This window comes from Treponema sp. TIM-1, from assembly GCF_046533115.1.
Lineage (GTDB): Bacteria > Spirochaetota > Spirochaetia > Treponematales > Breznakiellaceae > JAIRMO01.
On the sequence record NZ_JAJQRC010000001.1, the window covers coordinates 173015 to 230685 of the forward strand.

General features: G+C 52.5%; 51 protein-coding genes (2 of these 51 running past the window's edge). 26 read left to right on the plus strand and 25 right to left on the minus strand.

Going from position 1 to position 57671, the window contains the following annotated elements; genetic code table 11:
• The 8 genes from LQZ21_RS00765 to ispH form a co-directional block, all read left to right on the plus strand.
• Positions 1–371: the 3' portion of a LiaI-LiaF-like domain-containing protein gene (locus LQZ21_RS00765; protein ID WP_411042183.1), read on the plus strand. The gene continues 181 nt to the left of window position 1, outside the view; 371 of the gene's 552 nt are visible here — the last part of the coding sequence; its start codon lies beyond the left edge, outside the window; its stop codon occupies positions 369–371.
• The gene (locus tag LQZ21_RS00770; RefSeq protein ID WP_411042184.1) at positions 368–2116 is read left to right on the plus strand and encodes a tetratricopeptide repeat protein; all 1749 of its coding nucleotides are present in this window, start codon (positions 368–370) and stop codon (positions 2114–2116) included. Before LQZ21_RS00765 ends, LQZ21_RS00770 begins: the two co-directional genes overlap by 4 nt.
• 108 nt (positions 2117–2224) lie before the next feature.
• Positions 2225–2386 (plus strand): rubredoxin, encoded by a 162-nt coding sequence (gene rd / locus LQZ21_RS00775; protein ID WP_411042185.1) that lies wholly within the window; start codon positions 2225–2227, stop codon positions 2384–2386.
• 65 nt (positions 2387–2451) lie between these two features.
• Positions 2452–2694, plus strand: coding sequence for a hypothetical protein (locus LQZ21_RS00780; protein WP_411042186.1), 243 nt, complete (start codon positions 2452–2454; stop codon positions 2692–2694).
• Positions 2695–2835: 141 nt separating this feature from the next.
• A complete protein-coding gene (gene yajC, locus LQZ21_RS00785; RefSeq protein WP_411042187.1) occupies positions 2836–3261 on the plus strand; it encodes a preprotein translocase subunit YajC in 426 nt (141 codons plus the stop codon).
• A 63-nt stretch (positions 3262–3324) separates the two neighbouring features.
• The gene (gene secD / locus LQZ21_RS00790) at positions 3325–5049 is read left to right on the plus strand and encodes a protein translocase subunit SecD (protein WP_411042188.1); all 1725 of its coding nucleotides are present in this window, start codon (positions 3325–3327) and stop codon (positions 5047–5049) included.
• Positions 5046–6290, plus strand: coding sequence for a protein translocase subunit SecF (gene secF, locus LQZ21_RS00795; protein ID WP_411042189.1), 1245 nt, complete (start codon positions 5046–5048; stop codon positions 6288–6290). Before secD ends, secF begins: the two co-directional genes overlap by 4 nt.
• Before the next feature lie 19 nt (positions 6291–6309).
• Positions 6310–7170, plus strand: a complete 861-nt coding sequence (ispH, locus tag LQZ21_RS00800; RefSeq protein WP_411042190.1) for a 4-hydroxy-3-methylbut-2-enyl diphosphate reductase — start codon at positions 6310–6312, stop codon at positions 7168–7170.
• Positions 7171–7178: 8 nt separating this feature from the next.
• Here the strand turns inward: ispH and LQZ21_RS00805 are convergent, their stop codons facing one another.
• The 3 genes from LQZ21_RS00805 to LQZ21_RS00815 form a co-directional block, all read right to left on the minus strand.
• Complete coding sequence (locus LQZ21_RS00805; RefSeq protein ID WP_411042191.1) at positions 7179–8189, minus strand: ABC transporter permease; 1011 nt, start codon at positions 8187–8189, stop codon at positions 7179–7181.
• 3 nt (positions 8190–8192) lie between these two features.
• Positions 8193–9686, minus strand: coding sequence for a sugar ABC transporter ATP-binding protein (locus LQZ21_RS00810; RefSeq protein WP_411042192.1), 1494 nt, complete (start codon positions 9684–9686; stop codon positions 8193–8195).
• Between the two features lie 279 nt (positions 9687–9965).
• Complete coding sequence (locus LQZ21_RS00815) at positions 9966–11117, minus strand: substrate-binding domain-containing protein (protein ID WP_411042193.1); 1152 nt, start codon at positions 11115–11117, stop codon at positions 9966–9968.
• Between the two features lie 211 nt (positions 11118–11328).
• Between LQZ21_RS00815 and LQZ21_RS00820 the strand changes: the two genes are divergently transcribed.
• The 7 genes from LQZ21_RS00820 to LQZ21_RS00850 all read left to right on the plus strand — a co-directional run bounded on the left by LQZ21_RS00820 (position 11329) and on the right by LQZ21_RS00850 (position 21353).
• Entirely contained in the window at positions 11329–14016 is a 2688-nt protein-coding gene (locus LQZ21_RS00820; protein WP_411042194.1) for a valine--tRNA ligase, read from the plus strand.
• Positions 14017–14025: 9 nt separating this feature from the next.
• A complete protein-coding gene (locus tag LQZ21_RS00825; protein WP_411042195.1) occupies positions 14026–14571 on the plus strand; it encodes a hypothetical protein in 546 nt (181 codons plus the stop codon).
• 362 nt (positions 14572–14933) lie between these two features.
• Positions 14934–15998 carry a type I glyceraldehyde-3-phosphate dehydrogenase gene (gene gap, locus LQZ21_RS00830; protein WP_411042196.1) on the plus strand — a complete coding sequence of 355 codons (1065 nt, stop codon included), beginning with the start codon at positions 14934–14936 and terminating at the stop codon, positions 15996–15998.
• Between the two features lie 211 nt (positions 15999–16209).
• A complete protein-coding gene (locus tag LQZ21_RS00835; protein WP_411042197.1) occupies positions 16210–17472 on the plus strand; it encodes a phosphoglycerate kinase in 1263 nt (420 codons plus the stop codon).
• A 10-nt stretch (positions 17473–17482) separates the two neighbouring features.
• Positions 17483–18232 (plus strand): triose-phosphate isomerase, encoded by a 750-nt coding sequence (gene tpiA / locus LQZ21_RS00840; RefSeq protein WP_411042198.1) that lies wholly within the window; start codon positions 17483–17485, stop codon positions 18230–18232.
• A gap of 202 nt (positions 18233–18434) precedes the next feature.
• Positions 18435–19601 (plus strand): FIST N-terminal domain-containing protein, encoded by a 1167-nt coding sequence (locus LQZ21_RS00845; RefSeq protein ID WP_411042199.1) that lies wholly within the window; start codon positions 18435–18437, stop codon positions 19599–19601.
• Positions 19602–19613: 12 nt separating this feature from the next.
• A complete protein-coding gene (locus LQZ21_RS00850; RefSeq protein WP_411042200.1) occupies positions 19614–21353 on the plus strand; it encodes an ATP-binding protein in 1740 nt (579 codons plus the stop codon).
• Between the two features lie 48 nt (positions 21354–21401).
• Here LQZ21_RS00850 and yicI read toward each other — a convergent pair whose 3' ends face one another.
• The 6 genes from yicI to LQZ21_RS00880 are packed head-to-tail and all read right to left on the minus strand — an operon-like array spanning position 21402 to position 29611.
• Positions 21402–23762, minus strand: a complete 2361-nt coding sequence (gene yicI / locus LQZ21_RS00855; RefSeq protein ID WP_411042201.1) for an alpha-xylosidase — start codon at positions 23760–23762, stop codon at positions 21402–21404.
• 53 nt (positions 23763–23815) lie between these two features.
• A complete protein-coding gene (locus LQZ21_RS00860) occupies positions 23816–25855 on the minus strand; it encodes a glycoside hydrolase family 31 protein (protein WP_411042202.1) in 2040 nt (679 codons plus the stop codon).
• Between the two features lie 49 nt (positions 25856–25904).
• The gene (locus LQZ21_RS00865) at positions 25905–26579 is read right to left on the minus strand and encodes a YesL family protein (RefSeq protein WP_411042203.1); all 675 of its coding nucleotides are present in this window, start codon (positions 26577–26579) and stop codon (positions 25905–25907) included.
• Positions 26576–27424, minus strand: coding sequence for a carbohydrate ABC transporter permease (locus tag LQZ21_RS00870; RefSeq protein WP_411042204.1), 849 nt, complete (start codon positions 27422–27424; stop codon positions 26576–26578). The genes LQZ21_RS00865 and LQZ21_RS00870 overlap by 4 nt, the downstream gene beginning before the upstream one ends.
• A gap of 1 nt (position 27425) precedes the next feature.
• Positions 27426–28316 (minus strand): carbohydrate ABC transporter permease, encoded by an 891-nt coding sequence (locus tag LQZ21_RS00875; RefSeq protein WP_411042205.1) that lies wholly within the window; start codon positions 28314–28316, stop codon positions 27426–27428.
• A 26-nt stretch (positions 28317–28342) separates the two neighbouring features.
• A complete protein-coding gene (locus LQZ21_RS00880; RefSeq protein WP_411042206.1) occupies positions 28343–29611 on the minus strand; it encodes an ABC transporter substrate-binding protein in 1269 nt (422 codons plus the stop codon).
• A 157-nt stretch (positions 29612–29768) separates the two neighbouring features.
• Here LQZ21_RS00880 and LQZ21_RS00885 point away from each other — a divergent pair, with 157 nt between their 5' ends.
• The 7 genes from LQZ21_RS00885 (at position 29769) to truA (ending at position 36968) form a co-directional block, all read left to right on the plus strand.
• Entirely contained in the window at positions 29769–30863 is a 1095-nt protein-coding gene (locus tag LQZ21_RS00885) for a substrate-binding domain-containing protein (protein WP_411042207.1), read from the plus strand.
• Between the two features lie 326 nt (positions 30864–31189).
• Positions 31190–33103 carry a 1-deoxy-D-xylulose-5-phosphate synthase gene (dxs, locus tag LQZ21_RS00890; protein WP_411042208.1) on the plus strand — a complete coding sequence of 638 codons (1914 nt, stop codon included), beginning with the start codon at positions 31190–31192 and terminating at the stop codon, positions 33101–33103.
• A gap of 41 nt (positions 33104–33144) precedes the next feature.
• Complete coding sequence (gene cdaA, locus LQZ21_RS00895) at positions 33145–33987, plus strand: diadenylate cyclase CdaA (protein ID WP_411042209.1); 843 nt, start codon at positions 33145–33147, stop codon at positions 33985–33987.
• Positions 33977–34927, plus strand: coding sequence for a CdaR family protein (locus LQZ21_RS00900; protein WP_411042210.1), 951 nt, complete (start codon positions 33977–33979; stop codon positions 34925–34927). The genes cdaA and LQZ21_RS00900 overlap by 11 nt, the downstream gene beginning before the upstream one ends.
• Before the next feature lie 11 nt (positions 34928–34938).
• On the plus strand, positions 34939–35334 hold the full coding sequence (locus LQZ21_RS00905; protein WP_411042211.1) for a holo-ACP synthase: 396 nt from the start codon (positions 34939–34941) through the stop codon (positions 35332–35334).
• A complete protein-coding gene (locus LQZ21_RS00910) occupies positions 35309–36184 on the plus strand; it encodes a DUF2225 domain-containing protein (RefSeq protein ID WP_411042212.1) in 876 nt (291 codons plus the stop codon). The genes LQZ21_RS00905 and LQZ21_RS00910 overlap by 26 nt, the downstream gene beginning before the upstream one ends.
• Entirely contained in the window at positions 36177–36968 is a 792-nt protein-coding gene (gene truA, locus LQZ21_RS00915; RefSeq protein ID WP_411042213.1) for a tRNA pseudouridine(38-40) synthase TruA, read from the plus strand. The genes LQZ21_RS00910 and truA overlap by 8 nt, the downstream gene beginning before the upstream one ends.
• 7 nt (positions 36969–36975) lie before the next feature.
• Here truA and LQZ21_RS00920 read toward each other — a convergent pair whose 3' ends face one another.
• The 7 genes from LQZ21_RS00920 to LQZ21_RS00950 all read right to left on the minus strand — a co-directional run bounded on the left by LQZ21_RS00920 (position 36976) and on the right by LQZ21_RS00950 (position 43814).
• Entirely contained in the window at positions 36976–37740 is a 765-nt protein-coding gene (locus LQZ21_RS00920; protein ID WP_411042214.1) for an RsmB/NOP family class I SAM-dependent RNA methyltransferase, read from the minus strand.
• 1 nt (position 37741) lies between these two features.
• Positions 37742–38542, minus strand: a complete 801-nt coding sequence (locus LQZ21_RS00925; RefSeq protein WP_411042215.1) for an adenosylcobinamide-GDP ribazoletransferase — start codon at positions 38540–38542, stop codon at positions 37742–37744.
• Between the two features lies 1 nt (position 38543).
• Positions 38544–39608 carry a nicotinate-nucleotide--dimethylbenzimidazole phosphoribosyltransferase gene (gene cobT, locus LQZ21_RS00930; RefSeq protein WP_411042216.1) on the minus strand — a complete coding sequence of 355 codons (1065 nt, stop codon included), beginning with the start codon at positions 39606–39608 and terminating at the stop codon, positions 38544–38546.
• A 61-nt stretch (positions 39609–39669) separates the two neighbouring features.
• The gene (cbiR, locus tag LQZ21_RS00935) at positions 39670–40398 is read right to left on the minus strand and encodes a cobamide remodeling phosphodiesterase CbiR (protein WP_411042217.1); all 729 of its coding nucleotides are present in this window, start codon (positions 40396–40398) and stop codon (positions 39670–39672) included.
• Positions 40399–40414: 16 nt separating this feature from the next.
• Positions 40415–40792, minus strand: a complete 378-nt coding sequence (locus LQZ21_RS00940) for a metal-dependent transcriptional regulator (protein ID WP_411042218.1) — start codon at positions 40790–40792, stop codon at positions 40415–40417.
• Between the two features lie 282 nt (positions 40793–41074).
• Positions 41075–43051: a replication restart helicase PriA gene (priA, locus tag LQZ21_RS00945; RefSeq protein WP_411042219.1), complete on the minus strand. Its 1977-nt coding sequence runs from the start codon at positions 43049–43051 to the stop codon at positions 41075–41077.
• 1 nt (position 43052) lies between these two features.
• Positions 43053–43814: a uracil-DNA glycosylase gene (locus LQZ21_RS00950; RefSeq protein ID WP_411042370.1), complete on the minus strand. Its 762-nt coding sequence runs from the start codon at positions 43812–43814 to the stop codon at positions 43053–43055.
• 156 nt (positions 43815–43970) lie between these two features.
• Between LQZ21_RS00950 and LQZ21_RS00955 the strand changes: the two genes are divergently transcribed.
• Complete coding sequence (locus LQZ21_RS00955; RefSeq protein ID WP_411042220.1) at positions 43971–45032, plus strand: zinc-dependent alcohol dehydrogenase family protein; 1062 nt, start codon at positions 43971–43973, stop codon at positions 45030–45032.
• 11 nt (positions 45033–45043) lie between these two features.
• Here the strand turns inward: LQZ21_RS00955 and LQZ21_RS00960 are convergent, their stop codons facing one another.
• From LQZ21_RS00960 to LQZ21_RS00980, 5 genes are all read right to left on the minus strand, one after another.
• Entirely contained in the window at positions 45044–45751 is a 708-nt protein-coding gene (locus LQZ21_RS00960; protein WP_411042221.1) for an anaerobic ribonucleoside-triphosphate reductase activating protein, read from the minus strand.
• Positions 45752–46966, minus strand: a complete 1215-nt coding sequence (gene xseA / locus LQZ21_RS00965; protein ID WP_411042222.1) for an exodeoxyribonuclease VII large subunit — start codon at positions 46964–46966, stop codon at positions 45752–45754.
• A gap of 80 nt (positions 46967–47046) precedes the next feature.
• Positions 47047–47814: a GntR family transcriptional regulator gene (locus LQZ21_RS00970; RefSeq protein ID WP_411042223.1), complete on the minus strand. Its 768-nt coding sequence runs from the start codon at positions 47812–47814 to the stop codon at positions 47047–47049.
• A gap of 15 nt (positions 47815–47829) precedes the next feature.
• The gene (locus tag LQZ21_RS00975; RefSeq protein ID WP_411042224.1) at positions 47830–48420 is read right to left on the minus strand and encodes a glucose-6-phosphate isomerase family protein; all 591 of its coding nucleotides are present in this window, start codon (positions 48418–48420) and stop codon (positions 47830–47832) included.
• A 16-nt stretch (positions 48421–48436) separates the two neighbouring features.
• A complete protein-coding gene (locus LQZ21_RS00980) occupies positions 48437–49369 on the minus strand; it encodes a shikimate dehydrogenase family protein (protein WP_411042225.1) in 933 nt (310 codons plus the stop codon).
• Positions 49370–49513: 144 nt separating this feature from the next.
• On the opposite strand from LQZ21_RS00980, the gene LQZ21_RS00985 reads away from it, so the two are divergent.
• Together LQZ21_RS00985 and LQZ21_RS00990 are read left to right on the plus strand one after the other, a co-directional pair.
• Positions 49514–50464, plus strand: a complete 951-nt coding sequence (locus LQZ21_RS00985; protein ID WP_411042226.1) for a phosphoglycerate dehydrogenase — start codon at positions 49514–49516, stop codon at positions 50462–50464.
• Position 50465: 1 nt separating this feature from the next.
• A complete protein-coding gene (locus LQZ21_RS00990; RefSeq protein WP_411042227.1) occupies positions 50466–51440 on the plus strand; it encodes a phosphotriesterase family protein in 975 nt (324 codons plus the stop codon).
• 47 nt (positions 51441–51487) lie between these two features.
• On the opposite strand, the gene LQZ21_RS00995 is transcribed toward LQZ21_RS00990, so the two are convergent.
• The 4 genes from LQZ21_RS00995 to LQZ21_RS01010 form a co-directional block, all read right to left on the minus strand.
• Entirely contained in the window at positions 51488–52531 is a 1044-nt protein-coding gene (locus tag LQZ21_RS00995) for an alcohol dehydrogenase catalytic domain-containing protein (protein ID WP_411042228.1), read from the minus strand.
• 10 nt (positions 52532–52541) lie between these two features.
• A complete protein-coding gene (locus LQZ21_RS01000; RefSeq protein ID WP_411042229.1) occupies positions 52542–53561 on the minus strand; it encodes a Gfo/Idh/MocA family oxidoreductase in 1020 nt (339 codons plus the stop codon).
• 17 nt (positions 53562–53578) lie between these two features.
• On the minus strand, positions 53579–55072 hold the full coding sequence (locus tag LQZ21_RS01005) for a xylulokinase (RefSeq protein WP_411042230.1): 1494 nt from the start codon (positions 55070–55072) through the stop codon (positions 53579–53581).
• Between the two features lie 78 nt (positions 55073–55150).
• On the minus strand, positions 55151–56491 hold the full coding sequence (locus LQZ21_RS01010; protein ID WP_411042231.1) for a hypothetical protein: 1341 nt from the start codon (positions 56489–56491) through the stop codon (positions 55151–55153).
• A 215-nt stretch (positions 56492–56706) separates the two neighbouring features.
• Here LQZ21_RS01010 and LQZ21_RS01015 point away from each other — a divergent pair, with 215 nt between their 5' ends.
• Positions 56707–57671, plus strand: partial view of a sugar ABC transporter substrate-binding protein gene (locus LQZ21_RS01015; RefSeq protein WP_411042232.1) — the 5' portion only. Its footprint extends 73 nt past the window's final position; only the first 965 of its 1038 coding nucleotides appear in the window; the start codon lies at positions 56707–56709; its stop codon lies beyond the right edge, outside the window.

The window sequence follows — 57671 nt, forward strand, 5'->3', positions numbered from 1 at the left end:
TGAATAAACGTTCCCTCTATCTTTTTTTTGCGGCCTTTTTTATCCTGCTGGGATTTTTTCTGTTTTTCTTTACCCTCAAGATTATCCCCATGACCTTTGCCCAGGTCTGGCCCTTTTTGTCGGTTTTTACCGGACTAGCCCTGTTTCCTGCGGGCTGGCATCGGTATGGAAAAATAAAGATAGGGTATATGGTATCTTCCCTGGCCTTTATTGTTCTGGGGTGTTTGCTGCTTATCTTTTCCTTTGATATGGTCCAATTTACCTTCAAAAAATTTGTCCTGCAATGGTGGCCTTTGATTCTGATTTTAGCGGGAGTTATCCTGGTTCTGATATCCCTGGGGACGAAAAGCAAGCCTGAGGATGTAACATGACCGGTTCTTTTACATTCGAGGGGGTGCGGGTTTTTTCAGGAATAATGCTGATTATTTTGGTCATATTAATCTTTGCCTGTCAGGGAAATGCCCAAATAGTGGGTGTTACTCCTTTACCGGCAGGGCCGCCCCCGGGCCGTACCGGTACACCGGCCCGGCCCACGGTTTCCTCCGAGGGGGTCGCCGGGGAGATCCGTTCTTTGGTGGAATTGGGAACCCCGCCATTCCTGTTCAAGGCTTTGGATCTGATCCGTACTCGGGACCTGGGAAATACCGAATTCGGCAGGGTCATGATCATGGTGATCGTTTATATGATTCAAAAAATATATCCCGATGTATCGATAAACCTTCCCCATCCGGATCCGCCCAAAACCCATGAATATACCCGGATATTTCTGAATGCGGAACAAGGGAAATATACGTATCCCCCCCCGGAATCCACGGATTTTCTTGAATATGTCCTCCCCTTTTTTGCCCTGCTTTCGGTAACCAAGGAAGAAGCCTTTCTTCAGGCCATACCGGATATCCAAAAGGCAAAACAGTTAAATCCCAATTCGGCGCTGGCCTCCTATTTTCTTGGTATGGCCTATGAACATTCCGGTCGTTTTTCCGAAGCCGAGGAGGAATATTCCCTGGCCTATGAATTATCCCATGATTGTTATCCCGCAATCCTGAGCCTGACTCGGATTATGAATATCACCGGGGAAAGGGAGGATGCCCTCCGCCTGCTTTCGGATCTGGTGATCCGCTATCCCGATAATATCGCCATAAAACGGGAGATAGCCTTTGCCTACTATCATAACCGGGACTGGTCCCGGGCGGAAGCTGCCATAGCGGAAATACTGCAACGGAATAACCGGGATAGTGAATTCCTCCTCATGCAGGCCCATGTTTTGGTAGAACGGGGGCAGTTTCTCCAGGCCCAGGCGCCGCTGGACCTCTACGCCTCGGTAAATGCCAATAACCGGCTATACCTCTTCCTCCGGGCCCGGATTCAGGCTGAGGGGTACCGGAACCGGGATGCGGCCCTGAATTACCTTAGGTCCATCCTCCGGAACAATCCCGGGGATGATGAGGCGGCGGTTTACGCAACCCGGCTCCTTATGGAGTCTCCGCGGAAGGAGGATCAAGCCGAAGGACGGGAATTGCTTCAAGGGCTCTTAAAAATTGAATCCTACCCCTTAACCGTATTAAGCCTGGAGGTAGAAGACGCTATCCGCCGGGGAGCTTGGAAGGAAGCGGAAACCTATTTGGAAAGACTGCTTCGGGAACGGCGTTCTTCCCGGGATTTGCTTTTTGCCTATCAGGTTGAACGGGGACTGGGGAACAAGGACGAAGCCCTGGCCTATGCCCGGGAACTTTACGAGCAGGATCCGGCCAATGACGAAGGGGCTGTTGCCTATGTTTCCGCCCTGATCGATATGGGAAGACAAAATGAAGCCGGTCAAATGATAGAAAGCCGGCTCAGTTCCCTTCCGAGTGGGGGCTTGAAAAGCAGGTATTATTACCTCAGAAGCCGTTTGCGAAAAAACGAAGAATTGATGATGAACGATCTCCGGTCCAGTCTTTTTGAGGATCCCCGGAACCTTTCCGCCCTTATCGCCATGTTTGAAATTTACCATTATCGCCAAGATGAACGCCGGGCGGTATATTATCTGAAGCAAGCCATAGCCCTGGCCCCTGAAAATCCCCTGGTACGGCGTTACGAGGCCGAATATAGCGCCCTTTTAGGTACCGCCAACTGAGGAACCGTCCAGGGACGAATCTCCCCGTCACAGCGGAGCAGATAAATTGAGAGCATACCCCTAGCGTTTTTAGGGTAAAAGATATATACTTTTATTGAAGGAACAATTATGCAGAAATATATTTGTGATGTATGTGGTTATGTGTATGATCCTGCCCAGGGGGATAATGCCGGGGAAATTAAACCCGGTACTCCCTTTGAGAGTCTGCCTCCGGATTGGATCTGTCCCCTTTGTGGTGTGGGAAAAGAGAATTTTTCCCCCATTGATTGATCGGGCGAGGGCGGGATATGCTGTCAAGATCGGATTTTATTTTTACTATTGGCTATGATGGTCCCATGGCGGTTGTGGATGGTCAGGCAAAAAAAAAGTACGGCGCCCTTTCGACCAGGGAATTAGCCGAAAAAGGACTTTTCCGGGCGGCTTATTCATCGGCGGTTTTTTCCCAAAAATCTGAAGAGATAGAAATTGTGGCGGAGTTTTATAACAAAGCCGCCGGAACTTCCTATACCGCCTCCTCGTCCTTGGACCGCCTTTTTGGGGTTTTTCCGGTTGAATCCGGCCGGGCGCTTATTTTGTAAAGCCCTGCCCGCCGCCGGTAACTAAAAAAGGATTCGCCCGGTAGCTCTCGAGCCGATGGCATACTATCTTCCTATGCCCCTTGATATTATCTTCTTCCCGTGATACCGTATCTAACAATTCAGTTTTAAGGAAGTTATTGTATGAATACCTTTGTTTTTTCTCTGCTGATGGGAGTTCCGGGAGGTTCCGGCGGAAGTGGGAGTCCCGGTGATATTTTTACTACCCTGATACCCTTTGCCCTGATTATCGCAATTTTTTATTTTCTCATAATTCGGCCTCAAAATAAAAAACAAAAAGAAACCCAGCGTATGCTATCGGCCCTTAAAAAGGGCGATAAAATCATTACCATCGGTGGTATCCATGGGGTAATCCAGACGGTAAAGGAGTCTTCGGTGGTGGTGAAGATAGACGAAAACACCAAGGTGGAATTCAGCCGCAGCGCTATTTCCACGGTCGTAACCACCGCTAAGGCCGATAAAGAAAGAGTTGAGGATAAAAAAACCGAATCATCCGGGGATGAATCAAAAGCGGAAGATGAGACAGGGGAAACCCCGGAAAAAAATTAATATCCGGGACGCAAAACCGGAGTAAAGCCCGGATTCATAAATACGTTATGTTGGAGTAGCGGCATGAGTAAACGATATCGGCTCTTCATCATCCTTATAACGGTGGTGGTGTGTTTTGTGTTTTTATTTCCAACCATCCGTTGGTATTTTCTGGAGAAGAAGGAAGATCAGGCCTTAGCATTGGCTTCCCGGGAGCAAATTAAGTTGTATGCATCCCAAACAGCCCGGGCGGATTTACAGGAACTGATTAAAGCGGCCCGGGCCGGGGAAAATGTACCGGAACGGTTAAATTTTTTAGAAATCCAGGCAAAAAAGATCCGTAAGGACACTAAAACCCCGGCTCCCGCGCAATGGGATGCCCAGGGGGTTCTTTCTTCTTTTTCGGGAAGGCAGGAAACCCTGGATGCTATCGAGACCTATTACCGGGAAAGGTATTTTGATCTCAAGGATCTTCAGAAAAATGCGGTTCAGCTTGGGCTGGATCTTTCCGGAGGGATGAGCATCGTTTTGCAAACCGATTTGACCGGCCGCAAGGAGCGTCTCGGCCGGGCTTTAACCGATGCGGATCGGACCGAGGCGATAGACCAGGCCCTGGAGGTTCTTAACAGCAGAATCGACCGATTCGGCCTTACCGAACCGGTTATCCGCCGCCAGGGAACGGACCAGATCTATGTGGAAATTCCCGGCGCCGCCGATCCGGAACGGATCAATTCCATCATTATGGGTAAGGGTAATTTGGCCTTTCACATTGTGGATCGGGACGCCACCACGGCCTTTGACGCCTATTATAATTCCCATCCCACCACCACCTTTGATAACGAAGGGAACCTATTGGATCCGACCATCATTCCCTCCGACGTGGTTATCCGGGGGGTCTACGGTAAAGACCAGTACGGCCTGGATGAATTTACCGGGTATACGGCGATAAAAAAAGAGGTGGGTCTGGATGGAAACCATATCCAGAGCGCCATCGTGGAGCGGAATTCCCTGGACGGTAAACCGGAAGTTACCTTTATGCTGGATACGGCGGGGGGTGAAATTTTTTACCAGCTTACTTCAGCCCATGTGGGGGAGCCCCTGGCCATTGTATTGGACGATCGGGTTAAATCCCAGGCGACCATTACCACCGCTATCCGGGAAGCGGTGCGTATCACCGGGTTCGGCCAGGAAGAAGCCAATAATTTAGCCCTTACCTTGCGGACCGCCGCCCTGCCGGTGGAATTGGAGGTGGTAACCCAACAGGCCATTGGAGCTTCCATGGGGGAAGATACGGTCCGTCAGGGACTTTATGCCCTTATCGGAGGGCTCGTGGCGGTAATGGTCTTCATGCTTTTTTATTATAAAATCGCCGGGATTAACGCGGTAATCGCCCAGGTTCTCAATATCTACCTGATGTTTAGCGTACTTTCGGCTTTTAACTTTACCTTGACTCTGCCGAGTATAGCGGGATTTATCCTAACCATCGGTATGGCGGTGGACGCCAATGTAATTATCTTTGAGCGGATAAAGGAGGAACTCCTCCTGGGAAAAAGCCGGAAAGCGGCGGTGGACGCGGGATTTGACAAGGCCTTTTGGGCCATCATGGATTCCAATATTACCACCTTTATCGCGGCGCTGTTCCTCTCCCAGCTTGGCTCCGGGCCCATCCAGGGTTTTGCGGTGAGTCTTGCCATCGGGGTGTTTTCTTCGGTTTTTACCGCCCTTTTTGTATCCCGGCTTATATTTGACTTTGGTACGGATGTACTGGGAAGCAAAAAGATCAGCGTCAGTTGGAGGATCAAGGGATGAAGCGTATCGTACATTTTTCCAAGGCCTTTTTCCCCACCGCCATAATATCGACGGCTTTGATAATCCTGGGGATTATCGGCTATGTGTTGTTGGGTGGGTTTGAATTGGGAGTTGATTTTCAGGCGGGGCTCATTCAGGAAGTGCAGTTTGCCCCTACCGCCTTTAGTTTAACCTATACGGGGTTGGGGAACGCTTCGGTTTCTATGGACCGTTCCGGCCTCTATATCGTTATCTCCGGTTCCGGGGTTGAAGGGACCACCCATGCGTTCCCCTATACCGAATATACGACCATCGGTTCCCTCCTTGGGGGCATCCGGGGTAAGGGTGTGGCGGGTCTTGCGGTTTTGGATGGGGCTTCCCTGGGTAATATCCCTTCCCAATCCCTGATCCAAAGTGCCCAGGGAAATCCCCAGCTTAGTTCCGTTCCCTACGGGATACATTATCTTCCTCCGAACGCCCCCCCCATTGGCATAGATGAGGTCAGGCTCGCCCTGCTTCCCCTGGGTACGGTATCCGTTCAGGTATTGGGCACCGAAGAGGAACGGCGGTTTATGATCCGGATGGAGGACAGTGAAGTAAACAACAAAGAGGGGGTTCCCGCGGAAAAGATAATCAATACCCTGGAGACGAATTTCGGTGAGGGGGGGGTGGCGGTTACCCGGTCCGATTATGTGGGTTCCCGGTTTTCCAAACAATTAACCGATCAGGCGGGACTCCTCATGGGCCTTACCCTCCTCCTCATCCTTATCTATTCGTCGATCCGGTTTAAGCCTCAATTTGCCATCGGGGCGGTCCTTGCCATAGCCCACGATGCCCTTATCATGGTGGCCTTTATCACCTGGACCAGGATGGAATTTAACACCACCACCATCGCCGCCATCTTAACGATTCTGGGGTATTCCATCAACGACACCATTGTTATTTTCGATCGGATTCGGGAGACCCGGCGGATTTATCCGGAGGATAGTTTCGTCAATATTCTGGATCGGTCCCTTTCGGAAACCCTGGGGAGGACTGTCATTACCACGGTAACCACCATGTTGGCGGTCCTTTCCCTCTTCATCTTTACCACCGGTTCGATGAGGGATTTTGCCCTGGCCCTCCTGGTGGGTATGGTCTCCGGGGTCTACTCGACCATATTTATCGCCTCGGGGTTCACGAGTTTTTGGGAAAGTGCTGTCCTTAAACGGCGGGCAAAAAAACTAACTGCCGGTACCATCGCGGTACCGTCCAAGGCATAGAAAGGGTAAAAAACCGCCGGTGAAGGTAATCAGGGCCCGGGTTTTGGGCTTTTGTATGGGGGTGCGCCGGGCGGTGGAAATAGCTCTGGATGAGGCAAAGGGTGTTTCAGGGCATATACCGGTATATACCTTGGGTCCCCTGATCCATAATCCCCAGGTTCTGGAAACTTTAAAGGACCAGGGGATAGCGATCCTGCAAGAGGGTAACTTTGATGATCTCAAAGGGAAAACGGTCCTTATCCGAGCCCACGGGGTGAACCCCCAGGTAGAAGAAAGACTCCTCGCCGCCGGAGCCCGGGTACGGGATGTAACCTGTCCCCGGGTCAAGAAAAGCCAAATGGAGGCCCGTTCGTTAACTGAGGCGGGGTATTGTCTTTTTTTAGCCGGTGAAAAAGATCACGGGGAAATAATCGGTATCCAGGGCTACGCGCCGGATTGTGTGGTGGTGGCCAATCCCCCGGATGCGGAAGCGGCGGCGGAAAAACTCCACCGGCAAGCCCCCCAGGCAAAGACCGCTCTTTTGGGGCAGACCACCTTATCCGCCGATGAATATGGGGCCATAGGGGAGAGGATCCGGAAATGGTTTCCGGAACTTAAAATCATAGATACCATTTGCGGGGCTACCCGGGACCGGCAGAACGCCCTGAAGGAACTTTGCTCCTGCGTCGACGCGGTAATCATCGCCGGGGGAAAAACTTCCGCCAATACCCGGCGGCTTCTTTCCATCGCCCAATCTTTGAACAAGCCCGCCTGGCTGGTGGAAAACGAAGGGGAAATCCCCGGAGAAATCGGAACGTATGCCGTGGTAGGGCTCAGCGCCGGGGCTTCAACTCCGGACACCGTCATTGACGCCGTTGAAAAGGCCCTATACGCCCTTTGATCGATCGATCATTCCTTTGAACGTTTCTTGATCATCTGCAGGGCGATAGCCAAGAGGAGAATGATCCCTTTGACGGTATTGTTGATCTCCGTGCTTAACTCAAAGGCGTCGATTATCCGGCTTACCAAAGTAAAGGACAGGGTGCCGAAAATGATACCCGCCACTTTACCTTTACCGCCGGACATGCTGATTCCCCCCAGAACGATCCCCGCGATGGCGTACATTTCAAAACTCACCCCGGTGGTGGCGGGGGAAACGCTCCGGTTCATGGCGACATTGATAAAAGAGGCGAAACCGACCAAAAGACCGCAGATGACAAAAAGGGAAACCTTGAGCCATTCGGTGTTTATACCGGCAAGCTTTGCGGCCTTGGCGTTACTGCCCAGGGCATAGATTTTTTTACCGTATTTTGTTGAAGTACACATATAGATACAGGCAAAAGCCACCAGCAGGAATACCAGGCCCACAATGGGTATGGAAAAGATCGGTGAATTGCCAAACTGATAGTGGAACAAGCTGAAGGAATCCTGGGAAGGATCAAGCTCATAGAGCCTTGAATGGCTTATATAGAGGGCCATGGACCGAAAGATCAGCATGGTGGCCAGGGTTACGATAAAGGGCGGCATTTTAGCGAGCCCCACCAGGATGCCGTTAAAGAAACCCGCGGCGATGCCGAGCCCCAGTGCGGCAAGAAGGGCAAGAAAAATACTGCCGGTGGCGTTAAAAGCCATAACCGTAAGCCCCGAGATCAACACCAGACCGGATCCGATGGAGAGGTCTATATCTCCGACCAGAATGACCAGCGCCATGCCGAACCCCATAATTCCGATAACCGCGCTCTGCCTGAGCATCAGCATAACACTGCCCCAGGTAAGATTTTTGGCTACCACCACATAGGCAATAAGGATGGCGATAAAAATAACCACATAGTTGTACTGTTCCCAAAGGCTGAGAATTCGGTTCCCCATGGACTCTCGTTTGGGGGTAATAATTACTTGTTCGGTGTTGACATCACTCATCGCTTACTCCAGGGCCACACCCACCGGCGGTACCGCGCCGGTGGCATGCAGCATTACGGTGGTTTCATCAATGCTATTTCTGTCCAATATCGCATGAATTCTGCCATGATAAAATACTATACATTGATCCGCTACTTGCTCAATTTCAGGTATTTCCAGGGTATTCACCACTATGGTTTTTCCCCGTTCGGAAAGCTGCAGGATCAATTTATAAATTTCACCCTTGGCGCCCACATCAATACCTTGGGTGGGATTATCCATTAAAAAAATATCCGCGTTGGTATTAAGAAGCCGGGCCAAAATGATCTTCTGCTGATTGCCCCCGGACATACTGGTGATCAACACCCGGTGGGAACGGGCCTTGATATTCAGCATTTTTTTGTAATGGTTGTATTTTGTCACTTCCTGTTTTATAAAAATATGTTGTATCCGGCCGGACAGGGTATGCTCCGATATATATTCGTTTTCCAATATTTGCATAAAAGGCAGGATCGAATTTTCCTTGCGGTTGGAAGGTACCATGCCGATCCGGGCTATCTTCATGGCCCGATGGATGTTGTAGTTGTGAATTTTTTTCCCAAATATGGCAAAATTCCCGCCATTGAAGGGGATAACCCCGAACATGGCTTGAATCAAATTGCTGGCCCCGGAACCGGCAAGACCGGTGAGACCGATAATCTCGCCCTGACGCACCTCAAAGGAGATGTCGTGAAACCCGGGACCGGAAACTTTATCCAGTTTTAATACCACTTGACCCAGATTACGGGAAGTGTATACTTCCTTATTCGAAACTTCCCGCCCCACCATGGAAACCGTAAGCTCCTGGGGGGTGGTATCGCTGATTCTGCCGGTTTTGACAAAAAAACCGTTCCGCAGCACCGTATAGCGATCCGCGATGGTAAACACCTCGGGCATCTTATGGGAAATAAAAATAAAGGTGATCTTTTTTTTCTGTAAACGTCTAATTATTGAAAAAAGGTGCTCGATTTCCGAAGTATTCAGGGCGGTGGTGGGCTCGTCCAGGATGATAAGCTTGGCCTTGGCATCCAGGGCCTTGGCGATTTCCAACAACTGCTTTTGGCTGGTCTCCAGGTCCGCTACCAGGGCTTTAGGGTTTATCTTTACCCCCAGGTCGTCAAACAATTCCCGGGAACGGGCGATCATGGCTTTTTTGTTTAAGGTCCGGGTCTTATAGAGGATCTCCTTACCCAAAAAGAGATTTTCAAAAACCAGCAGATCGTTAAAAAGGTTCAGTTCCTGATGAACAAAGGCAACACCCGCCTTTTCTGACTCCGTTACCGAAGCGTTTTCCAGGTTGAAGCCATTCACCTCCACTGTCCCCGAATCCTTGGTATACACTCCCCCGAGAATGTTCATCAAGGTGGACTTCCCCGCACCGTTTTCACCAAGCAGGGCATGAACTTCCCCTTCCTCAACCTCAAAGCTGACATCACTGAGGACAGGCACCCCGAAAAAAGACTTAGAAATATGCTTCATCGAAAGAACGTTCATAAAGTCCTTGTGAAACGGCTTAAAAAAATCCCGGATATATCGCCGGTAACAAAATCGATAACTTTATTACCGGCCCTTGCAATTTTTTAGGTCAAAGCTTTACAAAGCTGCATTTTTTAAAAGTACCGTTCCGAAATCACGGTCCTGTTAGGCCAAAATTTCGGAACTACCTCACCGAGAAGTCCTTCACAAAACTAAAACTCGACCGGTTTTATGAAGGACCCTCAGGTATAGCGGCTCATTTATCACCGAGCCGCTCGCGCCTTAATCAAACCCACGCCAGCTGGGGTTGTTTTTGTTAGCTGCCCAGCTCGCCGTATCCACCAGATGGGGCGGCTCATGGAAACGCTTTGTGGCCTTATCGGTATAATGGACCGTAATATCCTTACCGTTAAGGGCGTCTTCCATTAATTGGATGGCATCAACAAAAAATCCGGGCCGACAGGTGGGGCTCATGATAGCCACTCCGTCGGGCTGATAGAGCTGATTCCCCGCGGTAGCCTTGGTCCTGCCCATAACATCGTAGAGAGCGGTGAGGCCGCCGCAGCCGGTAATGACCTTGACGGTGGACTCAAACACTTCCCGTTCCGCGGCTTTGGCCGGGGTCTGGAGTAATTCCAGAATTCCCATCACAAACTCATCGTCCATGGTCCACAGCCACTTTGCCAGGGTCTGGGGGGTCTTGCCGGCTATATAGGATTCAAAGTAGGTCTTGGCGTTGTCCCGGGACCAGTTGGCCACCTGGGAAGAGGTAATGGAACTATTGATTTGGGCATCGGTCCACTTTTTATTGGCGGCAATGGTATGGGACTGTCCCTGATCATCATTAAAGGGACGTTTTCCCGTGAGAAACTCCCGGAAACCTGTACCCCGTTCGACGCTTACCGCGGAATTGTCTCCGGGAAGTTCCCAGATTGCCTCTCCGGGGGTAAGACCCTTTTCGACCATATAATATGCGGCCCCTGCCCCGATGGCGTAATTATCGGCACTCATGGCAATAAGCATTTTTTCCCTGATGAGGGGACTTGTCCCGTCAAGAAGACGATCAAAGAGGATGAGGGGAATATTCGCCTGGGCGATCCGCTCTACCGCGGCCTGGACCATATTATCACTGGCCTGAATAACCACTCCGGCGGGTTTCTTGCTTTCCGCCAGCATGGCTTCAATCTGCTGGATCTGCGCGTCCGGGGAACCCGCCGCCCGGAATACATAGGTATATTTCCCGCCCGCCGCGTTTAACTGAGCGATCTTTTCCTCTGCAAAACGCGCCGCCGATCCGGTCCACCCGTGGTCCGGAGTTGGCCCAAAAACATAAACCGTATTACCTGCCTGCTGACTACCGGTTGCCCAGACATTACCTGCCGCGAGAACCAGCAGGATTGTTATGCTAAGCAGCATTATTCCCATTTTTTTCATACTATCTCCTCCAAAAAAAGATTTTAAACAGCCCCAGAGATATAACGTCCTGAAAAGCTTTCTTAAAAGGTATAATACCGGAGGGGGAATTTGTCAATAGCGGTAAAAAAAGCTATCATACCCCCCCGGGAATATCAAATTATCCGGGGCCGCTTGCCTATTATTGAACACTTTACCAAAATACAGTATTATTCACTCATAAGGAGACCCGATGAAGGCGATTGAACTGGAAAAGGCCTTTGATCCAAGGGGTTTTGAAGACCGGATCTATGCCCAATGGAAGGAGGCGGGGGCCTTTAAACCCGAGGCCGGGGAAAACCGTGCCGGGCCTCCCTATGTGGTGGTTATTCCTCCGCCGAATGTAACCGGGGTGCTTCATCTTGGGCATGGCCTTAATATATCCCTTCAGGATATCGTTATCCGCTTCCACCGTATGCGGGGGGAACCGACCCTTTGGGTCCCGGGTACGGATCATGCGGGGATAGCCACCCAGCATGTGGTGGAAAAACGGCTCAACGCACAGGGGAAAAGCCGGCACGATCTGGGCCGGGAAAAATTTGTGGAAGAAACGTGGCGGGTAAAAGAAGAACACCACGCCGTCATATCCCGGCAGCTTGCCCGAATGGGGGCCAGCGTGGACTGGTCCCGGGAACGTTTTACCCTGGACGAGGGTCTCTCCAGGGCGGTGCGGGAAGTTTTTGTTACCCTCTACGAACGGGATCTCCTCTATAAGGGACATTACCTGGTAAATTGGTGTACTTCCTGCGGAACCGCCCTGTCGGACGACGAGGTGGAGCATGAGGAAACCCCGGGAAAAATGTACCATATCCGGTATCCCTATGCCGACGGGAAGGGGGTTGTGGAACTGGCCACCACCCGGCCCGAAACCATGTTGGGGGATACGGCGGTGGCGGTCCACCCCGAGGACGAACGTTACCGGGACTTGGCGGGAAAAAAGGTACTCCTTCCCCTGACAGACCGGGAAATTCCGGTGATAACCGACACCTATGTGGACCGGACCTTCGGTACCGGGGTGGTAAAGATCACCCCCGCCCATGATCCCAATGACTGGGAAGTAGGCCAACGGCACGGTCTTGCGGTAGTGAATATTCTTAATCCCGACGGTACCCTCAATGACGAGGTACCGGAAACATACCGGGGGCTTTCGGTGAAGGCTGCCCGGGAAAAGATCCTTGAGGATCTTAAAGCCGGGGGATTTTTTATCAAAGAGGAAGATATTACCCACGCCGTGGGGCATTGTTACCGCTGCCATACGGTGATAGAGCCCTTCTTGTCGGAGCAGTGGTTTGTCCGGATGAAGCCCCTGGCGGAAAAGGCCCTGGCCGCATGGGAGCGGGGGGAAATTATCTTTTATCCCCGGAAGTGGGAGAATACCTACCGGCATTGGCTCCGTAATATCCGGGATTGGTGTGTAAGCCGTCAGCTCTGGTGGGGACACCGGGTTCCCGCGTGGAATTGCGGCTCCTGCGGTAAAACCACGGTTTCCCGGGAGAATATTTCGATTTGCCCCCATTGCGGGTCAACGGAGGTCAAACAGGACCCGGATGTCCTGGACACCTGGTTTTCCAGCTGGCTCTGGCCCTTTAGTACCCTGGGATGGCCCGATGTTTCTTCCGGCCAAGCCCAGAGCGGGCAGGCCGATGATTTTAGCCGTTTTTATCCCACCACCGCCTTGGTGACCGGATATGATATTATTTTCTTTTGGGTTTCCCGGATGATCATGGCGGGGCTGGAGTTTACCGGAAAGGTCCCCTTCAGGGATATCTATATCACCGGGCTTCTCCGGGATAAGCAGGGCCGGAAGATGAGTAAAACCCTGGGGAACGGCCTTGATCCGCTGGAACTGGTGGACGATTACGGCGCCGACGCCCTTAAGTTTACCCTGGCTTTTTTATGCGCCCAGGGGCAGGATATCCTTATGGATAGGGAATCCTTTAAGATGGGTTCCAAATTCGCCAATAAAATATGGAACGCCAGCCGTTATATCTTGATGAACCTGGAGGGCCGGAATTTGGTCCGGGAGCCCTCCCTGCTTCCGGTGGATATCTGGATCCGGTCCCGGCTCAATACCGCGGCGGCGGCCATGGAGGAGGCTTTTCTTTCATACCGGTATAACGACGCCGCCCAAACCGCCTATGAATACTTCTGGAATGATTTCTGCGACTGGTATGTGGAAGCCACCAAACTCTCCGTGAAAGAGGGGGATGACGCCGAAAAAGACCGGGCCACTACGGTACTCCTGGGGGTTCTGGCCGAATCTTTGGCGCTCCTCCACCCGTTGCTGCCCTTTGTGACCGAAGAAATATACCAGAAGCTCCCCAATACCCAAGGGCTCTTAATGCGCGCCCCCTATCCCCGGTATGACAAAAACCGGTCGGCCCCCCAGCGCGAGGAACAATTCGCCTTCCTCCAGGAACTGGTCCGGTCGGTAAGAACCCTGCGGAGTGAATGTACGGTTCCTCCGGATAAAAAGGTACGCCTGCTGGTACGCCCCGATAAACACCATAAGGAATTTCTCGGGGAAAATGCGGGCCTCGTAAAACTCCTCGCGGGGATCGGAGATCTGGAAATTGCCGATCCCGTTACCGGTCAAGGGGAGGATCCGGCCCGGCCTAAAACCTCCATAGGACTGGTCGGTTCGGCCTTTGAGGCCTTTGTATTTATCGCCGAAGCGGTGGACACCGCATTTCTCAAACAGAAATTCACCAAGGAGCTTGAAAAGGATCGGCTTTTTATCGCTTCCCTCAAAACAAAACTGGCCAATGATAAATTCGTAAAAAACGCTCCCCCGGAATTGGTGGAGGGGGAGCGGATAAAGCTTGACGAGGCGGTAAAACGTACTGAAAAACTTGTATCCTATATCCGGGATATGGCGTAGGGATTCGGGATGACCACTGAAGAGATGCTCCGGCTAAAAGGGACCTTTCTCGCCCCCTATATGCAGCTTGCTACCGCCCTTATCGGTAAAGTCCGGGAAGGGGGGGGGAATATGTTCCGTCATCAGATTGATACCATGGCGACGCTGATCGATTACGGCTATATTGATTCCATATTGCTCAAGGCTTCGGTGGTCCATGATTTGCTTGAAGATGTTCCTGATTTTAACCACAACCTGCTGTTATCCATTGATTTTGAAAGTCCTGCGGTTTACGATCTGGTTTTGGAAGTTACCCGGTTTCCTGAAGAAACCAAGGGGGAATTTCTTACCCGGATCTATAAAAATGGTTCCCTCCCCGCCAAGATCCTAAAAGTAGCCGATCGTATATCTAATATGATATCCCTGGGTTTTGTAATAAACCGGGAATTTATCCACCGGTATACCGAAGAAACGGTCCGGTATATTTTTCCCATCGCCGAAGAGGTGGATAAGGCCATGTTTTCGGAACTGCAGTCCTTGGTTGAGTCCCGGAGAAAATTTCTATCCCTCATGTGAGGGGACAAGGCTCGGTTGGTTTTGGACAAATCCGTGGAAAAACCGGTCGTTCCCCCGGTTTTTCACGTAATTCAAAAGAAGTTATTCCAAAAACTGAAGTTTTGGAACCGTTTCAGGTAAAAAATTTCGATCCTTTGTGGAGATTCCCCTATTCCTTTTTGATCACATTGACTATTTTCCTGTTTTTTTTTATGCTTAAGTATAAAATGAAGCTGTCCCAAAATCCGATGGTCCGGAAAGACCATGATTTTGATATAGCAATCATAAATTTAACGAAAACGGAGTTTAGACCGTTTTTCTAAAGCCGGTTTCAAAAAATTTGCGTTTTGGAACAGGTTAAAAAATCATTTTTGGGGGTTTATATGAAAATAGCAATTAATGGTTTTGGTCGTATCGGCCGCCTTGTGTTTCAGTCTATTGTAGACCAGGGACTCTTGGGCAAGGAAATTGACGTGGTGGCGGTAACCGATATTTCCACCGATGCGAAATATTTTGCATACCAGCTTAAATATGACTCTACCCAGGGCCGGATGAAGGCGGATATTTCTACCAAAAAGAGTGATCCTTCCCAGGCGGAAGACGATATTTTGGTGGTAAACGGTCATTCGATCCGGTGTGTTATGGCCGAAAGGGAATTGAAAAACCTGCCCTGGGGCAAGCTTGGGGTTGAATATGTGATCGAATCCACCGGTCTTTTCACCGATGATAAGGCCTTTGGACACCTGGAAGCGGGGGCTAAAAAGGTGATTATCTCCGCTCCCGCCAAGGGTAAAGAGAAGAAGATTCCCACTTTTGTCGTGGGGGTAAACCAGGATAAATACGATCCCGCCCAGGATCATGTGGTATCCAATGCCAGCTGTACCACCAATTGTCTGGCTCCGGTGGTGTATGTTATTCAGAAAGAAGGCATCGGTATTGAAAAGGGGCTGATGACCACCATCCATTCCTATACGGCTACCCAGAAAACCGTCGACGGGGTCTCCAAAAAGGACTGGAGGGGAGGCCGGGCAGCGGCGATAAACATCATTCCCTCCACTACCGGCGCCGCCAAAGCGGTAGGTGAAGTCCTTCCCGAAACCAAGGGAAAACTTACCGGTATGTCCTTCCGGGTTCCCAGCCCCACGGTCTCCGTGGTGGACCTGACTTTTACCGCCGCCAAGGATACCTCCATTGAAGAGTTGGACGGCCTTTTCAAAAAAGCCTCCGAATCCTATCTTAAAAACATCCTGGGGTACTGTAAGGAGGAGGTGGTTTCCACCGATTTCCTTCATGATTCTCGTTCTTCCATTTATGACAGCCTTGCCACCTTGCAAAACAACCTTCCCGGGGAAAAACGGTTCTTCAAAATCGTTTCCTGGTATGATAATGAATGGGGGTATTCCAATCGGGTGGTAGATCTTCTCAAATATATGGCAAGTAAAAAGTAACGGTTGGTTGAATTAAAAGAGAAACCGCAAGGATGCAAAGTTGAAGCCGGTTAACGGCGTCAATAACGGAGTACGCAAGAGGGATGATGGGTATTTCTTTGCGGACCGGGTGATAAACTTTGTTTTTTTGCGGTTTTTCTTTATCGAGAGCGCTGTTTCAAAGCCCCATTGATTTTGAAACGGTATCAGGGACCATAGAAGGAGTATCAGAATGATAAAGACCGTAAAAGACGTGGACCTTGCGGGTAAACGGGTCATTATGCGGGTGGATTTTAATGTACCCATGAAGGATGGGGTGGTACAGGATGATACCCGGATTACCGCGGCAATTCCGACCATACGCTATATCCTGGATCAGGGAGTTAAGACCCTGACCTTGATGAGCCATCTGGGGGATCCCGCTAAGGATGCAAAAAAAGCCAGGGAAAAGGCTGAAAAAGACGGAAAGACTTTTGACGAGGCCGCCTATATCAAGGGTAAACACCGGATCGCCCCGGTGGCGGCCTATCTTGAAAAAAAACTGGGAAAACCCGTGATTTTTGCCGGGGAAGACTCGGATTACGGTAAAAAAGCTTTTATCGATTCCCAAAAACCCGGATCCATTATTATGCTGGAAAACACCCGGTTCCACAAGGAAGAAACCGCAAAAGAAGCGGAAGAGCGGGATAAACTTGCCCGGGAGCTTGCCTCCTATGGTGATGTCTTTGTAAACGATGCCTTTGGTACCGCCCACCGGGATCACGCCTCTACCGCGTCCATCGCGAAATTTGTTCCGGTTTCGGTGGCGGGATTCCTCATGGAAAAAGAAGTGAATTATCTGGAGCCCATTGTTACGAGCCCACAAAAGCCCCTGGCGGCCATTATCGGGGGCGCTAAGGTTTCCTCTAAAATCGCGGTCTTGGAGAGCCTCCTTAAAAACGCCTCCGCCCTCATTATAGGGGGGGGTATGGCGTATACCTTCCTCAAGGCCCAGGGGCATAGGATAGGGAAGTCCCTGGTGGAGGATGATCAGCTGGATACGGCGAAAAAGATTCTGGAAGCCGCCCAAAAGGCGGGGGCCCGGATTGTCCTTCCGCTGGATCATGTGGGAGCCGAAACCTTTGACCCCGGGGCAAAGCCGGTGGTCGTTGACGGTATTGATATTCCCGATAACCTCATGGGTATGGATGTGGGACCCAAAACCCTGGGGCAATACCAGGAGGTCCTGGCCAAAGCCAAAACCATCGTTTGGAATGGACCGGTGGGGGTCTTTGAGTTTGATAATTTTGCCAAGGGTACCGAAGAGGTGGCCAAACTGGTGGCGGAAGCCACCGGCAGAGGGGCTATTACGGTGGTAGGCGGCGGCGATTCGGTGGCGGCGGTAAACAAATTCGGTCTGGCCCCGAAAATGAGTCATGTTTCTACCGGCGGCGGCGCTTCCCTGGAACTACTGGAAGGGAAAAAGCTCCCCGGAATCGAAGTTACAAGAAAATAGGAGTGAATGTATGAGAAATTACTATATTGCCGGTAACTGGAAGATGCACAAAACCCGTTCTGAGGCGGCGGAACTTGCCAAAGCCCTGGTGGCCCAGCTCAAGGATGGAAAACACAAGTATCTGGTGGCTCCGACCTTTACCAGCCTTGAGACCGTGGGGGCTATTGTCAAGGGGAGTAACATCTTGTTGGGGGCCCAGAACTGTGCCCCCGAGGAGCAGGGAGCCCATACCGGAGAGGTTTCGGTGTTACAGCTCAAGGACCTGGGGGTTCAGGCGGTGATTTTAGGGCACAGTGAGCGGCGGCATATTTATAAAGAAGATGACGAGTTCATCAACAAAAAAGTAAAGCTTGCCCTTAAACATGGCCTTGAGGTGATTCTTTGTGTTGGGGAACTATTGGAAGAACGGGAAGCCGGCAGGGCCGAGGCGGTCTGTGAGACCCAAACCGTCAAGGGTCTTGCGGGGGTTGCCGCCGGGGACCTGGGGCGGATAACCATCGCCTATGAGCCCGTGTGGGCCATAGGTACCGGTAAAACCGCCACCCCGGAAGATGCCGATGCCATCCACGCTTATATACGCAAGGTGGTGGGAAAACTCTACGGCGCCGATGCCGCCCAAAAGATCATCATCCAATACGGCGGTTCGGTAAAACCGGAAAACGCCGCCCAGCTTATGGCCAAGGAAAACATCGACGGTGCCCTGGTGGGCGGCGCGGCCCTCAAGGCAGATACCTTTGTGCCTATTGCCAAATTCGGGTGATTTTATCAGGCGAGCCCGTTTCAAAATTTATTTGGTTTTGAATCGGGCATGGGAAAAAGCGGTCTAAAGCCTGCTTTTTTCAAATCCATATGGCAGTTTCAAAATCATGGTCCTGCCGGACCATGATTTTGAAACTGGTTTCTATATCGATGGTTTTAAAATTTGATGTTTTAAAACCCCATGCTTTTAAAAGGGATAATTTATGATGCGTATCTTGACGGCTTCCACGGAAAATATAGATGATCCGGCGGCCGCGATTGATGAAATAAAGGCGCAGCTTGATCTGGAACATCGGCTGCTAAAAAATTCGGTTGGGATTGTTGCCTGCCATTACGAATTTGTAATCTCCGGAACCGCAACGGCTATCAGTGAAAGCCTCCCCTTTGATATTGCCGGTACCAATTCATCGTTACAGGCGGTTAATAATGCCAAGGGGACCCTGCTTTTTACCCTGTTGGTGTTTACCAGTGATGACGTATCCTTTAAAACCGCCCTAACCCCCTCTTTACGGGAAGGAGTACTGGAGAAAAAAATCGTCGATACCTATAGGGAGGCGGCCTCCGCCCGGGAAGAAAAACCCGTCCTGATCTTCACCTTTGCCCCTTTTATGCTAGAAAATTCCGGGGATGACTATGTCCGGATCCTTTCGGAGGCTTCCGGAAATGTACCCTGTTTTGGAACCCTGGCGGTGGATGATACCCCGGATTTTCGGGAGTGTTATATGCTTTTTAACGGAGGACATTACAAGGATAAGATGTCCCTGATCCTGGTATACGGCAATATAAGTCCAAAGTTTTATTTGGCCACTCTCTCGGAAGATAAACTCCTGGATAGGGCTGCCTTGGTAACCTCCTCGGAAGGTCATATTCTTAAGGAAGTAAACGGCCGGCCCGTGGTGGAGTACTTTGAAGATATGGGGCTTACCAAGGCCAGTGAGACCAGCTATGCCATGGCCTCCCTTCCCTTTATGTTGGATTATGGGGACGGTACGCCGCCGGTATCAAAGGTTTTTATCGGTCTCAACGCACAAAAACACGCCATCTGTGCCGGGGCTATGCCCGAAGGTTCCACCATGTATTTGGGGGTATTTGACAAGGATGATGTCCTCCTTACCTCGGGGAAGCTCATCAAAAAAGTCCTGCAGGAAACGCCTTCCCCTATGGCCATTATCGGTTATTCCTGTATATCCCGGAGTATGACCTTGGGAAGCGATTTGTTTGCGGAGATTGACCTTGTTCTGGGGGAGATCACCAAAAACACGCCGTTTTTCTTTGCCTATTCGGGGGGTGAGATGTGCCCCACCCGGATTAATCCCAAGGCAGCCATTAATCGTTTTCACAATAACACCTTTATTCTTTGCGTTTTTTAGGAGGGGAGTTTTGTGTCATCTACGGATACCGGGATAGCTTCTTTAGAAGAAGAGATAAAACAGCTTAAGATTCAAAATTCAAAATTAACCCGGGATCTCAGAATTACACGAAATTTTCTTGATAGGGTCAGTAAAACCGTGGAAGCCAAGGAAACCTTGGGAACCATGTTAACTGCGGCAAACGCGAAGCAGCGGGCCTACACCGATATGCTGCTGGAAAGAAGTCCGAATATTATCATGCTTTTTGACGATGCCGGCCGTTTGGTGTTGAGTACGAAAATGTTTTTAACCCTCACCGGAACTCATAATTTTGATATTATAAAAAACAAAACCCACAGCGAGTTATTTGCTCCCTATTTTGACGCAAACGCCCTGCGGGATCTTGAGTCTGCCATTGGAACCGTGGTGTTATCCAAGAACACCATCACCCTGAACCGATGGGTTGATTTTGGCCGTCAGGGGGATCCCCGGTATTATTCCATTGAGCTTATGGGGATCGGCAGTTCCCGGGGCGCGGATGCGGGCATTACCGCGGGATTGTTAGCGGTTTTTATAGACTTTACCGATTTTCTCAGGGAGAAGGAACGGGCCGAAGCCGCCAACAGCGCCAAATCAAATTTTCTCGCTATTATGTCCCACGAGATCAGAACCCCCATGAACGCCATCCTGGGACTTAATGAGCTTTTAAGCCGCAGTAACCTGGATGCTACCCAGCGTAAATACCTGCAGGATATCAGAAAATCAGCCCAATCCCTGTTGACCATCATAAACGACATCCTTGATTTTTCCAAAATCGAAGCCGGCAAGATGGAGATCATCAATTCCGATTACAATCTGCGCTCCCTGCTGGATAATCTCAAGGCGATGTTTGATATCATGTTTAAAGAAAAAAAACTGGCCTTTAATTTTTATGTTGATGAAAATGTTCCCCCCTTTGTTTACGGTGATGAAAACCGGCTGCGGCAGGTATTGACCAATATCCTGTCCAACGCGATGAAATATACCTATGAGGGATATGTTGATTTTTTTGCCCGGTTATTACCCGAGGGGGTTCTCCGTTTTGATGTAAAGGATTCGGGAATAGGGATCCGCAAGGAAGATTCGGAAAAACTCTTTCTGCCCTTTGAACAATTGGATACTCGAAAAAACCGGAACGTGGTGGGTACCGGTCTGGGGTTGGCGATCTGTTATCGTCTCTGTCAGCTTATGGGGGGGGATCTCTGGCTTGAAAGCGAATACGGCAAAGGCTCTACCTTTACCGTTGCCATTCCCTATTTCGAGGCCCAGGGTAATGCCGAGCTTATCGACTCCGATGAGGTTAAAGATTTTTCCGCCCCCGACGCGAAGATCCTGGTGGTGGACGATATTGAGATCAACCTGGATGTCGCCGAGGCGATGCTTGCCAGTTTCGACATCAAAGCGGATCTGGCGCAAAAGGGAATACTAGCCATCGAACTGGTACAAAAATTTTCCTATGATATTATTTTTATGGATCACATGATGCCCGAAATGGATGGAGTGGAAACGACCAAACGGATCCGGGAAATGGGGGAACCCTTTAAAAAAATTCCGATTATCGCCCTCACTGCCAATGTTATCAACGGGGCGGAGTCTATGTTTTTAGAAAATCAGTTTAACGACCTTTTACCAAAACCCATAAATCTGGCTTCCCTGAATCATTGTTTGCGCAAATGGCTGCCGGAACAAAAAATTCACGATAAGACGGTATCGGCTTCGTCTCCGGTCAATTGACCCATCTCTTCAGGGGGACAATCCCTTTAAACCGTGGAACAGGGCGGGCTAATCCGGGACGCGAACCTGGACCGAATTGCCCCCCGGTTCCGGTATAACAACCAGTCCCAGGGGCGTATCCTGTACGTGTTGGGCAGCGGTGTTTTTTCCGTGCAGCCCCCGCAGGAGTGCCCTCCAGGGTTTTTCCTTGGCGCCGGTTTTTACGGTCCGGCGTTGAACGGTATATAAATCGCCTTGGCGCGAAACAAAAATTTCCGCTTCTTTTTCTCCGGAGGTATCATATATCATCGCCCGGGCACTTTTTCCGTCGCCTATGGCGAAAATCTCCGCGGTTACTCCCGCTGCATAATCGTAATCGGGCCGTTCTTCATTATCACCGGTGCAGATGATCGAATTCGGCGGGACCATGAGGGGAAGGCTCGTATAACCGTGTTTCTCCTTGCGCCATGCGCCTCCCCGGGTGGTCTCTCCGGTTAGATAATTAGTCCAGATACCTTCCTCCGGTGTCAGCGGTTCGCCGGCCGGTACCGGAAGGTACCATGAAACGACGCCATCCGCGGAAAAAACAGGAGCCACAAGAAGGGAAGGTCCCAGCAGGTACTGGCGATCCAAATAGGCACAGGCGGGATCTTCGGGGAATTCCAGGACCATGGCCCGCAGCAGGGGAATGCCCTCTTCATGGGACTCAACGGCGGCGGCATACAGGTACGGCATAAGACGGCACTTGAGTTTTACAAAAAACCGGAGGACATCCGAAGCTTCATCATCGAAATTCCAGGGTACCCGGTAGGACTGGTTTCCGTGCAGCCGGCTGTGGGAGGAGAGCAGGCCGAAAGCGGCCCACCGTTTGAAAAGATCCGGCGTGGCGGTCTGTTCAAAGCCGGAGATATCGTGGCTCCAGAAACCAAAACCCGTAATACCGAGGGAGAGTCCGCCCCGCAGAGTTTCGGCCATGGATTCATAGGTGGCCGCACAGTCCCCGCCCCAGTGAACCGGAAAACGCTGGCCCCCTACCGTGGCGGACCGGGCAAAGACCACGGCTTCACCCGGTCCCCGGGTTTCCTCAAGCAGGGTAAATACCGCCCGGTTGTAAAGGAAGGTGTAATAATTGTGCATCCTCTTTGGATCCGCTCCTGAGTACCAGACCACATCCGTGGGGATCCGTTCACCGAAATCGGTCTTGAAGCAGTCCACCCCCATATCGAGGAGGTTTTTCAGTTTGCCGCAGTACCAGGCCGTTGCCGCGGGGTTGGTGAAATCTACGAGACCCATTCCCGCCTGCCAACGATCCCATTGCCACACATCCCCCGACGTTCTTTTGACAAGGTAGCCTTTGGCCATTCCTTCGGCGAAAAGCGGTGATTTTTGTGCAACGTAGGGATTGATCCACAGGCATATCTTGAGCCCCTTTTCATGGAGCCGCCGCAGCATTCCCTTGGGATCAGGGAACAGTTCCCTATTCCATTCAAAATCAACCCAGCGGCATTCCCTCATCCAGAAGCAGTCAAAGTGAAATACCGAGAGGGGGATATTCCGTTCCCTCATACCGTCGATGAAGGAAGTCACCGTTTTTTCGTCATAGTTGGTGGTAAAGGAGGTGGAAAGCCAGAGTCCGAAGGACCAGGCCGGGGGCAGGGCCGGCCTGCCGGTGATACCGGTGTATTTGCGGAGTATATCTTTCAAGGTATCGCCGGCGATAATATAATAATTGATTTTCTGGCCGGGGACGGAGAACTGAACCGCGCTTACCACTTCGCTGGCGACTTCAAAGGACACCTTTTCCGGTTCGTTTACCAGAACCCCGTAACCCCGGCTGCTGAGGTAGAAGGGAATGTTTTTATAGGCCTGCTCACTGGCGGTTCCCCCATCCTCGTTCCAGATATCCACCGTCTGTCCGTTTTTAACAAAAGCGGTGAACCGTTCCCCCAAACCGTAGATCGTTTCCCCGACCGACAGATCGAGGTACTGTACCATAAAACACGCCCCACCCGCATCGGTATAATACGCCGAATTCCTGCCTGAAATTCCCGTGAGCTTTTTTCCGCCGCGAAACAGGGAAACATTCCAGGTCTGTTTTGACGATACCAGGGAGAGGGCGCCTGAATGGAGGCTGATGGTGGCCTCGTCTTCTTCAACATGAGCGTCGGCCGAAAGGGAGGTAAGATCAAAGCAGGGGCCCCGTTCGGCGGAACCCCGGTGATGGTACATGGTTACCTGGATAACATCATCACCGGCGGATGAAAATTCCGCAGTGATGAGCGGGATACTGACGATCCGTTCATCGGGGAGTTTCCTGTCCGTGGCATACACGGTAAAGGAATTCCGATCTTTTTCGGTGTCCACCACGTCGACCAAGTTGATGCGCGACAACCCTTCCCGTATTTCCCAATAGCCGTCCCGGAATTTCATCTTTGTCTCCCTTTCCTTTTTTGCATGCCTAACGGAGTAAAAGCCGTAAGTCTTTACCCAAACTTTGTACCGTCCCGGCTAAAGACGGGAATCCTCTCTAGGGGGGCATTAACCCTGAGGCTCCCGCCCCCTTCAAAGCTTTCGCCGGTCCAGGCATCGGTCCACTTCTGTCCTGAGGGAAGGTAGACTTCCCGTTCCCGGGCCCCTTCGTAGAGGATGGGCGCCACAAGGTAGTTGGGACCGAACATGAACTGGTCCTCGGTATCCCAGGACTTTTTATCCCCGGGAAAGTCGTAGAACAGGGGCCGCATCACCGGGGTTCCCCTTTCGTGGGCGGCCCTCATTTGATCCGCCACATAGGGCCGCAGTTTTTCCCGGAGGAAGAGGTATTTTTTGCAAATTTCATAAACTTCTTCCGTGTACGACCAGACCTCATTGTCGGCGCCGGAACGGCAGGTAGCCCCACCGGTGGTACCATATTGCGGCTTGATAGGGTCCCGGTAACCGTGGAGCCGCATCACCGGACAGAAGCAACCCCACTGGAACCATCGGATGAAAAGTTCGTGGAAACGGGGGTCCGTCACTTCGCCGCCGAAGAACCCCCCTATGTCGGTAGTCCACCAGGGGATCCCCGCGATACCCATATTGAGACCCGCCGCAAGCTGGTTCCGCAGACTCTCGAAGGTGGAATGGATGTCCCCCGACCAAACCAGGGCACCGTAACGCTGGCTCCCCGCCCAGGCACAGCGGAGGAGGTTGAGGATCCTATCCTGTCCTGCTTCCTTCATGCCGTCAAAGAAAGTTTTCGCATACATGAGGGGGTACACATTGCCGATCTGAATGTCCGGCCCCAGATAGTAACGGTAGTTATCAAAATCGTAGACCGTATATTCCGGTTCCGCTTCGTCGAGCCAAAAGATTCTGACCCCCTTGTCATAGTAATTCTTTTTCGCCTTTTCCCAGACATAGGAACGGGCCTCGGGGTTGGTGGCATCAAAGTGGATGGTGTTCCCCTGAAAGTCCATACCAATACGGTAACCCCGTTCTGTACGGATGAGGAGACCCCGTTCCAGCATCTCCTGCCAGTTTTCGCTCCGCCTGTCTACGGTAGGCCAGACGGAGACCATGAGTTCTATGTTCATCTTTGTTAACTCGGCGATCATGGCGTCTGGATCCGGCCAGTAGACGGGATCGAATTTCCATTCCCCCTGATAGGGCCAGTGGAAAAAGTCTACCACAATAACAGAAATGGGGAGTCCCCGCTTTTTGTATTCCCTGGCTACCGCTAAAAGTTCTTCCTGGGTCTGGTAGCGGAGCTTACACTGCCAGAAACCCGTGGCGTAGTCAGGCATCATGGGGACGGTCCCCGTGGCCTTGGAGTAGGCTTCCTCTATTTCGGCGGGTGTGTCTCCGGCGGTGATCCAGTAGTCGATCTTTTTCGACGACCGCGCTTCCCAGGTGGTGAGGTTTTTCCCGAAACAGACCCGGCCCACGGCAGGGTTGTTCCAGAGGAAGCCATAGCCCAGAGAGGAGATCATGAAGGGGACGCTTGCCTGGGAATTGCGGTGGGCGAGTTCCAGGTCACTCCCCTTAAGGTTGAGGTAAGGCTGCTGATACTGGCCCATGCCGTATATCCTTTCATCCGGCGAGACCGATTCAAAACGGACGGCGATCTCGTAATCGCCGCCGATGATGGGCCGGAATTCCCGGGCTTCCAGTTCCAGTGAACTGTAGGTCCGGTCCTTTATGTCCAGGCGGCTGCGGAGGTATTCGTTGAGGAGTAGTTCTCCCCGGGCGTTGTACACCTGTATCTGGCCTATCTTCGAGATCCGCGCCTCTATCCTACCGTTTCGTATGGAGCCGCCGTTTTCTCCGATGGTAATCTCGACAGGGCAGGGGACTTGAGGAAGCAGGGCCCAGTCATCAATATTCCCCCGGTCAAGCCCACCCGCTTCCCCGCTTGAGCCGGGTATCGTCGCCAGTTTGGTGGATCGGACCCGAAGGCTGTTTTCGCCCCAGCCTTCTATCCAGAGTTTTTCCGCGTCATAGCGGTAAACAAGACGGTTCTGTTCTTTGGTAAAAAACGATGACATATTCTTCTCCTTGGGATTATTCCTTCAAAACCGGCGTTCTGAAAAAACCCTATTTATTTTTTGTGCCCCCTGAAACGAGGCTTAAATACCAGTGATCTTTCCCCTCCGTCACGGTAGGACTGTGGCGGATGAGAAGGGGTTCCATTAATTGCGAGAAACAGTAGAGGGCCCCCATGGGTATGAAGAAGACAGGGGGGGGTAGAAAATACACCACCACCACTGCCCCGGTACTTATCGCCAAAAGTCCCAGGGTATAGTGGAGATAACGGAAACACATATATACGGAAAGTTTTACCACCTGGGGTATGGTCATGTGAAAACGGGAAAGGACGGGAAAAGCATACATCAATACCCCCAGGAGCAACGCCGCGATAACGGTGTAGAAGCAGAGGAGGAAAACACCGAAATAACCCCCAATATCGGCGGCGATGTTCCGATTGACGAACAGCAGGAAGATCAGGACGGCGAAGAATATCCATATAAGGGTAGCCTTGACAAAGTTTAGTCTGAAGGAACGCCAGAATTCGGCAAAGATATGCCCCCGTTCTCTCCGTATTGCCTTGACCATGGCGTAATAAAAGGCAGTGACGGCGGCTCCGGCGGTAACAAGGGGAAGGGAACAGAGAAGCCAGAGAAGATTCAGTGCCACGGCATCGAAGAATTTTTCCATCCAGGCATACAGCCCTCCCTCAAAGAGCCGTTTCTTTGTTTTGTCCGATTTCATTCTTTTACGGACCCTGCGGTCATACCGCTGACGATGTATTTCTGCAAAAACACAAAAGTAAGGACCACAGGGATCACCAGAATACAGCCGTAGGCCATGATACAGTTCCATTTGGTACCGTATTTATTGGTAAACTTGTAGATGTTGGCGGTCAGAGGCCGCATTTCCGGCTTGACATTGAAGGTCATGGAATAAGCCAGATCGTTCCAGCCGCCCAGGTAGGAGATAGTCGCCACGGTGATGATTCCCACCTTGATGGCCGGGATCATGATCTGGATAAAGGATCGGAACACCCCGCAGCCATCGATCCGGGCAGCATCATCCAGTGATGCAGGGATGCTTTTGAAGTAGGGCCGCAGGGTTACCACGATGAAGGGAATAGAACTCGATGCGATGGCCATGGCTGGGGAAAAGTAGGTGTTAAGGATGTTAAGTCTGGAAAAGATCAGGTACATAGGGGTAAGCATCAGGGACGCGGGAAGCATCTGGGTGACGAGGAAGGTGAGAAGAAAAGCCCTGTTACCCGGTACCTTATACCGGCCCATACCGTAGGCAGTAGGGATCCCCAATGTCAGGGAGATCGCCATGGAACAAAGGGCGATGACAAAGCTGTTTTTCAGGGATATGAGAAAATCTTTATCCCCCAGGTTTCGCATCCAAGGATCGAGGGTAAACTGGTGGGGAAAATAGGTAACGAGCTTCCCGAAGGATTCCGTATCGGTTTTGAAGGACATGCAGAGGAGCCAGTAGAGGGGGAAGAGGAAGATCACCACCACCATGAGGGAGATGAGGCAGAGCAGGGTATTTCTTTTTTTTGCCCTGGTACCGAAAAAAAATTTAATCATCCTACTGCTCCTCCGTGACGCTCATGCGCAGGTAAAAGAGTCCGATAAGAAAGAGGCAGAAGAACAGAATTATGGCCGCCGACGAACCCATGGAAAATTTGAATTCGGTAAAGGAGAGCCGGTAGGAATAGGTTCCCAGCACATCGGTGGCGTTAAGGGGACCTCCGGCGGTCATAATAAACATCAGATCAAATGCCTTGAAGGTGTATATAAAGCCCAGCATCAACACTGCGAAAATCGACGAGCGGATGCAGGGGACGGTAATTTTCCAGAATCGTATCCACGCGCTGGCCCCATCCATGGCGGCGCTTTCATAGATTTCCTCGGGAACATTTGTAAGCCCCGAGGTGAGGAGAAGCATATTGAAGGGAATGCCCACCCAGCAGTTCATGGCAATGACCGCCGACATGGCCATCGTCCCATCGGCCAGCCATATGGGGAGGTCTCGAATCAGTTTTAGCTTGAAGAGTAGATCGTTGATCACCCCGATCTGACCGAACATATTCTTGCCTACCATGGCGGTAACCGACATGGGCATCATGTAGGCGATAAGAATGAGTCCCCTGATAGGTCCGGCATAGGTGAATTTTTTTGAAAAGAAAAGGGCCAGAAGGAAACCTATGGTGAATTGTATGGCGATACAGGCCAGGGTAAAAACGATGGTGTTTCTGAACACCAGGCGGAAGACCGGATCCCTAAAAAGGTAAAGGTAATTGGAAAGTCCCACAAAAACATCGGAACCGCTTCTGAAAGTTTTAACATCCACATCCCTGAATCCAAGAATAAAATTGTATAACAAGGGATACCCCAAGAGGGCAAGCATATAGACCATACCGGGAAGTATGAAGGCGTACCCTTCGATGTTCCTTTTTGCTGATAAACTTGTCCTCATGGGACCTCCTTTGCGGGTTCTGCCGGTTACTGGGCTACCGGGGTCTTTGCCAGAATCGGGGCAATAGCGGCGGCGCCTTCGGTCATGGAATCCTTGGCGGATTTCTGCCCCAGGATGGCGGCTTGTCCGGAGGTGTAGATTACCTTGGAAATAGTTGGCCATTCGGGATGGGGCCCCCGGGCTACGGCATACTGCATTCCTTCGGTAAAGACGGAAAGGTACTTGTCCTTGGTCCAGATGTCCCGGAGCAGGGCCGAATCGCTACGGACGGGGAGCTTCCCGGCCTGTTCGGACCAATAGGCGACATTCTCCGCGGTGGAGATCGTCGCGAGGAATTCCACCGCCAAGGCCTTGTACTTGGTACCGCTGCAGATGCCGAAATTCTCACCGCCGATAACAGAGGCGTATTTCTTATCCCGGGGAAGGAGGGTGTATTCGACGTCGAAATCTTTGATATCCGGTACATTCTGGGCTACATGCCAGGTACCGGATTCCACCATAGCGGCTTTACCGGCGGCAAAGGCATTAAAGGCGTCTCCCTGGGTCCAGTTTACCACTTCTTTGCTCATATATCCTTTCTGTGCCAGATTGGCGATAAATTCAATACCCCGGATCGCTTCGGGGGAGGCGAGATTGGACACCGAACCGCCCGCAGCATAGATCCAGGGGATAAGCTGAAAGGTGCCTTCTTCGTTAGGTATCGCGCTCATGGCGAAACCGTAGATCTGCTCGGCCGGGTTGGTAAGTTTGGCACAGACCGCCTCCAGTTCTTCCCATGTGGTGGGCTTCTCGACCCCTGCAGCTCTGAGCATGTCCATGTTGCAGGCCAGGGCCAGGCAGTTGGTGTTATTGGGGAGGCCATAAATTCTGCCGTTGGCATCTTTGGTGCTGCTCAGGGGACCGGGGTAGTATTTGTCAAGCTGGCCCCAGGCGGTAAGCTCGTCGGTGATGTCCTCGAATACCCCCAGGGAGACGAATGAGGACATGTCCGGGGAATCCACCATACCAATATCGGGAAGCTGGCCGGAAACGGCGCCCACGGTGTACTGGTTCATCAACTCTTCCCGGGAAACAAAGGTGACATCAATAGTCACCCCGGGATGGGTCTTCCCGAAATCATCGGCGAATTTCTTGAGGACGCCGGACTCCTGATCCGAGGCGAAATAATGCCACAGCGAAAGGGTGACCGGTTCACTGCCCGCCTGGGCGTCGTCCTCCGTCTTTTTTTTACATCCGGCGAGCAGGCCCACGGCCAGTACCGCCACAAGGGCGAATTGTAACGCTTTTTTATTCATTTGTTCCTCCTGATTATGATGTACGTACATCATGAGTTACGTATATCATAATTCAATTCTTGTATCGTGTCAACAAAAAAAATGATAAAATATATAAAATTCTCTGGGAGCGGCGTTTTTCCATTGCCCTTTTTTCATAACTGTAGTAGAAGTAGTAATGCATATCACTCAGAAAGATATTGCCAGAAATCTCGGGATCTCCCTCATTACCGTGAGCCGGGCCTTTAATAACTCGGGGTATGTTTCACCAGAACTGAAAAAGCGCATTCTGGATTACGCGAAGAGGCAGTCCTATGTACCCCATCGGGCTTCCCAGATTCTAGTACGGAACAAGACCAGGCGCATCGCGGTCTTCACCTCCACCTTTCCGTCCTTTGTGTGGGATGATATTGAGAAGGGTGTTCTAAGCGCCGCCGGGTATATCAGGCTTCTTAACTACGAGGTTCGTTTTTTTAGGATTCCCGATTTTGATACGGAATGTTATCTCAAGACTCTGAGGAGTGAAATACGAAACGGCCTTGACGCTGCGGCTTTTCTCTGCGGGCGCATGTACCGCACAGAGGAAATCGTGGCCCTGGCCGAAAAAGCCGGCATCCCCTATATCTTTTACAATGTGGACGATCCCGAAACAAACCGGATCTGTTATATAGGGACCGATTATTCGTCGGGGGGACGGCTTGTGGCGAATTTTATCGGAAAATCCCTCAGCCTCAAGGGGGCCGGAAAGGTCCTGGTGATAGGGGTCAACGAGGATGTGGATCGTATGACCGACGGTCCCGATATCAACGCCAAGCGGATTCGGGGCTTTCTCGAAGTGCTCAATAGCCAATATCCCTTTGCCGCAAGCCGGGTTGAGTATATCGACGTGAAGTCGGCGACGGGCATCGGCTCGCAGATCAAAGGGCTCCTTAAAGACAACGAAGGCAGGGTGGACGCGGTGTATTTTGTCCCCGCCTATATCGATGGCTTTCTCGACGGCCTTGAGACATACGATTACCGCCGGGCGATTACCCTGCTTCATGACGTTAATGACCAGGCCCTGGGCTGCCTTGAAAAGGGCCGCCTCACGGCCATGGTGTTTCAGGACCCGGTACTCCAGGGGTATACCGCGGTACGGACCCTGGAAAATATCCTGGAATCAAAGATCAGGGAACGGCAGCGGGATATAGAGATAGTCCATACCCTTATTTTCAGGGAAAATATCAATTACCTTAAAAACCACTATCTTTTGAGCCGGTTTCAAGAAGAATAAAAGGTCAAACCTCCTATTGACCTTTTGTGTATAGTGCTTCATAATTATAAAACTTACCGGGTTTCCCCTATTTTTGTGTGGAACCAGGAGTATTTTAATGGAAAGGAGACTCTGAAGTGCCCTGTGGAAGAAAACGCAAACTGAGAAAAATTGCAACCCATAAACGAAAGAAAAAGCTTAGAAAAAATCGGCACAAGAATAAATAGTGCGTCCATGAGGGGCTATTTCGATGGATAAATTTGAAAGCGGCTCAAGTATTGTTATTCTCGTAGATAGGCGTTTATAAAATTTGATGTTTTGTAAACGATCCATGTGATATTTTTATTATGCATGAAGGTATGTCCCTTTTATCCACAATTCATGAACCCCAGGATCTTTTACGGTTAAATTACAGTGAATTGAATCGTCTTGCCTTTGAATTGCGGGATAAAATAATGACCACCGTAAGCCGTAACGGTGGCCATTTGGCTTCTAATTTAGGGGTAGTGGAACTCGCCATTGCCCTGCACCGGGTATATGATTCTCCCCGGGATAAGATAGTCTGGGATGTGGGACACCAGTGTTATGCCCATAAGCTGTTAACCGGCCGTTTTGAGGCCTTTTCCTCCCTCCGCAAAAGCGGAGGGCTTTCTGGTTTTCCTAAGACTGGGGAAAGTCCCCACGATGCCTTTGGTACGGGACATGCCTCAACTTCCATTTCCGCGGCCCTGGGTCTCCTCGCGGGGGAACGGCTCCGGGGCGGGCCGGGCCGGGCGGTGGCGGTGATCGGGGACGGGGCCCTTACCGGCGGCCTCGCCTACGAAGCCCTCTCCCATGCGGGACAGTTGGCCTTACCCCTGGTGGTCATTCTCAATGATAATAAGATGAGTATTAGCCCCAATGTGGGAGGGCTTTCCAAATATTTAAGCCGCCTTAGTATGAAGGCCCGGTATCAGCGTTTCCGCCGTAAATTTGACTCCCTGGTTAAAAAACTGCCCCTTGTCGGCGAAGGGGTATACGGCGGTATTGTCCGGATAAAACGGGCGGTTAAAGCCATTTTTTATACCGATAATTTTTTTGTGGATCTGGGGTTTGAGTATGTGGGTCCCATTGAGGGACACCATATTCAGCAGTTAGAACAGGTTCTTAAGGATGTCCGGAAGCTGGATCGTCCGGTGGTGGTCCATGTGATTACCCGCAAAGGGAAGGGTTACGGTTTAGCCGAAGAAGATCCCGGAACTTACCATGGGGTTTCTTCCTTTTCGGTGGAGGGGGGGCTCCCGGTATTTCGGAAAGGTACCGCCTTTACCGATGTTTTTAGCCGGCTTATGCTTGAGGCGGGCCGAAACGATCCCCGGGTGGTAGCCATTACCGCCGCCATGGAAAAGGGGACCGGACTGTCCGCTTTTAAAGAGGAATTTCCCCACCGTTTTTTTGATGTGGGTATCACCGAGGAACATGCCGTTACCTTTGCCGCGGGCCTTGCCGCTCAGGGCTTACGGCCGGTGGTAGCCGTATATTCAACCTTTATCCAGCGGGCGGTGGATCAGGTTATCCATGACACGGCCTTGCAGAAACTCCCGGTAACCCTGGTCCTGGATCATTCCGGTTTTGTCAGCGATGACGGAGAAACCCATCAGGGGCTGTTCGATATTGCCCTTTTTCGCCCAATTCCCGCTTTGACCATTTTGGCCCCCGCGGGGGAGGCTGAACTCAGGCTCATGTTGCATTGGGCCTTAGCCGAGGCAGGGCCTACGGTGATCCGATATCCCAAGGGGCCCTGCCCCCCGGAGCATGATGGCTTTACCCTTCCACTGGAGTGGGGCCGGGGGGTATTTATCCGGCGGCAAGGCGCTTCCCTCTGCCTTGCCTTTACCGGCAGCCTCTACGCCCAGGTTTTGGACGCCGCGGCAATCCTTGATGCCCGGGGAATTCCGGCGGATCTTTACAATCTGCGGTTTCTAAAACCCATAGACGAGGCTTATTTCGTAAATATCCTCAACCGTTATGAACTGTTCATTGTTATTGAGGAGGGAGCCCGCTTTGGTGGTTTTGGTGAATATGCAGCCGCCTTGGGACAACGGGAAAATTGCAGCACCCGAATTCTGACCCTTGGGGTTCAGGATAGGTTCATGTCCCAGGGAAGCCGGGAAGAACTGCTTCAAAGGAACGGCTTGAACGGGGAGGGGATAGCCCGCTTTGCCGCGGGGGAATATGCAAAGGCGCCGGGGATTCTTTTCTCTCAGACGGCGGTACCATGAAAAAAAACATATTTCCCTCCGACGTATGGGGATGGTGAAAAATGGAGTGGTTGCAACAGCTTACCGCGTTTTATAATCTGATTCGTCCCGTCATTGATATTGCCCTGCTCGCTTTTTTACTATATAAAGTCTACGATCTTTTGGTAAAAACCCAGGCAATACAGTTGGTAAAGGGGGCGGGACTCCTTGCCCTGGTGTACGGCATCGCCTTTTTATTTAATCTGAGTACCCTGCAATGGATCTTGAATATCCTGGGTCCCGGCCTCCTTATCGCCATTGCCATTGTTTTTCAGCCGGAATTACGAAAGATCATGCTCCGTATCGGCCGGGGAGAACTTTTTCGCTTGGATAGTAAACCCCGGCTCGGTCAATTGGAAGCGGTGATAACCTCCGCAGAGATCTTATCCCAGCAGCGAAGGGGCGCCCTCATAGTGTTTCCCCGCCGGATCAACATCAAGAATATCATTGATACCGGTACCAAGATGAACGCGGAAATTTCCTCCGGCCTTATTGTTACGGTATTTGAATTTGACGGCCCCCTCCATGACGGGGCCATGATTATTCAAAACGGGCGGATCGCCGCGGCGGGCTGTTTTCTGCCCCTTTCGGAGCAGCAGGATATCCGGAAGAGTTTCGGTACCAGGCACCGGGCTGCCCTGGGTATGTCCGAAGAATCCGACGCGGTTATCCTGGTGGTTTCCGAAGAAACCGGCGCTATTTCCCTGGCCTTTGATGCCAAATTATATTACGATCTTTCGCCCATTGAGGCCCAGCGGAAATTAAAGGAAATCCTCGATCAAGGGGTATGGGGGAGGGCGGCGGAATCGGCAAATACTGAGCCGGATGCCCTGGATGACAGAAAGGATGTTTTCGTTGAACAGTAGAAAATTAATCGCCCAGGCGGTTACCAATTGGCCTGCCAAAGTTCTTTCGGTGGCTGTGGCCATTGTATTGTTTATTTTTCACCGGATGAGCATCCTGGAAGAACGGTTTTTTTCCATTCCCTTGATTATCGAAGCCGCTGCGGAGATGATCCCTGCCAGTTCTTATCCCCGGACGGTCCGGGTAACTCTCCGGGGAGACGCGAACAGCATATTTCCCATTGCGGAGGAAGATATCGAAGCTTATCTGGATCTTAATAAATATACCGAGGCGGGAATCTACCGGGCGCCGGTGGAGATCCGTAAAAAAGGAACCGCCCTGGGGGTGGATCCTCTGGAAATAGGGGTGGATCCCCTGGAAATTTCCCTGGAACTGGATCATAAGGTCAATAAATACGTGTCCCTTATCCCAAAGTATCAGGGATACGTGGAAAGCGGCTATGAATTGGTTAGTTATACCCTGGAGCCTACCCAGGTGGTGATAGAAGGTCCCGAAAAACGCGTAAGCGGTATTTCGGAACTTGCCACGGAGCAGGTGGAATTGAGCGGCCGGAACGCCGATTTTTCCATCGCCGTCCATATTTTAAACTCGGATCCCCTGATCCTCGTCCGGGGGAACGGAATGGCGGAATTCCGGGCTTTTATCCGAGAGGCGATTATGATCCGGACCCTGGATGAACTACCCATTGAGATTACCGGTTTGGATGATTCTTTAACGGCGGAACCAGAAACCCTGCTGGGCAGCATCCGTCTTGAGGGGGCTCAGAGGGCGCTTGAGAACTATATCCCTGAGGGAGCCATTCTGACCCTGGATTGTTCCGAGATTACCGAGGAGGGCGAATATACCATACCGGTGCAGGTAAATGTACCGCCCCAGTTTACCTTTACCCGAAATGAACCCGAAGAAGTACGGGTTTATATTTACTATAATTTCCAGCCATAGGATGTCCGGGTATGATTATCGGTATTGGAATTGACGTGATCCACGTGCGCCGGATGGAACGTTGGCGGACTATCCCCGGCTTACTGGACCGATATTTTCATCCCCAGGAGCTTTCCGCGGCCCTGTCCAGGGGCGGGGGGGCGATGCTTTCCTTGGCCGCCCGTTTTGCCGCCAAAGAAGCTTTTGGCAAGGCCCTGGGTACGGGCTTGGCCGGGATAGTTCTTAAGGATATTATGGTGGTAAATCGTCACAATGGCCAACCGGAGATTGAAGTTTTCGGAACCGCCCGGGAGGCATTACGGCACAGCAGAGCGGATAGGGTTCATATTTCCCTGACCCATGAAAAGGATAATGCCATAGCTATGGTGATTCTCGAGGGTCATGAACCGGGAGGCGGCCATGAATGAGGAGCGGGAGTTAAAAATATCCTTCCAGTCAAAAGAAGAGTATATCTGCCCTGTTTGTGAAACTAATTTTCACCGGGAAGAACTCCTCTCGGGATCGGGCAGGCTTATTGCCGGGGCCATTACCGACGAGCTCCACCGGCTTTATGAACCATCGACAAAATATGGCGATATCTATCCGCTGGCCTATCAGGCGACGGTTTGTCCCGAATGCTGGTTTGCCTCTATTGATAAGGATTTTGTTAATCTGCCGCCGGCGGCCAATCAAAAGATAAAGGCGGACCAGGACAGACGGATTTCCGAGGTGAAACAGCTCTTTTCACCAGTGAATTTTTATGCCCCCCGGGGATTAATCGAAGGAACCGCTTCTCAATACCTGGTCCTCCGGTGTTATGGGTTTTATCCTAAAGAATTTTCCCCTACCATCAAACAGGGAATTGCCGCCATCCGGGCGGGATGGCTCTTTGATGAACTGGATAAAAAAAATCCGGGGCAGCATTACGACTGGCTTTCCCAGCTTTTCAAGAAAAAAGCCCAATTTTTATATTATGAAGCGATTCAACGGGAGCAGAACGGCAAGGAAAGTCTCTCGGGTATTTCCTTTTTCGGCCCCGATACGGATAAAAATTACGCCTATGAAGGGGCCCTCTACCTTTCGGCCCTGCTTCAATTAAAATACGGTCCCCGGGGAGACCCTGTCCAGCGGGCCGCTTCTTTAGGAGAGGCAAAACGGACCATCGCCAAAATTTTCGGCCTGGGGAAATCCTCCAAAAGCAAACCCGGCCCGCTTTTGGAGCATGCCCGAAACCTCTACGAAAGAATCAATAAAGAACTAAACGAAACCGATGACTGATACCGGTGATGTCCAACGAAATATCCGGCTCCTCATTGCTTATGATGGTACGGATTTTTCCGGATGGCAGCGTCAGGGCCGGAGGGAATCGGGGATGGAACAAAACCGGACGGTCCAGGGAACCATCGAGGATGCCCTGGCAAAGCTGCACAAAAAAGCCACCATCATCACCGGTTCGGGAAGGACCGACGCGGGGGTTCACGCCGTGGGGCAGGTGGCCAATTTTTTTACCCCCCTTCGGGGGATGGAGGCCCAACGGTTTGTCCCCGCCCTCAACAGCCTTCTCCCCCGGGATGTACGGATCCTGGAGGCCCGGGAAACCCTGGGGGATTTTCATGCCCGTTTTGATACCCGGTCCCGAACCTACCGGTATCAGCTCATCTGCGGCCGTCCCGCCCTTCCCCATGAGCTCCGGTACGGTCTTCAGCTCTGGCGCCGCCCCCGGCTGGATCTCCTCAATGACTATGCCCGGCTGCTTCATGGGGAAATAGACTGTTCTCTTTTTACCCCTCCCCAGGACCCCGGTCTTTCCCGGCTGCGGTATATTTTCGGGGCCTTTTTTTTTGTTCAACAGGATACGCTGTTGTTTGAAATTCGGGCCAACGCCTTTTTGTGGAAAATGGTCCGTTCCATAGCGGGAACCCTGCTCCACTATGAGGAAAAAAAGCTGCCCCCCGGTGAATTTAAAAAAATTCTGGTTTCGGGGGTGAGAAAACTCGCCGGTCCCACGCTCCCTCCCCAGGGCTTATTCCTTTGGAAAATCGAATGCCACCGGGACGGATGACGGAGGATCACCATTTTTTGAACCGTGCCACATACATGGGGCCCATGCCCCCCGCAAGATCCGGCAACAGGATCCTTCCGAATTGGGTTTTTTCCCCTTCGGTAAAATCCACCTCATCCGGCAGAAGGTCATCCCCGTATTTTTTTATTAACCGGGATACCACGCCGTCGTTTTCTTCCGGCGAGAGGGCGCAGGTGGCATATACCAGGGTACCGCCCCTTTGCAATAACAAAAATGAAGCGGAAAGAAGGGCCCATTGCCGTTTGGCGAGGAACCGGGGTCTCGCGGCGGTCCATTTTTCCAGGGCTTTTTTGTTTTGAATCACATGCCGTTCACTGGAACAGGGGGCATCCAAGAGGATTCCCCCAAACCGGCCCCATTCGCCTCTTTTTCTTCCCTGAGCGGCGGCGTCAAACCCGGAGACGATCACCCGGGAACGTTGTTCGGCATCCAGGTACTCATCCAAAACCTTTGCCAGGCGCCTCCTCCTTTCATTGGAAAGTTCGTTGGATAAAAGACGCAGCCCCGGGCCCATCACCGAGGCGATCACCAGGCTTTTCCCCCCGGGGGCGGCGCAGGCATCCAGGATGATACCCTCCGGGGGAAGGCGAAGGGACCGGGCCACCAGTACCGAAGCCCTGTCCAGCATATAGGGGATACGAAGCCCTTCGTCATAGGCTGTCGCGGCCACCGGTTTCAGAAGACTTGCCCGTAACCCTTCCCAGCGGGAACCGTAAATCCCCTGGTAATAGGTCTCAAATTCGGTATACATCCTAAATATCCAGGATCGTGAGGAGTCCCAAAGCCCCCCCCAGGTGGAGGAGTTCCCCTAATTCCACCGCCGCTCCCAGGGTATCCCCGGAGTATCCCCCCAGGTGTTTTTGGTATTGCCGGGCAAGGGCCCAGGAGATCAGGGGACTTAACAGGGGAAGACCGAAAAGGGAAAGAGCGGAGAGGGGAGGGGCCTGGACTCCGGAACCGTTAAAAAATCCGTATACTTTTAGTCCTCCATACACCAGGACGGCCCAGAGGCTAAGACCGATAAGGGCCCCGGTTACTCCCCGCCAGGGTCTGGCGTTTTTTGCCAAGGCTCCCAGTCCGTCAGGTTTCAAGGGTTTACTTATTCCCGGGATAAGGGCCGCGCTCAAACGGCCGCTGAAGGGATAAGCGAGAATCGCGGCGGGGAATCGGGGAATCCAGACACAGAGGCGATATAAAAGATAAATTTTCAAAGTTAGGAGGAAAAAACAGGCAAAAAAACCGTAAACCCCCATCCGGGAATCCTTTAGAATGGCCAGCCGTTTTTCCTGGTCAAAATTTCCCAGGAACGCATCGGCGGTATCCGCAAGGCCGTCAAGGTGAAAGAGGTTGAAGCCAAGGTACTGGACCAAAAGGACCAGGATCACCGTGATAAACCCGGGACCGCCCAGAAAAAAAACCAGAGCGCCCAAGAGGGCGGGGAAGATCCCGATAAGGGGAAGGTAAAAATCAATCCGGGAGGGATCAAAAGAAAAACGAACCTTCAGGGGAATCCGGGATGTCAAACTCAGGGTGGAGAAGAACCGGTTCCACATTCTAATAGTTTTCTTCCTCAACGCCGCTGGTACTTACTCCCGCTTCGGAAAAAGAGGACATCTCCCGGGAGAACCGAACCCCCAACTCTATGATAAAACCCCCGATAACCGCCCCGGTACCTTCCCCCAAGCGCATATCCAGGGAAACAATGGGATCCAAGCCCAGGGCATTCAGGACCGGCTTATGGCCCGTAACCTTGGAAAGATGGCCGGCAAACAGGTAATTAATGACCGTTTGGTCAATCATAAAGGCCATGTAGGCCGCGGCCGTTACGGGAAAGCCGTCCAAGACACAACCGATTCCCCGGTCCTTAAGTCCCAGGATAAAACCGGTCATCATGGCCAAATCAGGGGACCCCACCTGTTCCAGGATGCCTTCCCCGGTTTTAGCGGGTTTCCGCAGGGCCACCCCCTTTTTTACGATTTCCCGTTTATGCTCCAGCATTTTTTCATCGATCCCCGTCCCCCGGTCAATCATCTCTTCCGGGGAAAAACCCGCAGCCACGAGGAGTGCCGCCGCGGTAGCCGTATTTCCGATTCCCATGTCGCCGATGGCGGTGAGATCATATCCCCGTTCCCCGGCATCACGGGCCAAATTTTTCCCCGCTTCCAGGGAATTTTCCAATTCCTTCCCGGTCATGGCCGGTCCGGTCATAAAATTGCCGCTTCCCCGGCTGATTTTCGTCCGGATAAAACGGCTTTTTGGTTTGAGTTCCCCATCCTCCGGAAAATCTCCGGCCACACCGGCATCTACCGCGGTAAGTTCCCATCCGGTTCCCTGTGCCAGGGCATTGATCGCCGCCCCGCCGGAAAGAAAATTCAGGACCATCTGCCAAGTGACCTCCCGGGGATAAAGGGATACCCCTTCCTGGACCACGCCGTGATCTCCGGCAAATACATAGATCCCCTTTTTTTCAAGTTTGGGGGGAACGAGGTTTTGAATTTTTGCCATTTTCATCGCATAAATTTCCAGCTTCCCCAAACTTCCCCGGGGCTTGGTAAGATTATCCAAAAAGGCCGACATGGTCTTTTCAATGGCCGTATATCCATCTTCTAAATTTTTCATGATTCCACTCCTTTGTAAGACGAGGCTACTTTAAAACTGAAGTTTTTGGAAGCCTCTCTAATTACGGAATAAGGTCAAACTCCTTCAAGACGTCTATGCTTCGGGAAATTTCATCCCAGGAAAAAAGTTCCAGGTTGATCACCCCCGGAAATCCCCGAAGCCGGGGAAGCAGTTCCTTAAGCCAGCCGTTTCCTGCATCCAGGGGACGGTGATCCGCAAGCCTTCCGTCCCGGCCCGCTTTTTCCGGATCCAGGTCGTGGAGGTGTATTTCCCCCAGACGGTTTTGATAAACCGTAAAAAAAGCCGCAGGGTTTTTCCCTTCCAGAAGCAGATGGCCCGTATCCATACAGAGCCCCGTATCCTGGGGAAGCCGGCGGAGGAGGGTTTCTTGCCTGCCGGGAAGGGTATTTTCAATCAGGAAAGGGTTTCCCCCGAAAACAGTTTTATCCCCCTTGCCGTATTTCTCTGCCCAGAACGACAGAAGCCTCTCCTGGGTTTCGGCCGCCTCCGGCGGGTAAGGATGGACAATAAAATACCGGGCCAGGGGAAGGAACCTTTCGATAAGCTCCCCGTGTTCCGGTTTTACCTGGTCCGGAAGGTGGACCGTATAGGTAAAACGCCGTCCATGTGCTACGATGATCTTCCATTCGGTATCCAACAGGGCTTTTATTTCCCCGTCGTATAAAAAAAACAGCAGTTCGACGCCGGTTATTTCGGGTTTATCCGCTAAAAAGACAAGATTTTCCCCATACGTACCGGGAATTACCCAGGAGGGAACGGATAAGTCCATCAGACTGTCTTGAAAATCATCGGAGTTCAGCCTTTTTTTGGTTTTTGGCGAGGAGCTTCAATTTTTTTATCGTTTCGTCCGAAAGAACATGCTCCATTTTACAGGCATCCTGTTCCGCGGTTACCGGATTTACGCCGGCGATATCCCGAAGAAAGGCGGTAAGAAAATGATGCCGTTCCCGGATATCCGCGGCATGGGCAATACCCTTAGGGGTAAGGGCCACATTACTGTACCGTTCATGTTCCAATAACCCTTGTTCTTCCAGGGTCTTTAAAGCGGTCAGTACCGAAGGTTTTGAAACCTTCAGGCGGGCCGCGATATCCGTCACCCGGACCTCCCCTTCATCGGCAAGGAAACTCACCATTTCAAGATAATCTTCTAAAGATTGGGTCATATTATCTATATTTTGGGCGATTTATCCGTACTTGTCAACGCCCCGCATTGTCGCTATCAAGGCGTCATGGAAATGTCCCCGGTACCCGCCCCTGGGCTCCGCATAATGCCATTTCATCCCTGCCGGTTTCAAAATACGCACGGTTTTAAAAATATGCCTAATAAAATACTTTAATATGTATGATATTATGAATAAAACTAGCAATAAATCTACCAGATATATAATAATGTATACATCATCATGTATTTTATTAACAACTGATACCGATCTCGCCGCCTTATTTTATAGTAAGCTGACAGGATCCACATCCACTTCCACATAAACGCCGGTATCCCGGCCTTTTTTATACTCCTCCAGGATGGTCCCGGCGGCACGGTGAAGGCCCCCCATGGAAGATCCCCGGAGGAGGAGCTGCCGCCGGTAATTGCCCGCGATGATCCCGATAGGACATTCTGCGGGGCCCAAAAAATCCGCTTCCGGGGGTAAGTGGCGGCGGGCGATGGCGGCCATCCGTTCTACGGCCCTATCCGCCCGGGCCGCTTCCCGGGCCCGGGCGGTAAACCGGATCAGCCGGGTATAGGGGGGAAAGTTCAGGGCCTCCCGCTGGGCAAGTTCAGCCTTATAAAACCCCTTGATATCCAGGGCGCAGGCCCGGGTAATGGCCGCCTCCCGGGGCCGCAGGGTCTGGACTATCACCTTGCCGTCGGGAAAATAACGCCCCGCCCGGCCCGCTACCTGAACGATCAGGGAAAAGGTCCGTTCCGCGGCTCTAAAGTCCGGGAGATGGAGCCCGGTATCCGCCAGGACCACCCCCACCAGGCGTACCCCGGGAAAGTTTAAACCCTTGGCCACCATCTGGGTCCCCAGGAGCAGATCAATACCTCCGGCTTTAAAGAGTTCCAAGGTTTCCCGGAGGCTTCCCTTTTTCCCCGAGGTATCCGCGTCTATTCTGCGGATCCTCAGGTCCGGAAAGGTCCGGCGGACCTCCTCTTCGATCAGCTCGGTCCCGAATCCGGTAAACCCCGCTTCCAGGGAACCGCATTGGGGGCAGCTCCCCGGGGGGCTCACCGAATAGCCGCAATAATGACAGATCGCCCGGCCCCGGCTTTTATGGTAGGTTAAGGACACCGAACAGTTACGGCAGGTCAGTTCATACCCGCAGTTTCGGCAGTGGTAAAAATAAGCGAATCCCCGGCGGTTAAGAAAGAGGATGGTTTGTCTTCCCAAAAGCGCGGTTTTATGGATCTCCCTTTTTAATTCTTCCGTAAGGCACCCTTCGGTATGCTCCAGGCTGACCGGTACAATCTCCGGGGCGGCGCCGCCGGAGAGCCGCCGGGTCAGGTCAAAGCGCCGGATGACGCCGTCTTCCATGAGTTTCCAGGCCTCCGCCGATGGGGTGGCGGATCCCATGACCAGCTTGGCGCCGGAAAGGGCGCCGCGGCGCATCGCCACCTGCCGGGCATGGTAACGGGGGGTGTTTCCGGATTTATAGGAACCGTCATGTTCCTCGTCAATGATAATGAGCCCCAGGTCCCGTACCGGGGCAAAAACCGCGCTCCGGGGTCCCACCACGATCCGTACTGCTCCCTTACGGATCCGTACCCATTCGGTAAGCCGGGCGCTGGGACTCATCCCGGAATGGATGGTGGACGCCAGGGAACCAAAACGCCGGCCTATGGCCTCCGCGGTCTGGTGGGTCAGGGATATTTCCGGAACCAGGTAAATCACCGACTTACCCTTATTAAGCAGGGACTCCGCGGCCCGGAGGAATACTTCGGTTTTTCCCGAACCGGTTATCCCGTAAAGATAAAAGAGGGCAGGGGAGGACCCCGCTGTTTCGGCGAGGATCCCCTCCAGGGCCTGCTCCTGTTCTTCCGACGGCTCAAGAATTTTTTCGGCGATGGGATCATCCGGAAAGGAAACATATTCTCCGGTCCGTCTTCCCGAGGGGATCATCGCCGACAGGGCTTCCCCCATACCGCAGAGGTAATACCCCGCCACCCATCGGGCAAGGTTGATATCATCCCCGTCAAAAACAGCTTCCCCATCCACCACCCGGCGGATGGGTTTGAGGGCTTCTTCCCCGATTTCCGGGGGCAGCTCCGTCTTTTCCCCGATAATATATCCCAGCCGTTCCCGCTTCCCCAGGGGGGTCATGGCCCGTTTACCGATGCTGGCTTCGCCCTTGGCATCGGTGAGATAGGTAAAAACCTCGTTTTCCCGGAGGGGAATATCAAAAACCAGATCAAAATAGGCCATCCTAGGGCGTTCCCCCGGCGGCTTCTCCGGCATAGGTTTGATCCAGTTCAGAGAGCTTTACCCTCAGGAGCTTAAGGTCCTCCCAGGCCGGGCGTTTTTTGGATTCGTCCCGGAGGAGGGCGCTGGGATGGTATGTGGGGAGCAGGGGTATCCCCTTATATTCGGTAAAACGGCCCCGGAGGCTTCCCAGGGATGCCGCGGTTTCCAACAGAGCCTGGGCGGCGATCCTTCCGGCGCTGAGGATTACCCGGGGTTTTAAGATGGCGATTTGCCGGGCCAAGAAGGGACCGCAGGCCGCGGCCTCCTCCGGCAGGGGCTCCCGGTTATTCGGGGAACGGCATTTGACCACATTGGCAATAAAACAGTTTTTATCCCGAAAAAGGCCTATGGAGGCGAGCATCCGGTCCAAAAGCTGTCCCGCCTTCCCCACAAAGGGCCTGCCCGTAAGATCCTCATCCGCCCCGGGACCTTCTCCTACCACCAGCACCAGGGGCTGGCTTACCCCTTCCCCGGGAACCGCCTGGGACCGATCCCGGTGGAGGGAACAGGCGGTACAAAGCCGGATCAGGCCGGCCACGGTCTCCAGGGTATCCGCTTCCGCCAGGAACCCATTCAGGTAGGGCGCTTCCGGATCCCCGGAGGAAGCCGGAGCCGCATCATCGGAAAATTGATAGGCCTCCCGGAACCGTTTGTAACCGTCCCGTAGGCGGTCATCGGTAATATCGAGAAAGAGGGCGAGCTTTTTTTTTTCTTCGGCGGTCATCATATCCTTATATTCGTTATAACCCGGATATGGTTTATGATCAATTGTGGTAGCAATTTTTATACTCCTATAATATTATGAAACGAACACTGAGCCTTTCCTAAAACGTTAGTTTGGGGAAAGCGCCGGTTCCAAGAATTGAAAGAGGAGGCTTATATGCAAGGAACCATGAAAGGGGCATTTCTTCCCGGAAACAGTACCGCGGTCCTTAAAGATTATCCCATCCCCACCCCGGGATGGGGACAGGTATTGGTTAAGACCAAGGCGTCCACCATTTGCGGCAGTGATATCCGCGCCATTTACCGGGAACACCTGGGAAAGGGTCCCGAAGGGTACCAGGGGGTTATCGCGGGTCATGAACCCAGCGGTCAGGTGGTAGAGGAAGGTCCGGGGATCCGGCGGTTTAAAAAAGGTTCCCGGGTGGTGGTGTACCATATCTCAGGATGCGGGGTCTGCCATGATTGCCGTATGGGGTACATGATATCCTGTTCCTCCCCCTTCCGGGCCGCCTACGGCTGGCAGCGGGACGGGGGTATGGCGGAATACATCCTCTGCGATGAAAAGGACCTGGTGGAGCTCCCCGATGAATTGACCTATGCCGACGGCGCCCAGGTTGCCTGTGGATTCGGTACGGTATATGAGGCCATACAAAAAGTAGGGGTCAGCGGAAACGATTCGGTCCTGGTGGTGGGCCTTGGTCCCGTGGGTCTGGCCACCCTCATGCTCTGCCGGGCTATAGGGGCCCAGCGTCTTTATGGTATTGAGGGGAACCCCCTCAGGATAGAACTGGCCAAAAAACTCAATTTGGCGGATAAGGTGCTTACCCCGGCGGAAACCAACGTGGAGGAGATTCAAAGCCTTACCGGGGGACATGGGGTGGAACGGGCCTTTGACTGTTCCGCCAATGACGCAGGCAGGGCCACGGCCATCCGCGCCGCCCGGCAGTGGGGAAAAATCGCCTTTGTCGGTGAAGGGGGGACCGTTCACTTTAACCCCAGCCCGGACATCATCCACCCCCAAAAAACCATATACGGCAGCTGGGTAACCAGTATCTGGCTCATGGAAAACCTCGTGGAGGAACTGGTCCGGTGGAAAATCCACCCCGAAGACCTCATCACCCACCGATTCCCCCTGGAAAAGGCGGCCGATGCCTACAAACTTATGGCGGAGGGTAACTGCGGTAAGGTCGCCGTATGTTTCGATGAGGAATTGAAATAGTCCGGTTCCCCTCAGCGGGGGATCACCGGGTTTTTTCCCAGGGAACGGGCGGTATTTGCCAGGGCTTTTACTTCTTCTATATCCGGCGCCTCAAACCGGTTCCAGACCGGGTCAAGACAATTTCCCGGCCGGAAGGGCCTGAAATACCAGGGGGAGCTATCGGTGAGGGGGGCGAGGGCCCGGATATCCTCTTCGGTGATAAAGCCTTGGGGGAACACCAGGGTACGGTATTCCCGGCGTATGCCGGAAGCTCGGATCAGGGCGGCGCTTTTTTCCAGCTCCCCTCCGGGATCCGTGAGCCCCGGACCGGCCGTAAGCATCCCGTATCGCTTGGGGGCCAGCTTGAGGTCCAGGGCGATATAATCGGGCCGGGTTTCGTTACGGTTAAAGAGTTCTTCTAGCACGGCGCCGGCGAGCCCGTTGGTATCGAGTTTTACCGGCAGCCCCAGATCCTTGATAGACCGGATCAGGGTAAAAAGCCCCCGGTACAAGGTGGGTTCTCCCCCGCTTAAAACCACTCCCCCAAGGACGGAACGGCGTTTTTTGAGGTGTCCCAGGGCTTCCTCCCGGGAGACCAGCCCGTCCTGCAGGCCCTCCAGGAGTTCCCGGTTGTGACACCAGGGACAACGGAGGTTGCACCCGGGTAAAAAAAACACCGCCGCCACCTTTCCCGGATAATCCACCAGACTGGTTTTTTGCAGGGCCAGTTGGGCATCCATTTACGGCTCGGCGGTAGGGAGGACTTTCTCGGTCCGGGCGGTAATGATGCCCCGGAGGGGACGTATACCGAGCCGGTCTCCGGGTTTTGTATCCTCAGGGAAGCGGAGGATCTTCCCGGTTTCTTCGTTAATAACTACCGAAAACCCCCGTTCCAGAATCGCCCGGGGACTCCCCGCCTCAAGACCGGTCAAAGCCAATTCCAGCCTCCGGCGCAGGAGGGAGATCCGTTCCGAAAGGCATTGCAGGAGTTTTTCTTTGGCGTCATCAAACCGTACCAGCCGGGGCTGCAGGATGGACCGGAACCGATACTCCAGATCCTCCATACGGAAGGGCCTTGAGAGAAGCCTGCCCCGGTCAATCCGGGAGACCATGGTCCGGTGAAAGAATTCCACCTGTTCCCGTACCCATTCCAGGGTCTCCTGCCGGTGGGCGCTCACCAGTTCCGCCGCCGCCGACGGGGTAGGAGCCCGGAGGTCCGCGGCATAATCCGAAAGGGCCCAGTCAATTTCATGGCCCACCGCGCTGATAATGGGAATCTCCGAAGCCGCCACCGCCCGGACCACGACTTCCTCGGAAAAGGGCAAGAGGTCCTCCAGGGAACCCCCGCCCCGGCCGACGATAAGCACCTCCGCCAAATGCCATTGGTTGGCCTGCTCTATCCGCCGGGCGATAATGCCCGCGGCCTCGTTTCCCTGTACCGGGGCGGGGAGGATGATCACCCGGATTCCCCCGGCCCGGCGGGCCAGAATGTTGAGAATATCCCGCACCGCCGCCCCGGTGGGGGAGCTTACCACTCCCACGGTTTCGGGAAAGCGGGGGATGGGCCGTCTTTTTTCCTCATCGAAAAGCCCCTCTGCGGCAAGCTGGCGTTTCCGTTTTTCCAACAGGGCCAGTAGATCCCCGGTCCCGGCTTCCTCCATTTCCTCGCATATTATCTGATAGGTTCCCCGCTGGGCATAAACCGACACGCTCCCCCGGACCCGCAGGAGCATCCCGTCCTTGGGCTCAAAGGAAAGATAGCGGAGCCGGTTTTTGAACATCACCGCCGAAATCGACGCCCCCGCATCTTTTAGGGTAAAGTAGAAATGCCCCGTACTGGAGGGCCTGAAATTGGACAACTCCCCCTCGACGGTTATACGGGTAAAGGCCCCCTCAAGGTTCTGCCTGATCCGTTCGGTCAACTCCGAAACCGATAATTTTTGGCTTCCATCCATGATAAAACAGTATACACCATAGGGGATGGAGGATGAAGGGCGTTAGACGGGGCAAAACCATTTGCTTTTGCCCGGGGGCGTCAGGAATAATAGTACCCCAGGATATCCACACTGAATTTGTTGCGATCCCCCCGGTAGCGGGCGACGGAAAATTCTACCGGCATGGGGGCATCATCGGAGGAAGCAAGGGTTTTAACCAGGATAAGGGCTTTGTTTTTGGCGATTTGTAAAAGTTCCGCCTCTTTGCGGCGGGCGTTGATCGCCTCAATTTCCCGGCGTACCCGGTTAACTCTTACATGGTAGATCTCTTCCAAAGATTGGTAGAGGGAATTAACGGTAAAATCAACCTCCATAAGTTTTTGGTATGGTTCGTAGGGCAAAAAGGTTTCCACATAAACCAGGGGTACCCTATCGGCCAAACGTACCCGGCTCAGATAAATCAGGGGCGCGTCCAGAGGGAGCCCTAATTTTTCATTGGCCTCATGGGGGCCGGTAAATTTTTCAAGTCCTATCACCTTGGTTTGGGGGGTAAGGCCTTTGGATTTCATCTCCTGGTTAAAGGTTTCCAGTTTACTTAAAAAACGCTCCTCCACCTTCGGACTGGATACGAAGGTCCCCTTGCCCTTATAGCGGTTTAGGTAGCCTTCGTTTACCAGCTCACTTAATGCCTGGCGTATGGTGGGCCGGGAAACATTGAGGGCTTCACAAAGCTCATTTTCCGGTGGAAGCATACCCCCTTTCTGAATAGCGGCATTTTCAATTAGCGTAAGGATCTGTTTTTTTAACTGATAATAAAGGGGTATCGGTATATTTTTGTCCAGTTTGATTGAGGTGAATATGCTGTCCATAAGACTCCTTTACCCCTACCCCCATCGGGGATTATCTATGACCCGAAACTTACCGTCGTCTCCTTCAACCACCAATTTACGGTAGCCCTTGGTCTCGATGGTAGCGTAATTGTGACCCGCATCCCCGCGAAAAACAAAAAAAGAAACCAGGGGAACCTTCCCGGTATTTATTGTACGGTGGGCATAACGCGGGGGCACATAGATAACCTTACCCGGTTCCATCGGATAAAATTCCGTGTCCCCCTCGGGGTTCTCTACGAGCATACCCCCTTCTCCCGATAAAGTATAGTACACCTCCGCGGTTTCAAGGATCGTATGGAAATGTCCTTTGGTCATAAAATATTCATTACCGATTTTTCCGGGATAGGTGATGGAGGTACCAAAGGCAAGATCGGCGGGATTTTGCGGCGCGCCAAGTTCATAAAACTCATACACCAGGGGATCCCCTCCGGTCACTGCTTTTTCAAAGGCCGCCGTATCGTTATACATACCCTTCATCTGGGAAAGGTAGCGCTTGGTAGATACCGCATTCCGGGATAATCCGTCCGTCAGGGAAAAGTCCAGTAAAAAACCCCGGACCCAATCATAGTTTGCTTTTTCCGCCATTTCATCTGCCTCCACTTCATTCTTTTGCGATAGCACTTAATCGTTCCAATATCTGCCGGTCAATAGGTATATGAAAAACTTCGGCGATTACCTGGGTCCATCCATGGATAAAATAATTCCACCCGTCTTCCACATGGAGGTTTTTCGTTTCTTTCTGAGCCTCCGCCTGGTGTTTAAAAATCAGATTCCCCCGGTAGTTGATCTCCCATACCAGGCTGTTTTCGGGATATGAGACGGCGTCGGTGGTAGGAGAGCCGGGGGCATCCTTGCCGAGGCCGGTGGCATTGACCACCAGGGAATAGGGGGGTAGGGCGGCAATAAGTTTATCGTTATCCGCCGGAGTGGGGCAATGTAAAAACCGAAAATCGATTTTCGGGTTAAGCCCCTGTAAAGCGGCTGCCGCGGATTTTAGCCGGGGTCCGCTGCGGTTCGCGATGCTTATACGCCGGGGGACGTTGTTTCCAAATCGTTCCTGGGAAAAATACAGGGACATGGCCAGGGAACTCCCCCCCGCTCCCAGAAGCAGGACTTCACCTCCATGGTTGACCCAAAAATCAGGGGGCACAAAGGACTCCAGGGCTAATCCGCTTGAGATAGGATCCTTGGCGTGAGCACAAAAGGCCCCGTCCTTTTTTGAAAGAGAGGAAACTTCCTCCAATTTTTCCGCATAGGGGTCAATATAATCAAACATATCCCGGCAGGCCCGGTAGAGATCCAGCTTGTGGGTGGTCACCAGGGCCCCCAGGGAAAGGGGATCCTCCTTTAAAAAACCGGTGGCCCTTCGATAATCCTCCACCGGAGCATGAAGGGATAGATCTATTCCCCGGATAACGGCGTCAAGCCCCAGGGCTTTTGCCCATTTGGGAAATACCCGCATAATTGAGGATTGTCCCGTGGTTACCCCAATAAAATAAAAAGTCGGAAGCTCTGCTGCCTTTAGACTCGGCATAGCGTATTCTCCTTTCGCACAAGTTGTCATTATGTAGTTACATTGCTACTTGAATAATACTCCATAAGTAATAAAATGTAAAGAGAATTGACATGCTAAGTAATAATGATATTATGTAATTACATAATATATCAGGGAGTTTTTATGAAAGTACTGGTTACCGCCACCTCTTTAAATCCGGTTCATCCCAATCCGGCTCTGGAACAATTAAACCGCTTTGCCGATAGGGTGGTTTTTAATCCCCACGGAAGGCCCCTTACCGAAGATGAGCTTATCCCCCTGCTGGAAGGCTGTGAGGGTTATATTGCGGGCCTTGACTTTATCACCAAAAAGGTGATCGAGCAAAGCCCCTCCCTGCGGGTAATTTCCCGCTACGGCGCCGGTGTTGACCGCCTGGATCTGGAGGCGGCCCGGGCAAAGGGTATCCTGGTCTGTAATACCCCCGGAGTTAATGCCCAGGCAGTGGCGGATTTAACCATAGCCTTGATCCTTTCCGTTGCCCGCCGGATACCTTTCCTGGATCGAAATACCCGACAAGGCCGATGGCCCCGTTCCACCGGCGTTGAGTTGTACGGCAAAACCATGGGTATCCTAGGCCTCGGCGCCATCGGCAAGGCGGTGGCAAAGCGGGCCGCCGGTTTTGCCATGCATATTATGGCCTACGATCCCTATATGGATGAAGCCTACGCCAAAGCCCAAGGCATCGTCGCCGCTGATTTTGATACCCTGGTCACGAGGGTGGATTTTCTCTGTCTGCACCTGCCCCTTACCGCGGAGACCCGGCATATTATATCCGGGGAGGTAATGAAAAGGATGAAACCGGGGGTGATCATGGTCAACACCGCCCGGGGCGGCCTTATCGACGAGCAGGCGGCCTATGAACTTCTCCAATCCGGCCATTTGGGGGGGCTGGGTATTGATGTATATGAGGAGGAGCCCCCAAAAGAGTCCCCCCTCTTTACCCTGGATAACGTGGTGTTAACCCCCCATACGGCTTCCCATACTAGGGAAGCCACCGCTGCCATGGCATCCCTATCGGTACAAAACCTTATCGATGTCCTTTCCGGCAGGGATTGTCCCTACCTAGTGAGGTAATATGAAAGTCATTACCACGGTCCTTGGGGATATTGCCCCGGGGGAGCTTGGATTTTGCCAAAGTCACGAACATTTGTGTATTACCGGCGCCGGCGATTTTCCGGTAAAACCGGAAGAACGGATAGATGATCGGGAAAAGGGCCGGGAGGAGGCGGAATTATACCGCAAGGCCGGGGGAGACGCCCTGGTTGACGCCCAGCCCCTCGGCTGCGGCAGGGATGCTTTGGTACTTCGGGAGATTTCGCAGAAAAGCGGGGTCCGGATCATCGCCTCCACCGGGTTTCATAAAATGGCCTACTATTCTGAGGGGCATTGGATCCATAGGGCGGGCACGGATGAACTGACCCGGCTTTTTATCGAGGAACTGCAGGGGGGAATGTACCTGGACGGGGATAGGTCTTATCCCCGGAATCAAGGTCCCGGCCGGGCCGGACAGATCAAAACCGCCCTGGATGCGGAAGGTCTTACCCCCCGCTATCAAAAATTGTTCGCCGCCGCCGCGGAAGCCGCCAAGGTTTGCGGCTGTGCCCTTATGGCGCATATAGAAAAGGGTTCCGATCCTGTGGGCTTATCCGACTATCTCTTCAAACAGGGCCTGGCCCCCAACGCTTTGATCTTTTGTCACCTGGATCGGGCGGTAGCGGATATTGCCGTCCACCGGGAGATCTGCGGACGGGGAATAACCCTGGAGTACGATACCATCGGCCGCCCCAAATATCACGATGATGAGCGGGAAGTGGCAATTATTACCGAAATGCTGGAAGCGGAATATGAAAACCAGCTCCTCATGTCCCTGGACACCACCCGGGCGCGGCTCCGCAGCTATGGAGGTACCCCCGGTCTTTCCTATATCCGGGATGAATTTATCCCCCTGTTGCGGCGCCGGGGCGTTTCGGAAACCCAGATAGGGGCTTTTTTTGAGGGGAACCCCGCCCGGATCTTTGCCCGGACTAGCCCGGAGCCGGCGGAATCTTGAGACTTCGGGGATTTCCGTAGCATGCTTCTTTTTTACCGAAACTCCGGTCATGCAAAACTGATAACCGTTTTAAGTCCCTCCGCCTTTTTCGCGTAAGCCACGGCTTCGATAAAGCCGGCGAGGGGGAAACGCCGGGAAATTAATTTTCCCAGGTCAAGGTTCCCCGCCATGACCATTTTCGCCACCTCCCGGTATTGGCGCACGTTTCCCCGGGTGGAACCGTGGATGGAAAGCTGGCGGTAGTGGATGAGGTTGGTGTTGATGGTTACCTCCTCCTTGCCCGCGGGAAGTCCGCCGAAAAAGAGGATCCGCCCGTTCATGCCCGTTACCTTGAGGGCGTCGATCTGGGCCGCCGGCGCGGGACAGGCGGTAATACAGACATCCATCAACCGGCCGCGGGTCAGGTCCTTTACCGCTTCTTCCAGGTTTTCCGCATCAATGGGAAGGGAACCTTCCACGAGACGGGTACACTGTTCCATCCGTTCCCGGGAAATATCCCGGATGTATATCTCCGCCGCGCCCTTCGCCTTGGCCAAAAGGGCGTGCATGATACCGATGGGTCCCGCACCGATGATCAGTACCTTATCGTTGAGGCGTATGCCGGTTCGTTCCTGACCGTTAAACACGCAGGACATGGGTTCAAAGAGGGCCGCCGTATCCAGGGGAAGAGCTTCATCCAGGATCATGATATTGCCCTGGATAATGGCGTTATGGGGGATCCGCACATACTCCGCAAAGCCGCCGTCCATATTGATGCCGAAGGCCTGGTAATCGGGACAAAGATGGGTGTCACCGGTAACACACCAATCGCAGATACCGCAGCCGATATTTGGGGCCAGGGCCACCCGCATTCCTTCCCGGTAACCCTTCACGTTTTTTCCGGTTTTTTCGATAATCCCGCTGATCTCATGGCCTAAAACCAGGGGATGTTCCGGGTCCACTCCCTTATAGCCGTTGGCTATCATCCGGAGGTCCGTCCCGCAGATCGCCGCGGCGGAGGTTTTGAGGAGAATTTCATCATCCCCTATCACGGGAAGGGGAAACTCCCCTATCCGTATATCGTTGGCGCCGTACAATTTTGCCCCATACATGGTTAACTCCTTATGACAGATAAATTATTTGTCCCTGTTGAATGGACTCGTTACCGGCCCGCACGATGTCCACCGCCATCATGCCGTCCAGGCCGCATACCTCCGGCTCCCGGTCTTCCCGGATAGCCCCGATAAAACTGATGTCTTCGTTGACATAGGCTTCATAAAAAAGATTTGTCCAGCTCCGGATCACATCGGCCGACATCCGGTGGTCTTTGGTATAGGTAAGGGTCGTACCGCCCATAAGCCCTCCGATATGGAGACTTCCATGGGTACCCAGAATATCGACCCGGGCGTCATATCCGTACTGAACACCCTGGGCGCCATCAATATTACCCATCATGCCGTTTTTCATCCTCACATTCATTAAGACGGTATCGTAAAAATCGGGGTATTGCTCCCGGGCAGCCTCACAGCGGTAATTACCCGCCATGGCGTAGAGGCTTGCCGCTTCGCTTCCGGTGAACCAGCGCAGGGTATCAATATCGTGGCTGTTTACCTCCGCCAGGGGACCGTTGCTCTTATGGATATCGTACATCCACTCCTGGGGGGTGCTGGGACCCCGGGTAAGGGATTTTACGCTTACCACCGCCCCGATTTCCCCGGAATCCACAATTTCCTTTGCCCGGCGAAAATTGGCGTCAAAACGGCGCATAAATCCAATCTGAAGCTTGACCTTGTTTTTTTTGACGGCGTCGATCATCCCCTGACATTCTTCCCGGGTCATGGCCATGGGTTTTTCACAGAGGATATGTTTTCCCGCCCCGGCGGCTTCGATCACGATATCATGGTGGAATTTGGTGGGGGTAACCACAATGACCGCATCCACCGCGGGATTTTCCAGGGCCTGCCGGTAATCGGTATACCAGGTATCTATCCCTAATTCACCCGCCGCCGAACGGGCGCTTTCTTCCACCGTATCGCTTACGGCGACCATTTTTGCGTGGGGCACCCGGGAAGCGAAATTCCGCCCGTGGATCATCCCCGCCCGGCCGGCACCGATGAGACATAAACCGATAGTATCTTTCATATAGCGATCATTCCTCCTTAAATAGCACTCAGGGCATCTATGGTTTTAAGATATTTTTGTATTATGGGTTGGTATTGTTCATGCCGATCTTGGCTATAGGGTATAGGTGTTTCCTCCTTGATGGTTTTTCTGACGGCCCCCCGGTAATCGGTCAGGACCCCGGCGCCGCAGGCGGCGATCACGGCGCTGCCCACCAGGGCCGTATCCCCCACAATGGACCGCACTGCGGAAAGTCCCAGAACATCCGCCTTTATAGAAACAAACAGATCCGACTTTGAACCGCCGCCGGTGGCGGTCATACGGCGGAAATCGCCTTTGGGGTAGAGGTCCCGTAGTACCGACAGGTAGAAGGCATATTCGTAGGCGATACCTTCCATGACGGCCCGGAAGAGGTGCCCCCGGGAGTGTTTAAAATCCAGACCCGTAAAACTGCCCTTGAGCACCGGGTTTGCCGGAAGCACCCTGCCCGCGAAATGGGGAACAAAAATAAGTCCCTCGCTGCCCGCGGGAAGTTTACCCGCATCTTCCTCAAGTTCCGCATAGGAAAGGGGAGGGGTACCGGTAAAGAAATCCCTGAACCAACGAACACAGAGACCGCCTCCATTGATGTAGGCCAGGGGAAACCACCGGCCGTCTTCGGGGGAACGCATCATGGTCATGGTTTTATGGCGTACATCCGGTGAAAAGGAGTCCGCCCCGCAGCAGAACACCGAGGCCGTACCGGCACAGTCCAGAACCTCATCCTGCCCAAAAAGTCCCGCCCCAAAAATCGAAGCCGCCGTATCCCCGGCGCCGGCGACTACGGGAATGCCAGCGGCCAGGCCGGTGAGGCCGGCAGTGGCGGCACTTATCTTTCCCACCACCTCAAAGGGGGACACGATCCGGGCCATCTTCTCCCTGGGTATATCAAAGGCGGATAAAAGCTCTTCACTCCATTCTTTACGGAGGTTATCCGCAAACCCTGAGTACTGCAGATGGGTCCAGTCAAAATAGGATTCCTCCGCGGAGAGGCCGCATAGTTTACCCACCACATAGGCGTGGGGAAGTACATACTTTGCCGTATGCTGATACTCTGTCGGATTTTCGTACTTCCACCAGAGGATCTTTGGTCCGTGGGTATAGGTAACCGGTCCGCCGGTCAATTCAATGATCCGATCTTCGGAATGTTCCCGCATCAGGGTTACGTACTTTTTGCAGCGGGTGTCAAGCCAGGAATCATAGTAGGTTGCCGCCTCTCCATCCCGGTCTATACCCATGATCCCGGCCATCTGCGAGTCAATACCAATGGCCGCGACTTCACCCCCCTTTACCCCCTGTTCTTCCAGCAGCCCTTTGATTACCCGGATCACCGAACCGTAGATATCTTCCGCCTCCTGCCAGACCGTTCCGATTTCAGGCTGAATAAGCCGGGAAGCCTCGAAAGCGGAACCGAGGGCGGTCATTTCCGGGTTAAACAGGGCGGCTTTGGTACCCTGGGTTCCGATGTCCACCGCGATAAGATATACGGCCATAAGCGCCTCCTGTATCCCGCAGCCATGGCGGTAGTAAAAATTGAGGGGAAGCTCCGGAAACTGAAGTTTTCAGAGCCCTTATACTATCCGGGTAGTAAACCCGTACACTTTGGCCATCTGAACCAGTTCGTGGGTAATATCCCCCTGGATGATGATTGCGTGATGGGAAGACAACTCTTCCATCACCCTATGGCCGCTTTTGTTTTTATATCGGATCAGGGCCCCGTTACGGCAGTCCGAACCGGGATACTGTACATAGTCTTCAATTTCGGCCTCGATAATGGTGAGTCCCTTCATATCCGATTGGAGTTTTGCCATGGTGACGGGCCCTGTTTTTATCCGGCAGTCAATAACCACGGCATGGTCATTGACAATGGCCAGGGCCTTTGGCCGCATAACCCAATGGGTACAAAAACTCTGGGGGGCAAACCCGAAGTACCCGCAGTGTACCCCCAGGGCGTGGTTGTCGGGGTCGTCGATGTCCGGAAAGGTATCGATCCCTTCGTGCTTCAGCGCCGCCATCCCCACCAGGAAGGGATAAATATTGGTCATCATCATGGGCCGTTTAAGGCCGGAATAGAGGATGAATTTACTGATCAAAGTAACCGTATCCCCCTCACAGGCCCAGATGAGCCGATCATGTTCAAAAATCCAGTTCCAGGCCAGGCAGGGGGTGGTATCGGAGTGGAAGGATTCGTTAAGGCAGTTACCCCCAACACCGTATACATTTCCCGTTTTATCTATCACTTCTTTTATGGCCAGGTAGAGTTTGACCGCCTTGATAACCGATTCCCGGGGGAGGTCTTCCGTCGGAACGGTCCACTGCTCCCATAGGGCCGTTGCATCCTGGTCAGGTATTTCCCGGGCCCGCTCGTTTACTCCCTTCCAGCTTTGGTAAAGGATCTTGATACCAAAGGCATCTTCAATAAAGCGGGTACATTCGGCTTCCCACCAGTAAAAACGTTTGAAGATATAGGCCTGCATCCCCTCTCCCGGCTCATCCTGAAACATGAGGAAATTGACACCCCCCTGCATGAGTTTTTTTGCCGCGAGGGAACGGAGGATTACCTTGGCAAGATCCACATTATAGGGGGTAAAGACATTGAGTTTTAGTTGGAGCCGGAGATAACTCACTATTTCCCAATCCCACATCTCCACGGTACCAAAGGAGGAGGTTAATACCACAATAGGGATGCGGATGGCGGCCAATTCCGCTTTATGGGAAAAAATGGCGCCGATCAGCTGGGGAAAAAGAAGGGCATCCACAATCCCGGGGATTTCCGTTCCCAGGGCTTGTTCCGGGAGGAATTCCGCCTCGTCCCCGTAGAGTTCCTTCAAAACCGCAAGCTGCTGCCGACGCTCGCCGTTTTCCCGTTCATTCGCCTCGGTAAAATACAAGGGCAAAAGGATTGTTCTCATAGGGAAGCTCCTTTTCATCCGTATTACGGTCTTTGACCATTCAGAATAATACAATCCTTTCAGCAAAAAGGCAATAGGTTTGACATTATGTAATTACATATTGACATTAATGTAAGATATGGTCGATTTTTTTATTTCGTTAAAAAAACAGTTGACAGCCGGTAATTTTGTGTTTATCATAATGATAATACATTTTTACATTTGAGGAGGAAACAATGAAAAAGAAAATGTTTTCAGTGTTGCTGGTTTGCAGTATTGCGGCGCTGATTTTTATGGCCTGTTCAGAGGCTAAACCCGTCGAGACCACCGCCACGGCTACCGCCGAGGTTCCCCGACAGACCTACTATTATATCGCGCCGGGGCTTGGGCAGCCCTACTGCTATGATATGCACCTTGGTTTCAAATATGCTGCCGAGCAATTTAATTGTGAAATAATCCAGCAAGGCGGGGATGATTGGAACTCAACCCCTGCTGCGCAGGCCCTTGAACAGATTATTCCACGAAAACCCGCGGGAATTATCACCGTGGCTTGGGACCCTGCCATGAATCCCGGAATCATCAAGGCCCAGGAGGCCGGCATTCCCATCATCCTGGTGGAAGCGGAAAGCGGCGAATTCGGGGACCTGTATATCGGCCTTGACAATGTGGACGCCGGACGTGAAACCGCGGAACTGCTGTTACAGTATGGCGGTAATTCGGGCAAATTGTTGGTTATCGGGAACTGGGGTTCTACCAATATTGATCAGAAATTTATCGGGCTTAAGGAGATCCTTGCCGGTACCGGCTGGCAGATTGTAGGCGACCAAGACAGTGACGCCGACGCGGAAACATCCCTGCGAGCCGCCAAGGACCTGCTCAACCTGCATCCCGATGCCACCGCCTTTGTCGGACTTGATTCCGCCTGCGGCGCGGGGATTGCCACCGCAATGGAAGAACTTGGTATGGCCCCCGGTTCCTTGACGGTTATTTGCGCCGACCGTGAAGATGCTATGCTTGAATTTATCAAGAGTGGATATATCAACGCCGCCCTTACCAACAGAACGGCCATGATGTGCTATCTTGCCGTGCAGTTCCTGGAAAACATCACCAAGTACGGTTTCTTTGACATTCCGATTACCGCCAACAACAATGCCGCCGGAATAAGCGTTTACCCGAAACAGGTGTATACGGGCAATGTCAT

Excerpts from the sequence above, each read along its gene's own strand:
- LQZ21_RS00770 (WP_411042184.1), top strand. The coding sequence starts at position 368 with ATGACCGGTTCTTTTACATTCGAGGGGGTGCGGGTTTTTTCAGGAATA.
- rd (WP_411042185.1), top strand. The coding sequence starts at position 2,225 with ATGCAGAAATATATTTGTGATGTATGTGGTTATGTGTATGATCCTGCC.
- LQZ21_RS00780 (WP_411042186.1), top strand. The coding sequence starts at position 2,452 with ATGGCGGTTGTGGATGGTCAGGCAAAAAAAAAGTACGGCGCCCTTTCG.
- yajC (WP_411042187.1), top strand. The coding sequence starts at position 2,836 with ATGAATACCTTTGTTTTTTCTCTGCTGATGGGAGTTCCGGGAGGTTCC.
- secD (WP_411042188.1), top strand. The coding sequence starts at position 3,325 with ATGAGTAAACGATATCGGCTCTTCATCATCCTTATAACGGTGGTGGTG.
- secF (WP_411042189.1), top strand. The coding sequence starts at position 5,046 with ATGAAGCGTATCGTACATTTTTCCAAGGCCTTTTTCCCCACCGCCATA.
- LQZ21_RS00805 (WP_411042191.1), bottom strand. The coding sequence starts at position 8,189 with ATGAGTGATGTCAACACCGAACAAGTAATTATTACCCCCAAACGAGAG.
- LQZ21_RS00810 (WP_411042192.1), bottom strand. The coding sequence starts at position 9,686 with ATGAAGCATATTTCTAAGTCTTTTTTCGGGGTGCCTGTCCTCAGTGAT.
- LQZ21_RS00815 (WP_411042193.1), bottom strand. The coding sequence starts at position 11,117 with ATGAAAAAAATGGGAATAATGCTGCTTAGCATAACAATCCTGCTGGTT.
- LQZ21_RS00820 (WP_411042194.1), top strand. The coding sequence starts at position 11,329 with ATGAAGGCGATTGAACTGGAAAAGGCCTTTGATCCAAGGGGTTTTGAA.
- LQZ21_RS00825 (WP_411042195.1), top strand. The coding sequence starts at position 14,026 with ATGACCACTGAAGAGATGCTCCGGCTAAAAGGGACCTTTCTCGCCCCC.
- gap (WP_411042196.1), top strand. The coding sequence starts at position 14,934 with ATGAAAATAGCAATTAATGGTTTTGGTCGTATCGGCCGCCTTGTGTTT.
- LQZ21_RS00835 (WP_411042197.1), top strand. The coding sequence starts at position 16,210 with ATGATAAAGACCGTAAAAGACGTGGACCTTGCGGGTAAACGGGTCATT.
- tpiA (WP_411042198.1), top strand. The coding sequence starts at position 17,483 with ATGAGAAATTACTATATTGCCGGTAACTGGAAGATGCACAAAACCCGT.
- LQZ21_RS00845 (WP_411042199.1), top strand. The coding sequence starts at position 18,435 with ATGATGCGTATCTTGACGGCTTCCACGGAAAATATAGATGATCCGGCG.
- yicI (WP_411042201.1), bottom strand. The coding sequence starts at position 23,762 with ATGAAATTCCGGGACGGCTATTGGGAAATACGGGAAGGGTTGTCGCGC.
- LQZ21_RS00860 (WP_411042202.1), bottom strand. The coding sequence starts at position 25,855 with ATGTCATCGTTTTTTACCAAAGAACAGAACCGTCTTGTTTACCGCTAT.
- LQZ21_RS00865 (WP_411042203.1), bottom strand. The coding sequence starts at position 26,579 with ATGAAATCGGACAAAACAAAGAAACGGCTCTTTGAGGGAGGGCTGTAT.
- LQZ21_RS00870 (WP_411042204.1), bottom strand. The coding sequence starts at position 27,424 with ATGATTAAATTTTTTTTCGGTACCAGGGCAAAAAAAAGAAATACCCTG.
- LQZ21_RS00875 (WP_411042205.1), bottom strand. The coding sequence starts at position 28,316 with ATGAGGACAAGTTTATCAGCAAAAAGGAACATCGAAGGGTACGCCTTC.
- LQZ21_RS00880 (WP_411042206.1), bottom strand. The coding sequence starts at position 29,611 with ATGAATAAAAAAGCGTTACAATTCGCCCTTGTGGCGGTACTGGCCGTG.
- LQZ21_RS00885 (WP_411042207.1), top strand. The coding sequence starts at position 29,769 with ATGCATATCACTCAGAAAGATATTGCCAGAAATCTCGGGATCTCCCTC.
- dxs (WP_411042208.1), top strand. The coding sequence starts at position 31,190 with ATGCATGAAGGTATGTCCCTTTTATCCACAATTCATGAACCCCAGGAT.
- cdaA (WP_411042209.1), top strand. The coding sequence starts at position 33,145 with ATGGAGTGGTTGCAACAGCTTACCGCGTTTTATAATCTGATTCGTCCC.
- LQZ21_RS00905 (WP_411042211.1), top strand. The coding sequence starts at position 34,939 with ATGATTATCGGTATTGGAATTGACGTGATCCACGTGCGCCGGATGGAA.
- LQZ21_RS00910 (WP_411042212.1), top strand. The coding sequence starts at position 35,309 with ATGAACCGGGAGGCGGCCATGAATGAGGAGCGGGAGTTAAAAATATCC.
- truA (WP_411042213.1), top strand. The coding sequence starts at position 36,177 with ATGACTGATACCGGTGATGTCCAACGAAATATCCGGCTCCTCATTGCT.
- LQZ21_RS00920 (WP_411042214.1), bottom strand. The coding sequence starts at position 37,740 with ATGTATACCGAATTTGAGACCTATTACCAGGGGATTTACGGTTCCCGC.
- LQZ21_RS00925 (WP_411042215.1), bottom strand. The coding sequence starts at position 38,542 with ATGTGGAACCGGTTCTTCTCCACCCTGAGTTTGACATCCCGGATTCCC.
- cobT (WP_411042216.1), bottom strand. The coding sequence starts at position 39,608 with ATGAAAAATTTAGAAGATGGATATACGGCCATTGAAAAGACCATGTCG.
- cbiR (WP_411042217.1), bottom strand. The coding sequence starts at position 40,398 with ATGGACTTATCCGTTCCCTCCTGGGTAATTCCCGGTACGTATGGGGAA.
- LQZ21_RS00940 (WP_411042218.1), bottom strand. The coding sequence starts at position 40,792 with ATGACCCAATCTTTAGAAGATTATCTTGAAATGGTGAGTTTCCTTGCC.
- priA (WP_411042219.1), bottom strand. The coding sequence starts at position 43,051 with ATGGCCTATTTTGATCTGGTTTTTGATATTCCCCTCCGGGAAAACGAG.
- LQZ21_RS00950 (WP_411042370.1), bottom strand. The coding sequence starts at position 43,814 with ATGACCGCCGAAGAAAAAAAAAAGCTCGCCCTCTTTCTCGATATTACC.
- LQZ21_RS00955 (WP_411042220.1), top strand. The coding sequence starts at position 43,971 with ATGCAAGGAACCATGAAAGGGGCATTTCTTCCCGGAAACAGTACCGCG.
- LQZ21_RS00960 (WP_411042221.1), bottom strand. The coding sequence starts at position 45,751 with ATGGATGCCCAACTGGCCCTGCAAAAAACCAGTCTGGTGGATTATCCG.
- xseA (WP_411042222.1), bottom strand. The coding sequence starts at position 46,966 with ATGGATGGAAGCCAAAAATTATCGGTTTCGGAGTTGACCGAACGGATC.
- LQZ21_RS00970 (WP_411042223.1), bottom strand. The coding sequence starts at position 47,814 with ATGGACAGCATATTCACCTCAATCAAACTGGACAAAAATATACCGATA.
- LQZ21_RS00975 (WP_411042224.1), bottom strand. The coding sequence starts at position 48,420 with ATGGCGGAAAAAGCAAACTATGATTGGGTCCGGGGTTTTTTACTGGAC.
- LQZ21_RS00980 (WP_411042225.1), bottom strand. The coding sequence starts at position 49,369 with ATGCCGAGTCTAAAGGCAGCAGAGCTTCCGACTTTTTATTTTATTGGG.
- LQZ21_RS00985 (WP_411042226.1), top strand. The coding sequence starts at position 49,514 with ATGAAAGTACTGGTTACCGCCACCTCTTTAAATCCGGTTCATCCCAAT.
- LQZ21_RS00990 (WP_411042227.1), top strand. The coding sequence starts at position 50,466 with ATGAAAGTCATTACCACGGTCCTTGGGGATATTGCCCCGGGGGAGCTT.
- LQZ21_RS00995 (WP_411042228.1), bottom strand. The coding sequence starts at position 52,531 with ATGTATGGGGCAAAATTGTACGGCGCCAACGATATACGGATAGGGGAG.
- LQZ21_RS01000 (WP_411042229.1), bottom strand. The coding sequence starts at position 53,561 with ATGAAAGATACTATCGGTTTATGTCTCATCGGTGCCGGCCGGGCGGGG.
- LQZ21_RS01005 (WP_411042230.1), bottom strand. The coding sequence starts at position 55,072 with ATGGCCGTATATCTTATCGCGGTGGACATCGGAACCCAGGGTACCAAA.
- LQZ21_RS01010 (WP_411042231.1), bottom strand. The coding sequence starts at position 56,491 with ATGAGAACAATCCTTTTGCCCTTGTATTTTACCGAGGCGAATGAACGG.